The sequence below is a fragment of the Streptomyces sp. NPDC032940 genome (genome assembly GCF_040636935.1).
Taxonomy (GTDB): Bacteria; Actinomycetota; Actinomycetes; order Streptomycetales; family Streptomycetaceae; genus Streptomyces.
Window position 1 is genome coordinate 115,343 of sequence record NZ_JBEZVJ010000015.1, and the last position, 46,103, is coordinate 161,445.

44 protein-coding genes, 1 pseudogene and 1 riboswitch (1 of these 46 cut by a window edge) are annotated in these 46,103 nt (G+C 71.9%); of the genes and pseudogenes, 10 read left to right on the forward strand and 35 right to left on the reverse strand.

The window, feature by feature from the left end:
* From AB0E77_RS19890 to AB0E77_RS19915, 6 genes are all read left to right on the forward strand, one after another.
* Positions 1 to 154, forward strand: partial view of an Lrp/AsnC family transcriptional regulator gene (locus AB0E77_RS19890; protein WP_161168497.1) — the 3' end only. Its footprint begins 362 nt before the window's first position; the window shows 154 of its 516 coding nt (coding positions 363-516); its start codon lies beyond the left edge, outside the window; the stop codon is at positions 152 to 154.
* A gap of 2 nt (positions 155 to 156) precedes the next feature.
* Positions 157 to 1,530, forward strand: a complete 1,374-nt coding sequence (locus AB0E77_RS19895) for an aspartate aminotransferase family protein (RefSeq protein ID WP_361572363.1) — start codon at positions 157 to 159, stop codon at positions 1,528 to 1,530.
* 208 nt (positions 1,531 to 1,738) lie between these two features.
* A complete protein-coding gene (locus AB0E77_RS19900; protein WP_361572365.1) occupies positions 1,739 to 2,506 on the forward strand; it encodes an ATP-binding cassette domain-containing protein in 768 nt (255 codons plus the stop codon).
* Entirely contained in the window at positions 2,488 to 3,951 is a 1,464-nt protein-coding gene (locus tag AB0E77_RS19905) for a hypothetical protein (protein WP_361572368.1), read from the forward strand. Before AB0E77_RS19900 ends, AB0E77_RS19905 begins: the two co-directional genes overlap by 19 nt.
* Positions 3,952 to 4,085: 134 nt before the next feature.
* Positions 4,086 to 4,493, forward strand: coding sequence for a VOC family protein (locus AB0E77_RS19910; RefSeq protein ID WP_361572371.1), 408 nt, complete (start codon positions 4,086 to 4,088; stop codon positions 4,491 to 4,493).
* Between the two features lie 290 nt (positions 4,494 to 4,783).
* Positions 4,784 to 5,500 carry an LAETG motif-containing sortase-dependent surface protein gene (locus AB0E77_RS19915; protein WP_361572374.1) on the forward strand — a complete coding sequence of 239 codons (717 nt, stop codon included), beginning with the start codon at positions 4,784 to 4,786 and terminating at the stop codon, positions 5,498 to 5,500.
* Positions 5,501 to 5,597: 97 nt separating this feature from the next.
* Here AB0E77_RS19915 and AB0E77_RS19920 read toward each other — a convergent pair whose 3' ends face one another.
* The 11 genes from AB0E77_RS19920 to rpsB form a co-directional block, all read right to left on the reverse strand.
* Positions 5,598 to 6,395, reverse strand: a complete 798-nt coding sequence (locus tag AB0E77_RS19920) for a maleylpyruvate isomerase family mycothiol-dependent enzyme (protein ID WP_361572376.1) — start codon at positions 6,393 to 6,395, stop codon at positions 5,598 to 5,600.
* A gap of 24 nt (positions 6,396 to 6,419) precedes the next feature.
* Positions 6,420 to 7,439 carry an ABC transporter ATP-binding protein gene (locus AB0E77_RS19925; protein WP_361572378.1) on the reverse strand — a complete coding sequence of 340 codons (1,020 nt, stop codon included), beginning with the start codon at positions 7,437 to 7,439 and terminating at the stop codon, positions 6,420 to 6,422.
* Between the two features lie 2 nt (positions 7,440 to 7,441).
* A complete protein-coding gene (locus tag AB0E77_RS19930; RefSeq protein ID WP_361572466.1) occupies positions 7,442 to 9,040 on the reverse strand; it encodes an iron ABC transporter permease in 1,599 nt (532 codons plus the stop codon).
* 71 nt (positions 9,041 to 9,111) lie between these two features.
* Positions 9,112 to 10,203, reverse strand: a complete 1,092-nt coding sequence (locus AB0E77_RS19935) for a thiamine ABC transporter substrate-binding protein (RefSeq protein WP_361572380.1) — start codon at positions 10,201 to 10,203, stop codon at positions 9,112 to 9,114.
* A gap of 79 nt (positions 10,204 to 10,282) precedes the next feature.
* A riboswitch (TPP riboswitch) is annotated at positions 10,283 to 10,388 on the reverse strand.
* Between the two features lie 36 nt (positions 10,389 to 10,424).
* The gene (gene rlmN, locus AB0E77_RS19940; protein WP_361572383.1) at positions 10,425 to 11,531 is read right to left on the reverse strand and encodes a 23S rRNA (adenine(2503)-C(2))-methyltransferase RlmN; all 1,107 of its coding nucleotides are present in this window, start codon (positions 11,529 to 11,531) and stop codon (positions 10,425 to 10,427) included.
* 44 nt (positions 11,532 to 11,575) lie between these two features.
* The gene (locus AB0E77_RS19945; RefSeq protein ID WP_361572385.1) at positions 11,576 to 11,752 is read right to left on the reverse strand and encodes a hypothetical protein; all 177 of its coding nucleotides are present in this window, start codon (positions 11,750 to 11,752) and stop codon (positions 11,576 to 11,578) included.
* Positions 11,753 to 11,840: 88 nt separating this feature from the next.
* Complete coding sequence (locus AB0E77_RS19950) at positions 11,841 to 13,010, reverse strand: phosphatidate cytidylyltransferase (RefSeq protein ID WP_361572388.1); 1,170 nt, start codon at positions 13,008 to 13,010, stop codon at positions 11,841 to 11,843.
* Positions 13,010 to 13,567 carry a ribosome recycling factor gene (gene frr / locus AB0E77_RS19955; RefSeq protein ID WP_014675285.1) on the reverse strand — a complete coding sequence of 186 codons (558 nt, stop codon included), beginning with the start codon at positions 13,565 to 13,567 and terminating at the stop codon, positions 13,010 to 13,012. The genes AB0E77_RS19950 and frr overlap by 1 nt, the downstream gene beginning before the upstream one ends.
* Positions 13,568 to 13,748: 181 nt before the next feature.
* Positions 13,749 to 14,507, reverse strand: a complete 759-nt coding sequence (gene pyrH, locus AB0E77_RS19960) for a UMP kinase (protein ID WP_361572390.1) — start codon at positions 14,505 to 14,507, stop codon at positions 13,749 to 13,751.
* 206 nt (positions 14,508 to 14,713) lie between these two features.
* Positions 14,714 to 15,550: a translation elongation factor Ts gene (gene tsf / locus AB0E77_RS19965; protein WP_361572393.1), complete on the reverse strand. Its 837-nt coding sequence runs from the start codon at positions 15,548 to 15,550 to the stop codon at positions 14,714 to 14,716.
* 146 nt (positions 15,551 to 15,696) lie between these two features.
* On the reverse strand, positions 15,697 to 16,578 hold the full coding sequence (rpsB, locus tag AB0E77_RS19970) for a 30S ribosomal protein S2 (protein WP_361572395.1): 882 nt from the start codon (positions 16,576 to 16,578) through the stop codon (positions 15,697 to 15,699).
* A 272-nt stretch (positions 16,579 to 16,850) separates the two neighbouring features.
* Between rpsB and AB0E77_RS19975 the strand changes: the two genes are divergently transcribed.
* Entirely contained in the window at positions 16,851 to 17,471 is a 621-nt protein-coding gene (locus AB0E77_RS19975; RefSeq protein WP_361572398.1) for a M23 family metallopeptidase, read from the forward strand.
* A 49-nt stretch (positions 17,472 to 17,520) separates the two neighbouring features.
* Here the strand turns inward: AB0E77_RS19975 and AB0E77_RS19980 are convergent, their stop codons facing one another.
* From AB0E77_RS19980 to AB0E77_RS20060, 17 genes and pseudogenes are all read right to left on the reverse strand, one after another.
* Positions 17,521 to 18,078 (reverse strand): helix-turn-helix domain-containing protein, encoded by a 558-nt coding sequence (locus tag AB0E77_RS19980; protein WP_361572469.1) that lies wholly within the window; start codon positions 18,076 to 18,078, stop codon positions 17,521 to 17,523.
* Positions 18,079 to 18,206: 128 nt separating this feature from the next.
* Positions 18,207 to 19,049, reverse strand: a complete 843-nt coding sequence (gene whiG, locus AB0E77_RS19985) for an RNA polymerase sigma factor WhiG (protein WP_361572401.1) — start codon at positions 19,047 to 19,049, stop codon at positions 18,207 to 18,209.
* Positions 19,050 to 19,332: 283 nt separating this feature from the next.
* Positions 19,333 to 20,526: a DNA-processing protein DprA gene (gene dprA / locus AB0E77_RS19990; protein ID WP_361572403.1), complete on the reverse strand. Its 1,194-nt coding sequence runs from the start codon at positions 20,524 to 20,526 to the stop codon at positions 19,333 to 19,335.
* A complete protein-coding gene (locus tag AB0E77_RS19995) occupies positions 20,523 to 22,148 on the reverse strand; it encodes a YifB family Mg chelatase-like AAA ATPase (RefSeq protein ID WP_361572406.1) in 1,626 nt (541 codons plus the stop codon). The genes dprA and AB0E77_RS19995 overlap by 4 nt, the downstream gene beginning before the upstream one ends.
* Entirely contained in the window at positions 22,148 to 22,510 is a 363-nt protein-coding gene (locus AB0E77_RS20000; RefSeq protein WP_361572409.1) for a YraN family protein, read from the reverse strand. The genes AB0E77_RS19995 and AB0E77_RS20000 overlap by 1 nt, the downstream gene beginning before the upstream one ends.
* Before the next feature lie 110 nt (positions 22,511 to 22,620).
* Entirely contained in the window at positions 22,621 to 22,929 is a 309-nt protein-coding gene (locus AB0E77_RS20005; protein WP_003965949.1) for a DUF2469 domain-containing protein, read from the reverse strand.
* Between the two features lie 56 nt (positions 22,930 to 22,985).
* Complete coding sequence (locus AB0E77_RS20010; protein WP_361572412.1) at positions 22,986 to 23,507, reverse strand: NUDIX domain-containing protein; 522 nt, start codon at positions 23,505 to 23,507, stop codon at positions 22,986 to 22,988.
* Positions 23,497 to 24,276 (reverse strand): signal peptidase I, encoded by a 780-nt coding sequence (lepB, locus tag AB0E77_RS20015; protein WP_361572415.1) that lies wholly within the window; start codon positions 24,274 to 24,276, stop codon positions 23,497 to 23,499. The genes AB0E77_RS20010 and lepB (AB0E77_RS20015) overlap by 11 nt, the downstream gene beginning before the upstream one ends.
* Before the next feature lie 90 nt (positions 24,277 to 24,366).
* Positions 24,367 to 25,359, reverse strand: a complete 993-nt coding sequence (gene lepB / locus AB0E77_RS20020; protein ID WP_361572417.1) for a signal peptidase I — start codon at positions 25,357 to 25,359, stop codon at positions 24,367 to 24,369.
* Positions 25,271 to 26,332 (reverse strand): annotated as a pseudogene (gene lepB / locus AB0E77_RS20025) (signal peptidase I); the annotation flags it as partial. The pseudogene lepB (AB0E77_RS20025) and the gene lepB (AB0E77_RS20020), both read right to left, overlap by 89 nt.
* The gene (gene lepB, locus AB0E77_RS20030) at positions 26,325 to 27,053 is read right to left on the reverse strand and encodes a signal peptidase I (protein WP_361572419.1); all 729 of its coding nucleotides are present in this window, start codon (positions 27,051 to 27,053) and stop codon (positions 26,325 to 26,327) included. The pseudogene lepB (AB0E77_RS20025) and the gene lepB (AB0E77_RS20030), both read right to left, overlap by 8 nt.
* A 45-nt stretch (positions 27,054 to 27,098) precedes the next feature.
* The gene (gene rplS, locus AB0E77_RS20035; RefSeq protein ID WP_361572422.1) at positions 27,099 to 27,449 is read right to left on the reverse strand and encodes a 50S ribosomal protein L19; all 351 of its coding nucleotides are present in this window, start codon (positions 27,447 to 27,449) and stop codon (positions 27,099 to 27,101) included.
* A gap of 136 nt (positions 27,450 to 27,585) precedes the next feature.
* Positions 27,586 to 28,419, reverse strand: a complete 834-nt coding sequence (gene trmD, locus AB0E77_RS20040; protein WP_361572425.1) for a tRNA (guanosine(37)-N1)-methyltransferase TrmD — start codon at positions 28,417 to 28,419, stop codon at positions 27,586 to 27,588.
* Positions 28,419 to 28,973 (reverse strand): ribosome maturation factor RimM, encoded by a 555-nt coding sequence (rimM, locus tag AB0E77_RS20045; protein WP_361572427.1) that lies wholly within the window; start codon positions 28,971 to 28,973, stop codon positions 28,419 to 28,421. The genes trmD and rimM overlap by 1 nt, the downstream gene beginning before the upstream one ends.
* Positions 28,974 to 29,059: 86 nt before the next feature.
* Complete coding sequence (locus AB0E77_RS20050) at positions 29,060 to 29,299, reverse strand: RNA-binding protein (RefSeq protein WP_003973401.1); 240 nt, start codon at positions 29,297 to 29,299, stop codon at positions 29,060 to 29,062.
* A 2-nt stretch (positions 29,300 to 29,301) separates the two neighbouring features.
* The gene (rpsP, locus tag AB0E77_RS20055) at positions 29,302 to 29,721 is read right to left on the reverse strand and encodes a 30S ribosomal protein S16 (protein ID WP_161164628.1); all 420 of its coding nucleotides are present in this window, start codon (positions 29,719 to 29,721) and stop codon (positions 29,302 to 29,304) included.
* Between the two features lie 207 nt (positions 29,722 to 29,928).
* Positions 29,929 to 30,525 (reverse strand): hypothetical protein, encoded by a 597-nt coding sequence (locus AB0E77_RS20060; protein ID WP_361572429.1) that lies wholly within the window; start codon positions 30,523 to 30,525, stop codon positions 29,929 to 29,931.
* A gap of 671 nt (positions 30,526 to 31,196) precedes the next feature.
* Here AB0E77_RS20060 and AB0E77_RS20065 point away from each other — a divergent pair.
* Positions 31,197 to 32,063 carry an SAM-dependent methyltransferase gene (locus tag AB0E77_RS20065; RefSeq protein ID WP_361572431.1) on the forward strand — a complete coding sequence of 289 codons (867 nt, stop codon included), beginning with the start codon at positions 31,197 to 31,199 and terminating at the stop codon, positions 32,061 to 32,063.
* Between the two features lie 22 nt (positions 32,064 to 32,085).
* Here the strand turns inward: AB0E77_RS20065 and ftsH are convergent, their stop codons facing one another.
* From ftsH to AB0E77_RS20095, 6 genes are all read right to left on the reverse strand, one after another.
* Positions 32,086 to 34,032 carry an ATP-dependent zinc metalloprotease FtsH gene (ftsH, locus tag AB0E77_RS20070; protein WP_361572432.1) on the reverse strand — a complete coding sequence of 649 codons (1,947 nt, stop codon included), beginning with the start codon at positions 34,030 to 34,032 and terminating at the stop codon, positions 32,086 to 32,088.
* A gap of 106 nt (positions 34,033 to 34,138) precedes the next feature.
* Complete coding sequence (ffh, locus tag AB0E77_RS20075; RefSeq protein WP_361572434.1) at positions 34,139 to 35,689, reverse strand: signal recognition particle protein; 1,551 nt, start codon at positions 35,687 to 35,689, stop codon at positions 34,139 to 34,141.
* Between the two features lie 214 nt (positions 35,690 to 35,903).
* Complete coding sequence (locus AB0E77_RS20080) at positions 35,904 to 38,339, reverse strand: [protein-PII] uridylyltransferase (protein WP_361572436.1); 2,436 nt, start codon at positions 38,337 to 38,339, stop codon at positions 35,904 to 35,906.
* Between the two features lie 28 nt (positions 38,340 to 38,367).
* Positions 38,368 to 38,706 (reverse strand): P-II family nitrogen regulator, encoded by a 339-nt coding sequence (locus AB0E77_RS20085; protein WP_019328769.1) that lies wholly within the window; start codon positions 38,704 to 38,706, stop codon positions 38,368 to 38,370.
* Positions 38,703 to 40,046, reverse strand: coding sequence for an ammonium transporter (locus tag AB0E77_RS20090; RefSeq protein ID WP_361572437.1), 1,344 nt, complete (start codon positions 40,044 to 40,046; stop codon positions 38,703 to 38,705). Before AB0E77_RS20090 ends, AB0E77_RS20085 begins: the two co-directional genes overlap by 4 nt.
* Before the next feature lie 313 nt (positions 40,047 to 40,359).
* Complete coding sequence (locus AB0E77_RS20095) at positions 40,360 to 41,853, reverse strand: hypothetical protein (protein WP_361572438.1); 1,494 nt, start codon at positions 41,851 to 41,853, stop codon at positions 40,360 to 40,362.
* Between the two features lie 445 nt (positions 41,854 to 42,298).
* Between AB0E77_RS20095 and AB0E77_RS20100 the strand changes: the two genes are divergently transcribed.
* Entirely contained in the window at positions 42,299 to 42,970 is a 672-nt protein-coding gene (locus AB0E77_RS20100) for a bifunctional DNA primase/polymerase (protein ID WP_361572441.1), read from the forward strand.
* A gap of 144 nt (positions 42,971 to 43,114) precedes the next feature.
* On the opposite strand, the gene ftsY is transcribed toward AB0E77_RS20100, so the two are convergent.
* Entirely contained in the window at positions 43,115 to 44,329 is a 1,215-nt protein-coding gene (gene ftsY, locus AB0E77_RS20105; RefSeq protein ID WP_361572444.1) for a signal recognition particle-docking protein FtsY, read from the reverse strand.
* A 175-nt stretch (positions 44,330 to 44,504) separates the two neighbouring features.
* On the opposite strand from ftsY, the gene AB0E77_RS20110 reads away from it, so the two are divergent.
* Entirely contained in the window at positions 44,505 to 45,968 is a 1,464-nt protein-coding gene (locus AB0E77_RS20110; protein WP_361572447.1) for a cytosine permease, read from the forward strand.
* Positions 45,969 to 46,103: the final 135 nt, after the last annotated feature.

Sequence of the window (46,103 nt, forward strand, 5' to 3'; positions counted from 1 at the left end):
CTTCGACCTGATGGTGGAGGTCGTCTGCGAGGACGACGACCACCTCCTCGAGGTCATCAACCGACGTATCCGGGCCGTCCCCGGAGTGCGCTCCACCGAGAGCTTCGTCTACCTCAAGCTCAAGAAGCAGACCTACATGTGGGGAACCCGATAATCGTGAGCACCGACAGCCCCAAGGACCTCAGCAAGGCCGCCTACGACCACCTGTGGATGCACTTCACCCGCATGTCGTCGTACGAGAACGCCCCCGTCCCCACCATCGTCCGCGGTGAGGGCACCCACATCTACGACGACAAGGGCAAGCGCTACCTCGACGGTCTCGCCGGCCTGTTCGTCGTCCAGGCCGGACACGGCCGCCAGGAACTGGCCGAGACCGCCATGAAGCAGGCGCAGGAGCTCGCCTTCTTCCCGGTGTGGTCCTACGCGCACCCGAAGGCCGTCGAGCTGGCCGAGCGCCTGGCGAACGAGGCCCCCGGGGACCTCAACAAGGTCTTCTTCACCACGGGTGGCGGTGAGGCGGTCGAGACCGCCTGGAAGCTCGCCAAGCAGTACTTCAAGCTGACCGGCAAGCCGACCAAGTACAAGGTCATCTCCCGCGCGGTCGCCTACCACGGCACCCCGCAGGGCGCCCTGTCCATCACCGGCCTGCCGGGCCTGAAGGCCCCCTTCGAGCCGCTCGTGCCCGGCGCGCACAAGGTGCCGAACACCAACATCTACCGTGCCCCGCTCTTCGGCGACGACCCCGAGGCCTTCGGCCGCTGGGCCGCCGACCAGATCGAGCAGCAGATCCTCTTCGAGGGCCCGGAGACGGTCGCGGCCGTCTTCCTCGAGCCCGTGCAGAACGCCGGCGGCTGCTTCCCGCCCCCGCCCGGCTACTTCCAGCGCGTGCGCGAGATCTGCGACCAGTACGACGTGCTGCTCGTCTCGGACGAGGTCATCTGCGCCTTCGGCCGCCTCGGCACCACCTTCGCCTGCGACAAGTTCGGCTACGTCCCGGACATGATCACCTGCGCCAAGGGCATGACCTCGGGCTACTCCCCGATCGGCGCCTGCATCATCTCCGACCGCCTGGCCGAGCCGTTCTACAAGGGCGACAACACCTTCCTGCACGGCTACACCTTCGGCGGCCACCCGGTCTCCGCCGCGGTCGGCATCGCCAACCTCGACCTGTTCGAGCGCGAGGGCCTCAACCAGCACGTCCTCGACAACGAGGGCAACTTCCGCGCCACCCTGGAGAAGCTCCTCGACCTGCCGATCGTCGGCGACGTCCGCGGCAACGGCTTCTTCTACGGCATCGAGCTGGTCAAGGACAAGAACACCAAGGAGTCGTTCAACGACGAGGAGACCGAGCGCGTCCTCTACGGCTTCCTGTCGAAGGCCCTCTTCGACAACGGTCTGTACTGCCGTGCCGACGACCGCGGCGACCCGGTCATCCAGCTCGCCCCGCCGCTGATCTCCAACCAGGAGACCTTCGACGAGATCGAGCAGATCCTGCGCGCCACCCTGACGGAGGCGTGGACGAAGCTCTGATCCCGCGGCGCTCCGGTCATCCTTCCGGATGATCATCACCGGCCCCGGTGCCGTCCGTTCGAGTGAGAAACGGCGGCCCGGGGCCGCGTGCTGTCCGGCCGCACCCCGGTGACTGCCTACGGTGCCTCGTGACCGATCGGCCCCGCCTTCGTTCCCCCGGACGGGGGAACGGCCGGGGAACAACGGATCAGAACCGAGGTGTACGCCCATGGAGGCTCCGCCGGACAACGACGTGCTCTGGGCCCGTGCCCTGCACTTCCAGCACCACGACGGCTCGCCCGCGCTGCAGGGCGTCTCGCTCGGCGTCCGGGAGGGCGAGATCCTCGCCGTCGGCGGGCCGCGCGGCAGCGGCAAGACCACACTGCTGCGGTGTCTGTCCGGGCTGCTGCGGGTGCAGGACGGCGAGGTCTGGTACAACAGCGTGCCGGTGCACACCATGGGCCCGATCGGCCGCGAACGGCTGCGCCGCGACCGCTTCGCCTGGATCGGCCCCTCCCCCGAGCTCGTCCCTGAGCTCAACGTCTGGGAGAACGCCGCGCTCCCCCTGATGCTGCGCGGCACGGGCCGGCGCCGGGCCAAGACGACCGCCCTGGAGTGGCTGGAGCGTCTCGACGTCGGCGGCGTCTCCCGCCGGCGCCCGCACGAACTCCAGCAGGCCGAACGGCAGCGGGTCTGCATCGCCCGCGCGCTCGCCGTCACGCCCTCGGTGCTGTTCGCCGACGAGCCGACGGCGCCCCTGCACCGTGCCGACCGCGCCCATGTGCTGCGGACGCTCACCACTGCGGCCCGGTCCCACAGCATCACCGTCGTCCTGGCGACGCACGACGCGCAGACCGCCGCGCTCGCCGACCGCACGGTCTCGCTGCTGGACGGGCGGCAGGTCAAGACCGTGCACCTGCCGCCGGTGCCCGAGACCCCGGTGGCCTCCTCGGGCCCCGCGACGGAAGGCCGGGCAGCGTGCTCGCTCTCCGTCTGACCCGCCGCGCCCGGATCGCCGTCCAGCTGCGCCGTCTGCTGGTCGCGGCGTTCTCGGCGGGCACGGGTTTCCTGCTGCTGTGCGCCCTCGGTCACGCGATCGGCCACCCGGGCACGCCCGGCGCCTCCGCGCTCCGCCTCGCCTGGTGCGCGGCCCCCCTCGCCGCCACCGTGTACTTCGCCGTCGCCGTGGCCCGCACCGACCCGGGCACCCGGCCCCGCTCCGGCCTGTCCGCGATCGGCCTCGGCCCCGGCCGGCTGATGGCCGTCTCCGCGACGACCACGGCCCTGGCCGGAGCGGTCGGCTCGCTGGCGGCCCTGCTCGCCTTCCTCCACCTGCGCGGCGACCTGACCGCCGCACCGTTCGACGGCGCCGCGGCCGACGCCCTCGCCGTCGGTCTGCCCCTCCCCTACCCGGCGGCGGTGACCCTCCTGACGCTGCTCCCGGCGACGGCGTCCGCCGCGGTGGCCCTCTCCCTCCGCCCCCGCGAGGCGCGCCCCGCCCGCGCCGCGAGCACCCGCGGCTACGGCCGCTTCGGCGCGTACGGCTGGGGCGCGGCCCGCGAAACCTTCGGCGCCTACGGCCGATACGGTGCCCGCCGCGCATCGGAACCGGCCACGGTCCCGGCCGTCGCCCCGACCGCCGAGGCCGAGCAGGGCTACGCCGCCGCCACCCAGCCCGCGGGCGGTCGTACCGTCGGGGCGAGGGGGGTCCCCCCGCTCGAGGGAAGCCGGGAGTGGGGGAGCGCGGGCGCTGGGGGTACGCCCTCCGGGGCAGGCACCCGGCAAGCGCCGGCACCCCACCCGACGGCAACCCCGGCGGACGACACCCCGTCCCCCATCCCGACGGACACCCCCCGCCCGACCACCACCACCCTCCCCTGGGGCATCGCCACCCTCACCGCGGGCCTCGCCATCGAGACCTACACCGGCAACACGACGCACCCCCACTCCGCCACCCCCTCCGCCGGCATCCTCCTCGGCTGGACTCTGACCGCCCTCGGCCTGGCCCTCGCCGGCCCCGGCCTCACCCACCTCTGCGGGCGCCTCCTCCAGGCGGTCCGCCCCGGCGCCCTGCGCCTCCTCGCCGGCCGCGTCCTCATGGAGGAGTCGACCCGCATCGGCCGCCCCCTGGGCGTCGTGTGCGCCGTGGCCTCCGCGGCCTACGCGGCGGTGGCCCTGTACGGCGAGGACGGGCCCGCCTCCCACCCCCTCGGCGCCCTCGGCGCCCTGGTCGTGGCGGGCGCCACGGTCGGCACCCTGCTCACCGCCGCCGTCGAGACCAAGCACACCCGCGCCGACACCGTCTCCGCCCTGCTGCGGCTGGGCGCCCCCCGGTCGACGCTCCGCGCGGCCGCCGCCGTACGGGCCGCCGCACTGCTCGCCCTCTTCGGCCCGCTGACCCTCCTCGTCGCTGCCCTGGCCGCCCTGCCCCTGTCCCGCTGACGAACGTCCGCCGGCGGACGTCCCGGCGGACTTCCCCGGAATTCTTCCCGGACCGCCGATGATTTCCGCCCCGTCCTGCGGTCCAACACTGCGAACGGCACGACACCGGCACGGCACCGACGGGAGAGGCCCCCATGTACCAGCAGATGATCTTCGTGAACCTGGCGACCAACGACATCGACGCCTCGAAGAAGTTCTTCACGGAGCTCGGCTACACGATCAACGCCCAGTTCAGCGACGAGTCCACCGCCTCGGTCGTGATCAGCGACACGATCATCGCGATGCTGATGAGCAAGGAGAAGTACGCGCAGTTCACGAAGAAGGAGATCGTGGACTCGACGAAGTCCAGCGAGGTGCTGATCGCGCTGAGCGCGGAGAGCCGCGAGAAGGTCGACGAGCTGGTGGACAAGGCGGTCGCCGCGGGCGGTTCGGTCTCCGGTGAGACCCAGGACTACGGCTTCATGTACGGCAGGGCCTTCGACGACCTCGACGGTCACACCTGGGAGGTCGCGTGGATGGACCCGGCGGCCATCGAGGGCTGAGCGGCCGTCAAGGAGTGAGCGGGGGCACGAACCGGGCACGGGCTGGTGGATCCGACACCGCCCGTGCCCGCCCCTGTCCGCCCCTGTCCGCCCCTCCTGACGGGCCGTACGGACGCGGAACGCGCTGAAACGTGTCGGCGGTTAATAAGAGGGCAAAGCCAACGCCCCTGACGGGCATATGCGTTGACACTTCTTATGGACCGCTTATAGACCAGTGAGGCTCGTGGGTGTGCTGATGCCATCAGCACCCTCTCCACCCCCCGCATCCGCGCTTCCCGTAAAGGAAAAACGTGGCAGTCCTGTCCATACTCAGCCGCACGGCGTCCCGCCGTAGCGTCCGCGCCCTCGGTGTCGCGTCGGCCACGGCGGCCCTCGCGATCGGCGCCGCCGGCAACGCCGTCGCCTGCAACATCGGCGAGTTCTCCGCCGCCGCCAAGTGCGACGGCGACAAGGGTGTCATCACCGTCACCGACGTCGACCCCGCCGGCATCCCCGCCACCGTCACCGTGTACCTGGAGAACAACGGCGGCGACGCGCAGAAGATCGACGAGCAGGTGGTCAAGGGCTCGCGCGAGGGCAGCACCATCACCTTCGCCGCGGACTGGAAGCCGAAGGCCGAGTACCGCATCCACGTGAAGGCCGGCGGCTACGTCGACGAGGACATCAAGCCGAACCTCGTCACCCCGGCGACCGCCTGCAAGACCGAGGACACCCCGTCCCCGTCCCCGACCCCGTCGCAGAGCTCCTCCGCCCCGGCCGAGGAGACCGGGACGCCGGCTCCGACACCGTCGACGTCGGCCCCCGCCGCCTCCCCGAGCGAGAGCACCGCCCCGGCGTCCGTGCCGAGCAGTGCCCCGTCCCCGGCGGCCGGTGAGTCCAACCTCGCCGAGACCGGTGCGAACTCCAACACCGGCATGATCGTCGGCATCGCGGCGGCGCTCGTCGTCGTCGGTGGCGGCGCGGTCTTCTTCGGCCTGCGCCGTCGCGGGGCGAACGGCAACAGCTGACGCCCTGCCGGCAGCGGCATCAGCTGACCTTTCGTCAGTACCGTGCGAACGGCGGCCCGTCCCCTCGGCAGGAGTCAGGGGGCGGGCCGTCGCCGTGTCAGCCGAACGACGCCCGCTTCAGCCAGAACTCCAGCAACTCCCGCTCGCCGAGCACTTCGAGACCGGGGGCGTCAAGCGGCAGTCTGCGGTAGAAGGCGAGCAGGACGTCCGTGAGGGGCCCCCGCAGCGCGACGGTCGCCTTCTCGTGCCCGCGGCGCCAGCTGAACCCGTCCTCGCCGAACTCGATCAGCCACTCCGCGTTCAGTCCGGGGGCCGCATCGGTCGCGTGCAGATGGATGCTGCGGCCGGGTCCGCGCAGTTCGTTCGCCTCGGGGTCGGTGCCGGTCCGCTGCACGAACTGCACGATCTCCAGCCATTCGTCGATCGCGTCGGCGGCCACCTCGGGCGCGACCCGGTAGGGCTGTCCCGCGGCGAGCACGGCGTCCGCGCGGTGAACGGTGACCTCGTGCGTCATCCGGCGCGCCCAGAAGCCCGCGTCGTGCCGGGCGCCCCACGACCACACCTTCGCGTCCGGCCCGGCCTCGCGCAGCGCGGCGACGACCGTCTGCCCCGACTCCGCCAGCCAGGCGCCCAGCGCGGCGGCGTCGCCCCGGGCCCCGGGGCCGGCCGCGTCCGGCACCTGCTCGTCGGGGACGTTCTCCCGGGCCCGGGTGCGCACCAGCAGCTCCGCCCAGCGCAGGGCGCCTCCCGTGTGCCGGACCAGGTCCTCCAGCGACCAGTCCGGGCAGGTCGGGACGGTGGCGGCGAGATCGGTGCCGGAGGTCACCAGGTCCCTCAACTGCTCCACCTGGTGGGCGATCTCGTCGCAGTAGCGTTCGTGTGCCGGTGACGTCATGATCCGCATCCTAGGAGCGGACGATCACCCGAGCACCACGATTTCCGTCCCGTCGAACTCCACCCCGACCGTGTCCCCGACCTCCGGGGCCGCCCGCAGCGCGCACGCCGCCTCCAGGCGCGGCGCTCCCTCCGGCTGGAGGTGGACGGCGACATGGGTACCGCGGAAGGTGCGCGCGGCGACCGTGCAGCGCAGTCCTGCGTCGGCGGGCACGATCCTGACCCCGGCGGGCCGCACGAGCACGGTCCGCGCACCCTGCGGGGCGTCCTCGGGGACCGGCACCTTGCCCCAGGGCGTGGCCGCGACCTGCCCGGCCACCGTCGCGTCGGCCACGTTGTCGAAGCCGAGGAAACGGGCCACGAAGGCGTCCGCCGGCCGCTGCCACACCTGAAGCGGCGTGCCCTCCTGGGCGATCCGCCCGTCCCGCATCACCACCACCCGGTCGGCGAGCGCGAAGGCCTCCGACTGGTCGTGCGTCACGGCGAGCACGGTGGTGCCCAACAGGCCGAAGAGCTCGCGCAGTTCCACCACGAGCCGCTCCCGCAGCGAGCGGTCGAGCTGGCCGAGCGGCTCGTCCAGCATCAGCAGCCGGGGCCGGGGCGCCAGCGCCCGGGCCAGCGCGACCCGCTGCTGCTCACCGCCGGAGAGCGCGGCGACGGAGCGGCGGGCGGCGCCCGGCAGCCCGACCAGCTCCAGCAGCTCCCGTACGTCCTGCTGCTGCCGGGACCGCGACGCCCCGTGCATGCGCGGGCCGAAGGCGATGTTGCCGGCCACGTCGCGCTGCGGGAACAGCTGGTGGTCCTGGAACATCAGCCCCACCTCGCGCTTGTGCGCGGGCACCCCGGCCTGGTCGCGCCCGTCCAGCAGCACCTGCCCGGCGTCCAGCCGCTGAAGGCCGGCGACGGCGCGCAGCAGCGTCGACTTGCCGCTGCCGCTGGGCCCCAGCACGCACACGACCTCGTGCTCGGCGACATCCAGGTCGACGGCGTCGAGCACGGCCCGCCCGCCGAAGCGGACGGTCGCGTCCCGCAGACTCAGCAGCATCGTCAGAACTCCCCGCTCCGGTCGGTGCGCAGCCGCTCCAGCACCACGAGGGCCACGGCGCACACCACCATCAGAATCGTCGACAGGGCCATCGCCTGCCCGTAGTTCATGTCTCCGGGCCGCCCGAGCAGCCGGGCCACGGCGACCGGAAGCGTCGGGTTGTCGGGCCGTGCGATGAACACGGTCGCCCCGAACTCGCCCAGCGACACGGCGAAGGCGAACCCGGCGGCGATCAGCAGTGCCCGCCGCACCATCGGCAGGTCGACCTCCCGCCACACCCGCCACGGCGAGGCCCCGAGCACCGCCGCCGCCTCCCGCAGCCGCACGTCCACCGCCCGCAGCACCGGCAGCATGGTCCGTACGACGAAGGGGACGCCGACCAGCGCCTGCGCGAGCGGCACCAGGATCCAGGAGGACCTGAGGTCCAGCGGGGGTTCGTCCAGCGCGATCAGGAACCCGAAGCCGACCGTCACGGCGGACACCCCGAGGGGCAGCATCAGCAGCGCGTCGAAGCCGCGCACCAGGCGGCCCGCGTCCCGCCGGGTCAGCGCCGCCGCCGCCAGACCGCCGACGACCACGGCGACGGCGGTGGCGGCGAGGGCGTACTGGAGGGAGTTGCCGACAGCCTCGATCGGCGGGACGAGGAAGGTACCGCCGTCCTCGTGGGTCAGCGCCCGGTAGTAGCCGAGGCCGCCGCCGAAGGACCGCTGGACCAGCACGGCGAGTGGCAGCACGACGAGGACGGCGACGGTGACGAGGACGCCCGCCAGCAGCCCCCACTGCCCGGCCCCGCGCGGCCGGCGCGCGGTGCGGGAGGCGTCCACCAGCCTGAGGGCCGTCTCGCGCCGCCGTACCGTCCAGGCGTGCACGGCGAGGATGGCGCAGACCGCCGCGAACTGGATCAGGGTGAGCACGGCGGCCGTGGACAGGTCGAAGATCTGCGAGGTCTGCCGGTAGATCTCCACCTCCAGGGTGGAGAAGGTGGGGCCGCCGAGGATCTGGACGACGCCGAAGGAGGTGAAGGTGAACAGGAACACCATCAGCGCGGCGGCGGCCACGGCGGGCCCGAGCGCCGGCAGGGTGACCCGCCGCCAGGCCCGCAGCGGGGACGCGCCGAGCATCCGCGCCGCCTCCTCCTGGCGCGGGTCGAGCTGGGCCCACAGCCCACCGACGGTGCGGACCACGACGGCGTAGTTGAAGAAGACGTGCGCGAGCAGGATGGCCCACACCGTGGTGTCCAGCCGTACGCCCCACAGCTCGTCGAGCAGGCCGCCCCGCCCGACGAGCGCCAGGAACGCGGTGCCGACCACTACCGTCGGCAGCACGAACGGCACGGTCACCACGGCCCGCAGCAGTTGCTTGCCGGGGAAGTCCAGGCGGGCGAAGACATAGGCGCCGGGCAGGGCGACCAGCAGCGTGAGCGCGGTGGAGGCGAGCGCCTGCCAGGTGGTGAACCACAGCACGTGCCGGACGTCGGACTGGGCCAGGACGTCCGCGATCCGCCCGAGCTGCCAGACCCCGTCGACCTCGAGCCCGCGCGCGACGATCGCGGCGACGGGGTAGGCGAAGAAGACCGCGAAGAACGCGACGGGACCGGCCATCAGGGCCAGCCGTGCCGCGCCCCCGCCCCGCCGCCGGGGGACGGCGGGGCGGGCGGCCTTGGCCGGTCCGGTCACTTCAGGAGGAGTGAGGTCCACGACTTGACCCACTGGTCACGGTTGTCGGCGATCTTCTCGGGGTCCAGGGTCTGCGGGTTCTCGGCCTGCGGCCCGTACTTCACGAACTCCGGCGGCACCTGGGCGGCTTCGCGCACCGGGTACACGAACATGTTCAGCGGCATGTCGTCCTGGAACTTCTTGCTGACCAGGAAGTCCAGCAGCGCCTTTCCGCCCTCGGTGTTCTTCGCGTTGCTCAGCAGGCCCGCGTACTCGACCTGACGGAAGCAGGTGCCGGTGGCGACGCCGGTCGGCGCGGTGTCCGGCTTCGGATCGGCGTAGATCACCTCGGCGGGCGGCGAGGACGCGTAGGAGACCACGAGGGGACGGTCGCCCTTGGCCTTCTTGCCGCCGGCCGAGCCGGAGAACTCCTCGTTGTACGCCTGCTCCCAGCCGTCGACGACCTTGACGCCGTTGGCCTTCAGCTTCTTCCAGTACCCCTCCCAGCCCCCGTCCCCGTACTTGGCGGCGGTGCCCAGCAGGAAGCCGAGGCCGGGCGAGGAGCTGCCGGCGTCCTCGGTGACGAGGAGGTTCTTGTACTCCGGCTTGATCAGGTCGTCGAAGGAGTCGGGCGGGGTCAGCTTGTGCTCGCTGAAGTACGCCTTGTCGTAGTTGACGCAGATGTCACCGGTGTCGATGGGGGTGACGCGGTGCTTGTCCTGGTCGACCCGGTACTCGGGCAGGATCATGTCGGAGCCCTTGGGCTCGTACGGCTGGAACAGGCCGTTGTCCAGCGCCCGCGACAGGAGGGTGTTGTCGACGCCGAAGAAGACGTCGCCCTGTGGGTTGTCCTTGGTGAGGATGGCCTTGTTGACGGCCTGCCCGGCGTCGCCGTCCTCGAGGACCTTGACCCGGTAGCCGGAGCTCTTCTCGAACTCGGCGATGACGCTCTTGGACGCGGCCCACGAGTCATGGCTGACGAGGGTCACGGTCCTGGCACCGGCGGACCCCTGGTCGTCGCCGTCGGACGACGACGATCCACAGGCGGCCAGGCCGCCGACGAGACCGAGCCCGACCGCCAGGACGCCGGCCTTCTTGGTGATGCTCACGGAATTCCTCCTGGGTTACCAGGAGAAGACGCGGCCCCGCCCGGACCCCTTGGCGAGGGACCCGGGCAGGGCGCAACAGCTCGAGTGATGACCGATCTCCCTACCCAGAATGACCTGGGCCAGGTTCGGAGGGTCTGCGGCCGGTGCCGCACTCTCAGCGCTGTGGCGCTCCCCTGTCGGAATATGAAGATGTCTGAAAACGCGGGTGTACGCCGGTCAGACTACCGCTCGCCGGCGGCGAGCTGACCACACGCCCCGTCGATCTCCTGGCCACGGGTGTCCCGGACGGTCACCGGCACACCGTGCGCCTCGATCGCCGCGACGAACGCCTTCTCGTCCTCGGGCCGTGAGGCGGTCCACTTCGAGCCCGGCGTCGGGTTGAGCGGGATGAGGTTGACGTGCACCGGCTTGCCCTTGAGCAGCCGTCCGAGCCGGTCGCCGCGCCACGCCTGGTCGTTGATGTCCCGGATCAGCGCGTACTCGATGGACAGCCGGCGCCCGGACTTCGCCGCGTACTCGAACCCGGCGTCCAGCACCTCACGCACCTTCCAGCGCGTGTTGACGGGGACGAGGGTGTCGCGCAGCTCGTCGTCGGGGGCGTGCAGGGAGATGGCGAGCCGGCACTTGAAGCCCTCGTCGGCGAACCGGTGGATCGCGGGGACGAGACCGACCGTGGAGACGGTGATCCCGCGCTGGGAGAGCCCCAGCCCGTCGGGCTCGGGGTCGGTGAGCCGACGGATGGCCCCCACGACCCGGTTGTAGTTGGCGAGCGGCTCGCCCATCCCCATGAAGACGATGTTGCTCAGCCGCGCCGGTCCGCCCGGCACCTCGCCGTCCCTGAGCGACCGCATGCCGTCCACGATCTGGTGCACGATCTCGGCGGTGGACAGATTCCGGTCGAGCCCGGCCTGCCCGGTCGCGCAGAACGGACAGTTCATGCCGCAGCCGGCCTGGGAGCTGATGCACATGGTCACCCGGTCCGGGTAGCGCATCAGCACGGACTCGACGAGCGTGCCGTCGAAGAGCTTCCACAGCGTCTTGCGGGTGGTGCCCTGGTCGGTCGACAGATGCCGGACGACCGACATCAGCTCCGGCAGCAGCGCTTCCCGCAGCCCTTCGCGCGAACCGGCGGGGATGTCGGTCCACTGCTCGGGATCGTGCGCGTACCGCGCGAAGTAGTGCTGCGAGAGCTGCTTCGCACGGAACGGCTTCTCACCGATCGCGGCGACGGCCTCCTTGCGCTCGGCAGGGCTGAGATCGGCGAGATGCCGCGGCGGCTTCTTGGCTCCGCGCGGGGCGACGAATGTGAGTTCTCCGGGATTAGGCATGACCTTCCCAGTGTCGCAGATCCACCGGGGTGGCCGGGCCGCCCTCAGAACAGGCCCGCGACCAGGGCGACGACGGTGCTGGCGTACTGCTTCGTGCGGTGCCACGGTCCGCAGTAGCGGCGCACTCGGCGCCGGCCCCCTTGATCGAGCAGGGCCTTGCACCACACGCAGGGCAGGTCGCCGTGGTATCTGCCGTCGTCTCCCCGTCTCGCCTGCGCCATGGCGGAACCCTAGACGATCACTGGACGACCGCAAAGAGAACGGCCCCCGCCCTGTTCGGGCGGAGGCCGTTCATCGGAACCGTGCAGGTCAACCCGACCCGACGAAGATCACCAGCAGCATCCACACCACCGGTGCCGTCGGCAGGAGGGAGTCGAGGCGGTCCATGATGCCGCCGTGGCCGGGCAGCAGGGTGCCCATGTCCTTGATGCCGAGGTCCCGCTTGATCATGGACTCGCCGAGGTCGCCCAGCGTCGCGCTGACGGCGACGGCGAGGCCGAGCAGCAGGCCCTGCCACCAGGTGCCGTCGTCGATGAGGAACTGCATGCACAGCGCGCCCGCCACCATCGAGAACGCCACCGCGCCCAGCAGACCCTCACGGGTCTTGCCGGGGCTGATGCGCGGGGCCAGCTTGGTCCTGCCGAAGCGCCAGCCGACGGCGTACGCGCCGGTGTCGCTGACGACGGTCAGTATCAGGAAGACCAGGACCCGCCAGGCACCGTCGTCCGCCATGAGCATCATCGCGACGAAGGTGGCGAGGAAGGGCACGTAGAACGCCGCGAACAGGCCCGCCGTGACGTCCTTGAGGTAGCCCTCCGGCGGCTCGGTCATCCGCCACACGAGGACCGCCAGCGCCGTGAGCGCCATGGCGACCCACGCCCCCTCGGCACCGCGCACATACCCGGCGACCACCATCGCGGCGCCGCCGATCGCGAGCGGCACGAGGGGCGCCTTGATGTCCTTGCGCTCCTGGAGCCGCGAGGTCAGTTCCCACAGACCCACCACGACGGCTGTCGCGACGACGCCGACGAAGACGGCCTTGACGACGAACAGCGACGCGATGATCACGACGCCGAGCCCGACCCCGACCCCTATCGCGGAGCCCAGGTCGCGCCCCGCGCTCTTCTTCTGCGGCTGCTGCTGCGGCGACGGCTGCGGCGGCTGCTGGGCGTCGGGCATGGGCTCCGGATTCTGCGGCACCGCCGCATACGGCTGTGCCGACGGGGTCTCGCCGCGGTGGGTGTCGTCGCGGAACGGCTCGTCTCGGAACAAGGGGCCGCTCAGCCGAGCGGCCCCCTGGTCGCCATCCTGGTCTCCGCCGTGTTCGGGTACGTCGGGCACGATGGGCATGGGGCGAGTCTGCTGCGCGTTGTGCGCATCGTACGCGGGACCCGCCGGGGCAGCCCCCTGGAGGGGCCCCTGGTCGGACGGCCCCCAGTACCCGGCTTGTGGCGGCGCTCCCCAGGAAGAGTCGTTCATCAGACCTCGAGCAGTTCGGCTTCCTTGTGCTTCAGGAGCTCGTCCACCTGGGCGACGTACTTGGCGGTGGTGTCGTCGAGCTCCTTCTCCGCACGGCGGCCCTCGTCCTCGCCGACCTCGCCGTCCTTGATCAGCTTGTCGATGGCGTCCTTGGCCTTGCGGCGCACGGAGCGGATGGACACCTTGGCGTCCTCGCCCTTGCCCTTGGCGACCTTGATGTACTCGCGGCGGCGCTCCTCGGTGAGCTCGGGGAACACCACCCGGATGATGTTGCCGTCGTTGCTCGGGTTGACGCCGAGGTCGGAGTCGCGGATCGCCTGCTCGATGTTGCGCAGGGCGCTCTTGTCGAACGGCGTCACCACGGCCATGCGCGGCTCGGGCACGGAGAACGAGGCCAGCTGGTTGATCGGCGTCGGCGCGCCGTAGTAGTCGGCCACGATCTTGTTGAACATCGCCGGGTGCGCACGGCCGGTGCGGATCGCGGCGAAGTCCTCCTTGGCGACCACGACGGCCTTCTCCATCTTCTCCTCGGCCTCGAGGAGGGTCTCTTCGATCACCACTTGCTCCTGCGTGTCTTGAGTAGGCCCGGCTGCGGTCCTTGTCGGAGCTGCGGCCGGCTGCGTCGCGTCTTCTTCCTGCACGGTTCCCGACCGGCGGGACAATGTCCATCCCCCGGCCCGGCCCCGTCCCGTCCGTCCCCCGGACAGGTGGCGTCCGCGGACGGGGATGGTTCTCCGGTCAGTCCCGGTTGCCTTGGTCACCCACAAGCGTGCCGATCTTCTCACCCTTGACGGCGCGGGCGATATTGCCCTCCTTCAGAAGTTCGAAGACGACGATCGGGAGGCTGTTGTCGCGGCAGAGCGTGACGGCGGTGGCGTCGGCGACCTTCAGGTCGCGGGTGATGACCTCGCCGTACCCGAGCGCGTCGAACTTCACGGCGTCCGGGTTGGTCTTCGGGTCGGAGTCGTAGACCCCGTCCACGCCGTTCTTGCCCATGAGCAGTGCCTCGGCGTCGATCTCGAGGGCGCGCTGGGCGGCGGTGGTGTCGGTGGAGAAGTACGGCATGCCCATACCGGCGCCGAAGATGACCACGCGGCCCTTCTCCAGGTGGCGCACGGCGCGCAGCGGGATGTACGGCTCGGCGACCTGGCCCATGGTGATGGCGGTCTGCACGCGGCAGTCGACGCCCTCCTTCTCCAGGAAGTCCTGGAGGGCCAGGCAGTTCATCACCGTGCCGAGCATGCCCATGTAGTCGGAGCGGGCGCGGTCCATGCCGCGCACCTGCAGTTCGGCGCCGCGGAAGAAGTTGCCGCCGCCGATGACGACGGCGATCTGCGCGCCGTCGCGGACGACGGCCGCGATCTCGCGGGCGATGGCGTGCACCACGTCGGGGTCGACGCCCAGGCCCCCACCGCCGGAGAAGGCCTCCCCGGACAGCTTCAGCATGAAGCGGCCGCGTACTTTGTCGTCGTCGCTCTTCTCGGCCTTGGTGGTCATGGAGATCTCGCCTCTTTTACGTGGGTCACACACACGAAGAAGGCCATTGCCGGCGGGGGCGGGTTTCGCATCCCATACGCGGCAATGGCCTCCTCGTCAGATCTGCTGTCGTCCGCCGCCACGCGCATGTGCACAGCGGCAGACGGCAACGGCGCGGACGACTGCTGTCGACCCTACCGGGGTCGTGCGTCCGTCGCGGTACGGACTCAGATGCCGACCTTGATGCGCGAGAAGCGCTTCAGGCTGACACCGGCCTCGTCCAGCACCTTCTGCACGGACTTCTTGTTGTCCAGGGCGTAGGGCTGGCCGAGCAGGGTGGCGTCCTTGAAGAAGCCGTTGAGGCGACCCTCGACGATCTTCGGCAGGGCGGCCTCGGGCTTGCCCTCGGCGCGGGTGGTCTCCTCGGCGACGCGGCGCTCGGACTCGACGACCTCGGCCGGGACGTCCTCCTTGGAGAGGTACTTCGGCGCGAAGGCGGCGATGTGCTGGGCGACGCCCTTGGCGATCTCGGCGTTCGGCTTGTCCAGCTCGACGAGGACACCGATCTGCGGGGGCAGGTCGGGCATCGTGCGGTGCATGTACGCGGTCACGTAGCCGCCCGAGAACTGCGCGAAGCGGTCCAGGACGATCTTCTCGCCCAGGTTGGCGTTGGCCTCGTCCACGAACGCCTGGACGGTCTTGCCGGGCTCGATCTCGGAGGCGAGCAGGGCCTCGAGGTCGGCCGGGGCGGCCTTGGCGACGTGCTCGGCGATGGCCTTGGCGACGTTCTGGAACTTCTCGCCCTTGGCGACGAAGTCCGTCTCGCACTTCAGCTCGACGAGGACGCCCGAGGTGTTGTCGTCGGCGATGATCGAGACGACGGCACCGTTCTCGGCGGAGCGGCCCTCGCGCTTGGCGACGCCCTTCTGGCCCTTGATGCGGAGCGCCTCGACGGCCTTCTCGACGTTGCCCTCGGCCTCGTCCAGCGCCTTCTTGCAGTCCATCATGCCGGCGCCGGTGAGCTCGCGAAGCTTCTTGACGTCGGCGGCGGTGTAGTTCGCCATGAGTCTGTGAGTCTTTCTGGAAGTCTTGAAAGATCGGAGATCCGCACGGGCCCGCGATCGGCAGGACCGGATCGCGGGCGTCATGTCGGCCTACGGGTGAGCGGCGGGGGCGGGGTTCATGCCGCCCCCGCCGTCAGCACCGTGGGTCAGGCCTGCTCGCCCTCGGCCACCTCGGTGGCGGCCTCCTCGACGGCCTCGGAGACCTTGGCGTCGGGGGCGGGGGTCTCGGCGGCGGCCTCGACGGCCTCGTCCTTCTTCTCGCCCTCGAGCAGGTCGCGCTCCCAGGCGGCCAGCGGCTCGCCGGCGGCCTTGTCGCCCTTGCCCTCGGTGGCGACACCGGAGCGGGCGATGAGGCCCTCGGCGACGGCGTCGGCGATCACGCGGGTGAGCAGGGTGACGGAGCGGATCGCGTCGTCGTTGCCCGGGATCTTGTAGTCGACCTCGTCGGGGTCGCAGTTGGTGTCGAGGATGGCGACGACCGGGATGTTGAGCTTGCGGGCCTCGCCGACCGCGATGTGCTCCTTCTTGGTGTCCACGATCCAGACGGCGCTGGGCACCTTGGACATCTCGCGGATACCGCCGAGGGTCTTCTCCAGCTTGGCCTTCTCGCGGGAGAGGACCAGCAGCTCCTTCTTGGTGAGGCCGGAGGCGGCCACGTCCTCGAAGTCGATCTGCTCGAGCTCCTTCAGGCGCTGCAGGCGCTTGTAGACGGTCGAGAAGTTGGTGAGCATGCCGCCCAGCCAGCGCTGGTTGACGTAGGGCATGCCGACGCGGGTGGCCTGCTCGGCGATGGCCTCCTGCGCCTGCTTCTTGGTGCCGACGAACATGACCGTGCCGCCGTGGGCGACGGTCTCCTTGACGAACTCGTAGGCGCGGTCGATGTACGACAGCGACTGGAGCAGGTCGATGATGTAGATGCCGTTGCGCTCGGTGAAGATGAAGCGCTTCATCTTCGGGTTCCAGCGACGGGTCTGGTGACCGAAGTGGACGCCGCTCTCCAGCAGCTCCCGCATCGTGACGACGGCCATGGCCGTATCTCCTTGGTGTTCTCGGTTGTGCCGCGGAAGCCGGACGGCTTCCGCGCCTGACGCCCGCGATGCGCCGTGCCACAAGGGACCGAGGGGCGCTGGCACGAGCTTTTGACGGCCTCGTGTCGGGGCGTGCGAAGTCGACCCGGTCACCCGGATCGCCACCAGAAGTGTACGGGACCCGAGGGGCACCGGGTGACGCAGCTGTCCACAACCTGCGAGTGGTCCACAGGGCCGGGCCCCGGCGGGCCGTGGTGCGGGACGGTTCCCGTATGCGAGCGAGGCGATGTGCGGGTCTGTGGACGTGGGTGGCGATGGCACTGCCGGTGGCCGTGACGGCGCCGGTTCCGGCGGCGGAACCGGCTCTGCCGGTGATACCCGCGGCGGTCGCCGGGGCGGGTCCGGTGCGGGAGCCGGGCCCGGTGGTCCCGGCCGTGGCCAGGTTCTGGCCGGTCGGCAGCCGGCCCGCGGTCCTGCGGGGCTGGGAGCCTCCGGCGACGCCGTACGGCCCGGGGCACCGCGGTGTGGATCTGGCCGCACCGGCCGGGACCGCCGTACGGGCGGTGGCCGCGGGGACGGTGTCCTTCGCGGGACGGGTCGCCGGCCGGGGCGTCGTCTCGCTGGAACTGACGGGAACGGGCGCTCCGCCGCTGCGAACGACGTACGAGCCGGTGCGGGCGTCGGTGCGGGCGGGCGACGAGGTCGCCGCGGGAGAGGTGCTGGGCACGGTGGAGCCGGCGGGCTCCCACTGCGCGGCCTGTCTGCACTGGGGTGTGCGGAGAGGGGACGTCTATCTGAACCCGCTCGCACTGCTGCCGCCCTGGCTGCTCGGCTCGGGCCCGTCGAGACTGCTGCCGGTGCTGGGCGTCCCCCTCCCCGCCGGGCCGGGGTGACGGGCGGCCCGGGGGCCGCGCGCCGGAGCTCGCGAGACCCCCGAAGGGCTCAGCCCCGGACACCTCGCAGCACCATGGCGACCGCCGCCTCCGTGATCGCCGCCGGCTCCTCGGCCGCCCCCAGCTCGATCCGCCGCACGGCAGCGTCCACGACCCCCTGGAGCAGCATCGCCGCGAGCCGTGGCTGCTCGTGCCCCATCTCGCCCAGCGCCTCGACGATCATGGCGACCAGGCCACCGTGCGCCGCCCGGATCTTCTCCCGGGCACCGGCGTCCAGCTCGCTCGCTGAGATGGCCACCACGGCGCGGTGCCGCCGGTCCCCGACCAGGTCGAGCTGCCGGCGCACATACGCCTCGACCCGGCCCTCGGGCGTCGTCTCGCGCTCCATCGCCGCCTCGACCTCCGCGGCCCAGACGGGGAAGTCGACGGCGCACAGCTCCTCGACGACCGCCGCCCGCGACCGGAAGTACTCGTAGACGGACGAACGGGCGAGGCCCGTACGCTCGGCGAGGGCGGGGAAGGTCAGCGCCTCCGTCCCGCCGTCGGACAGCAGGGAGCGTGCCGCGTCCAGCAGGGCGGCACGCTGCATCGACCGGTGCTCGGCCACGGAGGCCGCTCGAATCCTTGGCACGTCACCACTTTACGGAGACGTGCCCCCGTAGGGGACCCCACCGCCCGGTACGGCGTCCTGCACCGCACCCCCGCATACGGCCGTCCGGGGGACGTCCGGCCGGGTCAGCGGCCGAATGCCGCCAGCTTGGCGCGCAGTTGCAGTACGGACTTGGTGTGGATCTGGCTGACCCGGCTCTCGGTCACACCCAGCACGTTGCCGATCTCGGCCAGGGTGAGTCCCTCGTAGTAGTACAGGGTGACGACGGTCTTCTCGCGGTCCGGCAGGGTGTTGATCGCCCGCGCCAGGAACCGCCGCAGTTCCCGGTCCTCGGCGATCTCCACCGGATTGTCGGCGGCGGTGTCCTCCAGGGTGTCCATCAGGCTGAGCCGGTCCCCGCCCTCGCCCCCCGTGTGCAGCAGCTCCTCCAGGGCCACGACGTTGGCCAGCGACAGCTGGCTGAAGACCGCGTGGAGGTCCTCCACGGCGATGCCCATCTCGCCGGCGACCTCGCCCTCCGACGGGGTCCGCCGCAGTCGCGCCTCCAGCGTCGCGTAGGCCCGCTCGACGCTCCGGGCCTTCTGGCGCACGGACCGCGGGATCCAGTCCAGCGCCCGCAGCTCGTCGATCATGGCGCCCCGGATCCGGGTGATCGCGTAGGTCTCGAACTTGATCTCCCGGTCCACGTCGAACTTCTCGATCGCGTCGATCAGCCCGAACACCCCGGAGGAGACGAAGTCCGCCTGCTCGACGTTGGGCGGGAGTCCCACGCTCACCCGGCCCGCCACGTACTTCACCAGGGGCGAGTAGTGCAGGATCAGCTGTTCCCGCAGCCGCTCGTCGCCCGTCGCCTTGTACGACCGCCACAGCTCGTCGAGCGTCGAGGGGGCGGACGGTCGCACGCTGCCACCGTCGCGGGCGGCTGGGGGGAGCGCCGCCCGGTCGGACCCGGAGGTGTGCTGGGGCATTCGTCGCCTTGTGCCGTTCTGCCGTGATGCGGTGCCCGGGGTGGGGCCGCCGGTCTGCTGTCTGGTTGTCGCCTGTGTCGCCTGTCTGCGTGGGGGTCCTCGTGAGCGTAGCGTGACTGGACTGTCGCGGTGTGCGAAGGACGGCCGGGGGGTCGTACGCAGATACGTTCCGCTGAACGCCCTTCAGGGGGGACGGTGATCGCCGAGCGTGGTCGCCCGGGTCGCCCAACTGCCGGAATCCCCAAGGGCGTCGGGCTTCCCCCGGACGGCCGAACACGCTCGGTCAGCACGGGCCGCGACCGCCGCGGACCGGGACCGTCGTCTGGCGTGTCAACTTCCAGACATCGCCGTGTCGTTCGACGTAACCGAGTGCTCGAAGCTCGTACAGTCTCGCGACCGCGTCGTCCTGCGTGGTCTGCGCACGGCGCGCGATGTCGGCCACCGCCGCCGTTCCAGGGGCGGGGAGCGCCGACAGGACCTGCCGGGTCCGGGGGTCCAGCAGGTCGGTGGGGAGCACCGGTCCCCGCCGCTCCGGGGCCAGCTCGCCCATGTCGCCGACCAGTTCCACGATCTCCGCGGCGTCGGTGACCAGGACGGCGTCGCCGCGCAGCAGTTCGTGGACGCCCGCGGACAGCCCGCTGGTGGCCGGCCCGGGCACGCCCATGGTGTGCCGGCCCAGGCGCTGGGCCGCGCGTGCCGTGACCAGCGAGCCGCTGCGCAGGGCGGCCTCGACGACGACGGTGCCCCGGGTGAGCGCGGCGATGACGCGGTTGCGCAGGACGAATCTGCTCGGCGTCGGATGGTCGCCCGGTGGCAGCTCCCCGACGACCAGCCCCTGTTCCGCGATCCTGGTGATCAACTTGGTGTGCCCGGGCGGGTAGGGGCGGTCGACCCCGCAGGCGAGGACGGCCGCGGTGGCGCCGCCCGCAGCGAGGGCGCCCCGGTGCGCGGCGCCGTCGACGCCGTAGGCTCCGCCGGACACCACGACCCAGCCGCTTTCGGCGAGGCCTGCGGCGAGGGCGGCCGCCATGTGGGCGCCGTACTCGGTGCAGGCGCGGGCGCCCACGACCGCCACCGACCGCAGCGCCCACATCCGCAGGCTGGGCCGGCCGCGCACCCACAGACCGAGGGGCCGGGCGTCCCCCAGGTCGTCGAGCTGCCGGGGCCACTCGGCGTCGCCCGGCGCCACGAACCGCACCCCGGCCGCCCGCGCGACGGCGAGGTCCGCGCGCGCGTCGGCTCCCGCGGCCCGGGCGCAGAGCCCGGCCCACCGTTTCGCGCTCACGCCGGGCAGCGCGCGCCCGCCCTCGCGCAACCGCCGCACCACCTCCGCGACCCCGCGTTCCCTCACCCACCGCCCGCCGGTCTCGTCGCCGGGCTCGATGACCCGCGTGAGGAAGACCCGGCCGAGCAGCTCACCTTCCGCGGGCTCGGCACCCGTGGGTTCCCCCGCGCCCACGCCGTCTCCCCCGCTCATGTCAGCGCCCCCAGCGCCATGGGCACGCCGCGCGGCACCCCCGTGCGCAGCTGGAGCGCCAGGGCGACGTCCCCCGCGTCGGGGCGGTCGTGGCCGACGAGGTCCGCGACCGTCCAGGCGACGCGCAGCACCCGGTCGAGGCCCCGGGCCGTGAGCACGCCCCGTTCGAGGCAGCGTTCCGCGTCGTCCAGGGCACCGGGCGCGGCGTGCCAGCGGCTGCGCAGCTCGCGCCCGGGAATTTCGCTGTTCGTGCGCCAGGGGGTGCCGGCGAGGCGGGCGGCGGCCCGTTCGCGGGCCCCTCGCACCCGGTCGGCGACCGTCGCGGTGGAGTCGCCCCTGGCGCTGCCCCCCGCCAGCTCTCTGCGCGTGACCCGGTCCACCTCGACGCGGAGGTCGACCCGGTCGAGCAGCGGGCCGGACAGTCTGGCCTGGTAGCGGCGGACCGACGCGGGCGGGCATTCGCACAGGTCGTCCCTCTGCGAGAAGCGCCCGCACGGACAGGGGTTGGCGGCCAGCACCATCAGGAAGCGCGCCGGGAAGCGCACCACGCCGGCGCTGCGTGCGATGACGACGTGCCCGGCCTCCAGCGGCTGGCGCAGTGCGTCGAGGGCGTGGCTGCTGAATTCGGGTGTCTCGTCCAGGAAGAGAACACCCCGGTGTGCGAGGGACACGGCGCCGGGCCGTGCCACGCCGGGCCCGCCGCCGACGAGGGACTGCATCGTGGCGGAGTGGTGCGGCGCGCAGTACGGGGCGACGTCGACGAGGGGTTTGCCCGGCGGCAGCAGGCCCGCCACCGAGTGCACGGCGGTGACCTCCAGCGACTCCGTCCGGTCCAGCCGGGGCAGGATCGCGGGCAGCCGTTCGGCGAGCATGGTCTTGCCGGCGCCGGGCGGTCCCTCCAGGAACAGGTGGTGCCGGCCGGCCGCGGCGACCTCCACCGCCGTACGCGCCGAGGTCTGGCCGACGACGTCGGCGAGGTCGTGCTCGTGGTCGTGGTGGGCCGCGCCCATGCCGTGCATCCCCGTGGCCGCGCCGGTGCCTGGCATGCGCAGGCCGGCCAGGAGCGGGTCGGGCCCGCCCGGCCGGTCCTGATCCTCCTCCGGCACGGGTTCGTCGGCGAGGACGGCGATCAGCTGGCGCAGGCTGCGCACGCCGAGGACGGAGACGCCGGGCACCAGGGACGCCTCGGCGGCGGCGCACTCGGGCACGACCACCTGCTCGTACCCGGCCTCCGCCGCGGCCAGGACCGCCGGCAGGATGCCCCGCACGGGGCGCACCCGTCCGTCCAGGCCGAGCTCTCCGATCATCACGATGTCGGCGAGCACACGCGGGTCGATCCGCTCCGCGGCGCCCAGGACACTGGCGGCGACGGCCAGATCGAACCCGCTGCCGCTCTTGGGCACCGACGCCGGACTGAGCCCCACCGTCAGCTTCTTCTGCGGCCACTCGGCGCCCGAGTTCACCACCGCCGCCCTGACCCGGTCACGGCTCTCGGTGAGGCTCTTGTCCGGCAGCCCCACGAGCGTGAACGCCGCCACGCCCGGTTCGAGGTCGGCCTGGACCTCGACCACCACGCCCTCGACGCCGACCAGCGCCACGGAGCACGTACGCGCGAAGCCCATCACGCCACCCCCCGCGCGTGCTCGACGACGGGCGCCCCGCGCCGTGGCAGGAGCACACCCACCAGGTCGATACGGACGCCTCCGGGCGGTGCTCCCCCGTGGGTCTGGATCCAGCGCTCGGCGAGCCGGCGCAGCCGCTCCGCCTTGTCGGGGTTCACGGCGGTCATCGGGTGCTCGAAGGCGCCGCCCCTGCGGGTCTTGACCTCGCAGACGACCAGGACGTCGCCGTCCCGGGCGACGATGTCGATCTCGCCCGTCCTGCCGCAGCGCCAGTTGCGTTCCAGGACGGTCAGTCCGGCCTCTCCCAGCCGGCGGGCGGCGAGCGTCTCGCCGTACTTGCCCAGCGCACTCCGTGCGTTCATGTCGGCACCACCTCCGGCACCAACGATCACGCAGACGGTCCAGTCCTGTGACGCACGGTGAACTACTCACCGGTTGTGGAAAACTCCGTCACCCACACGGGCGGGGAGGCTCACCCGCCGGGAAGCTCGAGGTCGCTCTTGTTGAGCTCCTCGATGTTCACGTCCTTGAACGTCAACACCCGCACCTGCTTGACGAAGCGGGCCGGCCGGTACATGTCCCACACCCAGGCGTCGGCCATGGAGACCTCGAAGAACACCTCACCCTGGACCGAGTGGACCTGCATCTCGTAGTCGTTGGTGAGGTAGAAACGCCGCTCGGTCTCGATCACGTATTTGAACAGACCGACGACATCGCGGTACTCCCGGTAGAGCTTGAGCTCCATCTCGGTCTCGTACTTCTCGAGGTCCTCGGCGCTCATGGCATGTTCCCCTTCAGCCGTGCGATCCCCCCATTGTGCGCCAGTCCCGCGCGCCCCTAGACGATTTCGGTGTCCAGGGTCACCGGCCCGGCGGGGGGACCGTCGTCGAGCAGCGTGCGCAGCAGCTCGGCGAGTCTGGTCGGATACACCGTCTCATGGGCGCGGGTCAGTTCCCGACACGTCCACCACCGTGCTCCGGCGACGCTGCGCCGCTCCAGTTCGGTCAGGCCCACGGCCTCGGTCGCGGTCTGGGTGGTGCGGGCCAGGTAGTACCACTCGTCCTGGTCCCAGCGGCGGCCCGCGAAGGGGAAGGAGCATCTGCGCCGCCAGAGCACGGGGCCGAGTTCGACGTCGGTGATGCCGGTCTCCTCCTCCAGCTCCCGCCGCGCGGCCTCCTCACGGGTCTCGTCGCCCTCCACGCCGCCGCCGGGGGTGAACCACCAGTCGTCGGCCGGGTCGTCCGGTTCGTGGCCGTGCAGCAGCAGGATGCGGTCGTCGGGGTCCAGCAGCACCACGCGGGCGACCTTGCGCAGCCCGCCCTCGCAGGTGTCCTGGCCCGCCGCCGGTTCAGCGGCCACCGGTGGGCTCCGTCCGAGTCCGGGCGCGGGAGGCGGCGCCCCGTCTGGCGATCGGACCGTACGCGGCGCCGCCGAGGATCAGCACGGCACCGGCGATCACGAGGGCGACGACCGTGCGCAGCGGTCCCGGCGAGGAGAGGCCGCCGCCCAGGGCCTCGAAGCCCGACGGCCGTTCCAGCATGCCGTTCATGGGCCACACGACGGCGTCCACCCGGGCGTCCACGGCGGAGCGTGCCACGGTCCCGCCGGCGGCGTCGGTGAGGTGGGCCGTGGAGTCCACGGAGTTGTCGCGCTCGTCACCGAGCAGGAACAGACGCCCCTCGGGGACGGTGACGGTCGGGAAGTTGCTGATCTCGGCCGGTGTGCCGGCGGGCAGATAGGGCTCGTCGATCACCTTGCCGTTGACCTTGAGCTTGCCCTCCTGGCAGCACGAGACGGTGTCCCCGCCGACGGCGACCACGCGCTTGACCATGGGGGCGTTGGCCCAGGTGGCGTCCTTGAAGACGACGACGTCGCCGCGGTGGACGTCCGTGCCGTCGATCCGCTGGGCGAGCACCCGGTCACCGGCGTGGATCGTCGGCGTCATGGAGCTGGTCGGCACGGTGTAGGGCCGGTAGACCACCGCTCCCCAGGCGAAACCGCCGAGGAACAGCACCAGACCGAGTGCCACGGCGATGCTGGACAGCCGCTGCCCGGTCCTGCCGGCCGCCGGGGCCGTGCTCGCGCCGCCGCCGTGCGGGGCCGTACGTGTCGTGCTCTCGCCACCCATGGAAGCGCACCTTACCGGGCGGTACCCGAACGGGGCAGCCCCTCCCGGGTCCGGGATCCACCGGACCGGAAGGGCGTGCTCCGCGGTGCGTCAGCGGGTCTCGGCCGGGGCGGTCCGCCTGCGGCGCCACCAGACGACGGGGACGACGCCGGCCAGGGCGAGGCCCTGGGGTGCGACGGTGAGCGCGGCGGCGGCCGTCGCCTGGTTCTTCAGACCGTCCTGGTCGAAGGTCTCGGGGACCGGAAGCGTGTCCCAGTGGCTGACCGGCCAGGCGACCACGATGGCGCGGCCGACGACCTCCTTCACGGGGACCATGCCGCCGTGCTTGTCGCCCTGGTTGTAGCGGGAGTCGGCGGAGTTCTGCCGGTGGTCGCCCATGACCCAGATGGAGCCTTCGGGGACCTTCACCTTGAACCGGCCGCCCTGGTCGTCGTCGCTGCACGGCGTGTTGCCGGGGTAGACGTACGGCTCGTTCAGCGCCATGCCGTTGACCTTGAGCGGGCCCGTGCCGGTGCACTCGACCGTGTCGCCGCCGACTCCGATGACCCGCTTGATCAGGTCCTTCTCGTCCGCGGACGGCATCAGGCCGATCCAGCTCAGGACCGTCTGCAGCGCGTTCGGCTCGGGCGTCGGCTCGCCCGCCAGCCACATGTCGGGGTCGTGGAAGACGACGACCTCGCCGCGCTCGGGTTCCGAGCCGAACCACGGGGTGAGCTTGTCGACCAGGACGCGGTCACCCTCGGTGAGGGTGTTCTGCATCGATGCGGAGGGGATCGAGAACGCCTGCACCAGGAAGGTCTTGATCAGCAGCGCGAGCACCAGCGCGATGCCGATGAGGATCGGCAGTTCCTTCCAGAAGGAACGCTGCTTCTTGGCCGCGGCGCGCTTGGGGGGCGGGGTGCCGCCCACTCCCTCGTCGTCGGTCCCGTTCTGTTCGTCCGTCACCCTGTCGTCCTCGGCCGTCCCGGAGTCGCTCGCGAAGGGCTGGGTGCCGTCCGCGGACGGGCCGGCCGCTTCCGTGGGGCGTCCCGGGTGTTCCTCGCCGTCGTGTCCGGACCGTGCGCCAACCGCCACATCCCCCACGCCAACTCCTTACTCTCTGCCACCGCCTGCCCCGTGTCCGGCGCAGGCCCACCACTCCCATAACGAGCGGGAGTTCCGCAGGGATCGGGAGTTGAATCATCGCGTTCGGATCGTCGGGGGCAACCCTATGCGACACGGCGGAGGCAGTGGCCGAACCGGAGGCCGCGTCGGACACGGACGCGTACGTCTCCGGCTCGTCCAGCGTGGTCCAGTGACCGAACGGCCAGGCGATCACCATGGCCCGGCCCACCACCTCGTCCTCGGAGACCGTGCCCTGGTCGGTGTCCTGGTGGACGCGGGAGTCGGCCGAGTTGGACCGGTGGTCGCCCATCACCCACAGCCGTCCCTCGGGGACGGTGACGTCGAAGGGCGTGGTGGAGGGGACGTCGCCGGGGTACAGGTAGTCCTCGTTCAGGGGAACGCCGTTGACGGTGATCCGTCCCTGGGCGTCGCAGCACTTGACGTGGTCCCCGCCGACGCCGACGACCCGCTTGATGAGGTCCTGCTCGTCGTCGGAGGGCAGCAGGCCGATGAAGGCGAGGCCGTCCTTGACCTGCTTGACGACGACGGGGTCGTCCTTCTTGGTGGTCTGCTCGCCCTGGAGCCAGCCGCCGGGGTCGCGGAAGACGACGACGTCCCCGCGCTGCGGCTCGGCGCCGAACCACGGGGTGAACTTGTCGACGAGGACGCGGTCGCCGATCCGGATCGTCTGCTCCATCGAGCCCGACGGGATGACGAAGGCCTGGACGAGGAAGGTCTTCAGGACCAGCGCGATGAGGACGGCGACGCCGACGAGGAGCGGGATCTCCTTGACGGCACCGCGTCTGCGGCGGCGCTTGACCTTGCGCTGGAGTTTGCGCCGCTCGGCGCGCGACCGGCCGCCGGACGGGGCGGTGGCGCGCCGGGATCCGGTGGGCAGAAGGTCCTCCGCCGGGCTGCTGGGCGCCCCGCGGGGCTTGCCCCGGCTACCCATCGGCGCCCTTGACGGGCGGCGCCGGCGCGGGCACGCGCGCGTAGGCGTCCGGACGGCCGAGGCGGGTGGCGTGCCCGAAGGGCCACACGATCCAGTCGGCCCGGCCGATCACCTCGTCCACCGGGACCATGCCGCCGCCCGGCGAGCCCAGGTGGTCGCGGGAGTCGCTGGAGTCGCCCCGGTGGTCCCCGAGGACGAACAGGGTGCCGTCGGGCACGACGACGTCGAAGGGCACGGTGGACGGACGGTCACCCGGGTAGAGGAACGCCGACTCGTCGACCGACCGGTCGTTCACCTTGACCCTCCCCTCCTTGTCGCAGCACACCACGTGGTCCCCGCCCACACCGACAACGCGTTTGATGTAGTCGCCGTGCCCGAAGAACCCGGTGCCGTCGAAGACGACGATGTCGCCCCGCTGCGGCCGGTTCCCGAAACGGTACGCCAACTTGTTTACGAGAACCCGGTCGCCGATCCTCAATCCGCGCTCCATGGATCCGCTGGGAATCTGGAAGGGACGCAGTACGAAGGTGCTGAACAGCAGCAGACAGCCGAGGAGGGCGAGCAGGGTGACGGTGATCCGCCCGCCCGGCACCCAGTCGGCGATCCACGCCGAGAACGCGGAACGCGACCGTCCCTCCGGGCCCCCGGCGTCCGAGGGCTGCTCGGTGCCGGAAGGGCGGGAGGAGCGGTCGCGCTCCGTGGGCTGTGCTTCGGTGTCCATCGGAGCCAGATGTTATCCGGCTCCGCCGTGGACCTCGGAGTGCGCTCAGCTCTCGCGCTTCTCCTTGATCTTCGCGGCCTTGCCGCGCAGCTCGCGCAGGTAGTACAGCTTGGCGCGGCGCACGTCACCGCGGGTGACGAGCTCGATCTTCTCCACGATCGGGGTGTGCACCGGGAAGGTGCGCTCGACGCCGACGGAGAAGGAGACCTTGCGGACCGTGAAGGTCTCGCGGACGCCGGCACCCTGGCGGCGGATGACTACGCCCTTGAACTGCTGCACACGGGAGCGGTTGCCCTCGATGACGCGGACGTGGACGTTGACGGTGTCGCCGGGGCGGAAGGACGGGACGTCGCTGCGCAGCGACGCGGCGTCGACAGTGTCGAGCAGGTGAGACATTTCGTCTGCTTTCCTCGCTGATGCCACAGGTCATCAACGGAAACTAGGTGTTTCGGAATCGGGGTCGTGCGGGTCGGGACGGGCGTCGTGTCCCCCTGTGGCAGGGGCGCGCTCCGGACGGACGCACAACAGCGGCCTATTGTTCCACGCCCGGCGTCCTGCGCCAAAATCGGCCGTACAGTTCGCCGTCGGGGTCGGGCTGCCAGCCCAGGATGGAGAGCATCTCGCGGTCCTTCTTGTCGAAGGCCGAGGGCTCGCACCGCTCGATCAGGTCGGGCCGGTTGGCCGTCGTGCGCCGCAGTGCCTCGTCGCGGCGCCAGCGGGCGATCTTGCCGTGGTGGCCGCTGAGCAGCACGTCCGGGATGCCGCGCCCGCGCCACAGGGGCGGCTTGGTGTGGACGGGGCCCTCCAGCAGGCTCGCCATGGCGCCGGGCGCGAAGGAGTCGTCGCGGTGGGACTCGGCGTTGCCCAGGACACCGGGCAGCAGCCGTGCCACGGCCTCCGTGACGACCAGCACGGCCGCCTCGCCACCGGCCAGGACGTAGTCGCCGATGGAGACCTCGTACACGGGCATCCGGGTCGCGTACTCGTCGATGACGCGGCGGTCGATGCCCTCGTAGCGGGCCGGGGTGAAGATCAGCCAGGGGCGCTCGGAGAGCTCCACGGCGAGTTTCTGTGTGAAGGGCCGGCCGCTGGGGGTGGGCACGATGAGGGCGGGCTCGCCGGAGCCCGTCTCGTAGCCGTCGGCCAGCACGGAGTCCAGCGCCTCGCCCCACGGCTCGGTCTTCATCACCATGCCGGGGCCCCCGCCGTACGGGGTGTCGTCGACGGTGTTGTGCCGGTCGTGGGTCCAGTCGCGCAGGTCGTGCACCTGGACGTCGAGCTGCCCGCGCGCGCGTGCCTTGCCGACGAGGGAGACGTTCAGCGGGTCCAGGTACTCGGGGAAGATCGTGACGACGTCGAGCCGCATCAGCTGTCATCCCCGGCGGCGTCACGCGAGGAGGCGACCTCGGCCCGGTCGTCGATCAGCCCCGGCGGCGGGTCGACGACCGCGCGCTGTTCCTCCAGGTCGATCTCGGTGACGATCTCGGACACGAACGGCACGTAGACCTCGCTGCCGTCGGGGCGCTCCACGACGAACAGGTCCTGGGTGGGCAGGTGCGAGATCTCGGTGATCCGCCCGACCTCCTCGCCGTCCGTGGTCACGACGTCGAGGTCGATCAGCTGGTGGTCGTAGTACTCGTCCTCCTCCTCGGGCAGCTCGTCGGGGTCGACGTCGGCGATGAGGAGGGTGTTGCGCAGCGCCTCGGCGGCGGTGCGGTCGCTCACCCCGGCGAAGCGGAGCAGGAGGCGGCCGCTGTGGACCCGGCCGGTCTCGATGGTGAGCGGGCCGACGGAGGCGGGGTCGGTGGTGAGGACGGCCCCGGGCCCGAGCCGCAGTTCCGGCTCGTCGGTGCGGACCTCGACGGTGACCTCGCCCTTGATCCCGTGGGCGCGGCCGATGCGCGCGACTACCAGCTGCACTGTGCTTGATCTCCTGTCATACGACTGCGGGCCGGGGACGGCCCAGTGGCCTTCCCCGGCCCGAGCCGGTGCTGCGTTGCGAAGCGTCAGCGGACGTGGTCCACGTCGACGAGGTCGACACGGACACCGCGGCCGCCGATGGCGCCCACGACGGTGCGCAGGGCGCGTGCGGTGCGGCCGTTGCGGCCGATCACCTTGCCGAGGTCGTCCGGGTGGACCCGGACTTCCAGGACGCGCCCGCGGCGCAGGTTGCGCGAGGCCACCTGCACATCGTCAGGGTTGTCGACGATGCCCTTCACGAGGTGCTCGAGAGCCTCCTCGAGCATGCTCAGGCCTCGGTCGACTCGGACTCGGCGGCAGCCTCGTCCTTCTTGTCGGCCTTCTTCTTCTGGGTGATGGCCTCACCCTTGCCCTCGTCGTCGCCACCGAGCGCCTCGAAGGACGGACGGGCCGACTTCTCGGCCGGCTGCAGCAGCGGCGCCGGGGCGGGCTCGCCCTTGAACTTCTGCCAGTCGCCGGTCTTCTTCAGGATGGCGAGCACGGGCTCGGTCGGCTGGGCGCCGACGCCGAGCCAGTACGCCACGCGCTCGGCGTCGACCTCCATCACCGACGGGTTGTACGTCGGGTGGTACTTGCCGATCTCCTCGATGGCCCGGCCGTCACGGCGGGTACGGGAGTCGGCGACGACGATGCGGTAGTGAGGCGAACGGATCTTGCCCAGACGCTTCAGCTTGATCTTGACTGCCACGGGAGTGGATTCTCCTGGATTGACGTGGTTGGGCACGGCGAGGAAGCCGCGTGGGGTTGCGGTACCCGAGTGCCCGACGGACGCGTCAGCCGGAGGAGAGAGGGGTCCTGTTCGGCTGTCGAGTACAGCTAGCCATTCTGCCACATGCCGCCGGGCCCTCCCGACCGAGGGCTCTGCGCGGTCCGGCCGCCACGAGCAGCCGGACCGTCAGCTCGCCGCCGCGCCCACCACCTCCGGGATGCGGAACGGCTTCCCGCAGCCGCCGCACACGATCGGGGCCTGGGCCAGGACCGACGGGACGACGCGCACATTGCGGCCGCAGTCGCAGACGGCCTTGACGCGCACCCCGCCGCCGGAGGATCCGTGCCGGGCGGCCGGGCCGCGGAAGCTGCGGGCCGAGTCCGTCGCGGTCGCGGCGGTGTGGGCCTTCAGCGCGCGCTGGAGGCGGTCGATCGTCGGGCGGTAGCGGCGCTTCGCCTCGGGGGTGAGCGTGACCAGGGAGAAGCCGCTGCTGGGATGCGGTTCCTCGGGATGGTCCAGGCCCAGCTCCTCGGCGATCGCGAGGAATCGTCGGTTGTGGTAGCGACCGGCGCGGGAGGTGTCGCGCACTCCGCGCGCGGCTGCGATGCCGTGGACTGCCTCGTGAAGCAGTCGTTCGAAGGAGAGTTCGTGCCCGCAGGCGGACGACGACTCTCCGATCAGGGACTCGGGCGCGGCAAGATCGGGCAGCTCGGGGTGGTGCCGCTGAATGTCGGCCCACGCCTGCGCCAGCTCTGCGGCGAGAACAGGTGGTGTCGTGCTCACGTAATGACAACGAGCCGGGGTGCCGCTGTGTTCCTATTCCGGGGCATCCCAAATAATTTGCACGTACCCGTCAGTTGCCGCTGATGCGTCCCGACGAGGGCGGGTGCGCTGATCTGCGGAGAAGCCGCACAGCTCGTACCAAGCTGGTGCGTAGTCCGACGTACGCGCCGGCGCGTAGCACCCGTCCACGCGCCGGGGTGCGTGGGGCTCGCTGACGCGCAAGAGGCGTTTCGGCCGCCGTCGCGGAGACAGGGCGCCGCCCGGGCGGGCGCGTCGACGGGCGTGACGTTACCGGGTCGGCCTCCGGCGTGCGGCACCGCCCCTCCCCGGGAGCGCTCGGGGCGCCGTGGACCGTGCGCACCGCCCGTCGGTCTTGGCCGAAACCGCCTCTGCGGTCCCACCGCCACCCGCTGTCATCGCCGAGCGACACGTTCAGGCCATCCGCCGGCGACGCCGCACGGGGGCTACCGCGCGTACCGCGCGGCCAGGCGCACGTTGCCGGGAAGTGAAATCTCGCCACTCGGGCCCGGATCGGGCAAACCGGCCCTCGCTACCACTGGACGCCACGGCGAGCCGGGAGTTACCTGGCATACGGGGGGAGTGCGAGCGCACTGCACGGGGGCCAGGGAATCGGGCACATCGGCAACGGTCGGCGATTGGGGCACTTTCCTATGACACCTACGCTCGTGCGGCAGCACTCATCCCACGCGAGGGCGACGCCCGGCGTGGACCTGGATGCACGCGCGCGTGACTGGTCCGAGATACAGGAGCGGATGCTCGTACCGCTCTACGAGGCGGTCTACGAGCGACTGGACGTCGGCGGCGGCACCCGGATGCTGGGCCTGGGCTGCGGATCCGGCCTGGCCCTGCTGATGGCCGCGTCCCGGGGCGCGGCGGTGACCGGCGTGGACTCCGGTTCCCCGGAGCGCCTGGCCCTCGCACGGCGGCGGCTGCTGTCCGAGGCGCCGGAGCCGCACGGCGCATCCGCGCGCTCGGCCGCCCGGATCGTCGAGGGCGCCCCCCGCGACGCGCGGGACCCGGCCGGGCCCGCGTTCACCGTCGTGACCGCCTTCGAGCCGATCGGGTGCCTCGCGGGCGACGCGGAGGGCTTGGGCGGGCTGCTGGCCGAGGCGACGCCGCTCGCCGTGCGCGGAGCGGCCGTCGTGCTGGCCGGCTGGGGCCCGCCGGAGCGCTGCGCCACGACGTCCGTGCTGCGGGTGGCAACCAAGCTGGCGGACCCGCTGCGCAGCCCGGGCAGCTGGCGTCCGGCCCTGCGCGACGACCTGGAGGAGGTCGCCCACCGGGCCGGACTCGCACCGGACGGTTCCGGTCGCGTGGCGTGCCCGTTCGGGTACGCCGACCTCGGCAGCGCGGTGCGCGGGCTGCTGTCGACGGGGCTGTTCGACGCGGCGATCGCCGCCACCGACCAGGAACAGGTGGACAAGGAGCTGACCGAGGCCCTCCATCCCCACCGGCGGCCGGACGGCACGGTGTGGATGCCGAACGTGTTCCGCTACCTCGTGGCCCGCACACGCTGACGGCACGCGAGGCGGGCGCCGCTCACGCCTCGGGGCCGTCCTTCGTCAGCCGGGGGATCCCGGCGATCCGGTACGCGTCCGCCTCGTCCAGCGTCTCGTTGGCCAGCAGCGCCTCGGCCAGCGCGTCGAGCTGGACGCGGTGGTCGCGCAGCTTGCGGACGGCCTCCTCGTAGCACTCGTCGACGACGCGCCGCATCTCGTCGTCGATGGCGTTCAGGGTGCCCGGGGCGGCGGCCAGCCCGTAGGCCTGCTGGGCGTCGCCGGGCAGCGCGGACAGCCGGCCGACCTGCTCGCTCATGCCCCAGCGGCCGACCATGCCGCGCGCGATCCGGGTGACCTGTTCGAGGTCGCTCTCCGAGCCGGTGGTGATCACGTCGTACACGACGTGCTCGGCCGCCATCCCGCCGAGCGCGCCGATGATCCGGCCCCGCAGATACTCCTCCGTGTACGCGTACTTGTCGGCGTCCGGCGTCGACAGTGTCACGCCGAGCGCCCGTCCGCGCGGCACGATGGTGATCTTGCGAACGGGGTCGGCGCCCGGTTGCAGCATGCCCAGCAGGGCGTGCCCGCTCTCGTGGTAGGCGGTGCGCCGGCGTTCCTCCTCGGGCATCACCAGCGGGCGTTCGGCGCCGAGCTGCACCTTCTCCAGGGCCTCGGAGAGGTTCGCCTGCGTCACCCGGTCCTGCTTCCGCTTGACGGCGAGCAGGGCCGCCTCGTTGGCGAGATTGGCCAGTTCGGCGCCCGTCATCCCCGGCGTCGTCCGGGCGACCTGGGCCAGGTCGACGTCCGGGGCCAGCGGGATCTCCCGGGTGTGGATCTCCAGGATCGCCTCCCTGCCGTCCCGGTCGGGCGGCGAGACGCTCACCACCCGGTCGAAGCGGCCCGGGCGGGTCAGGGCCGGGTCGAGGATGTCGGCGCGGTTGGTGGCGGCGATGACGACGACGCCCTCGGAGCCCGAGAAGCCGTCCATCTCGGTGAGGATCTGGTTGAGGGTCTGCTCGCGCTCGTCGTGGCCGCCCATGCCGGAGCCTCCGCCGCGGGCCCGGCCGATGGTGTCGATCTCGTCGATGAAGATGATCGACGGCGCCACCTTCCGGGCCTCGGCGAACAGCTCCCGCACCCGGGAGGCGCCCACACCGACGATCATCTCGATGAACTCGGACGCGGACGCCGAGAAGAACGGCACCCCCGCCTCGCCGGCCACCGCGCGCGCCAGCAGCGTCTTGCCGGTGCCGGGCGGGCCGGTCAGCAGCACGCCCCGGGGCATCTTGGCGCCCATCCGGCGGTAGGCGCCGGGGTTCTTCAGGAAGTCGACGACGTCACTCAGCTCGCCCTCCACCTCGTCGATGCCGGCCACGTCCGCGAAGGTGGTGCGCGGCTTGCCCGCCTCCAGCTCGACCGGCTTGGGCGGCGCCTTGCGGCCGAGCATGCCGCCCGCACCGCCGCCCATCGCCCCGCGCATCCGCCGCGCGATGACGATCCACAGGACGACCAGGATCAGCATCGGGGCGAGCGCGATCAGCAGGTTGGCCAGGAAGCTGCGGTGCTGGACCACCGGCTCGGCGGTGACGGTGACGCCGTGCCCGGTCAGATCCGCCCAGAGCTTGTCGTCCGCGAACGTCGGGCGCTCGGTCGTGAACTTGGTGTACGTCCCGTCGCCCTCGGGGTTGTCCCGGGCCTTCTTCAGCTGGCCCTGGATCGCGTCGCCCTTGGCGTAGATCTTGCTGACGTTGCCCTCGTCGACCTGCTTGCTGAACTCGGTGTACGAGATCGTCGGCTCGTCGCCCTCGTTGAAGAACGACAGCACCAGGTTGGCGATGAGATAGACGACCAGCGCGGCGAGGACCAGGTTCCACCAGCCGCCGCGCATTCTGCGCCCACCGGACGGCCGCTTCGGCGGCTCGTCGGGCGTGCCCTCGGTGCGCCAGGGCGGCTCGGGGGCCTTGCGCGGCGGGGACGGGTTGGTCATACCGGGACGTTACGACAGGAAAGCCCCGCGGGCATGCGGGTGTACGGCACCGGGGGCGCCCCACGCCGCTGCGCGGGACGCCCCCGGTGACGTACGGACGACGGTGTCAGCCCATGAACTTCTTGAACTCGTCGGGCAGCTCGAAGTCCTTGCCCCCCTGCTGCGGCAGACCGAAGGCGTTGCCGCCCTCGGCCGCGGCGGCGCGCCGGGCGGCCTCCTCCTGCTCCTGCTGCTTGCGCTTCATCGGGTTGCCGGAGCGCTGCTTGCCCTTGGCCTGCTTCTGCTTCTTCTTCTGCCGGCCCGGACCCCCACCCATGCCGGGCATCCCCGGCATACCGGGCATGCCGCCGCCCTGGGCCATGCGGGACATCATCTTGCGGGCCTCGAAGAACCGCTCGACCAGGCCCTTCACGGCGCTGACGTCGACACCGGAACCCTTGGCGATACGGGCGCGGCGCGAGCCGTTGATGATCGTCGGGTCCTGACGCTCCCCCGGGGTCATCGACTTGATGATCGCGGCGGTGCGGTCGACGTCCCGCTCGTCGAGGTTGTTGATCTGGTCCTTGATCTGCCCCATGCCGGGCAGCATGCCGAGCAGCTTCGAGATGCTGCCCATCTTCCTGACCTGCTCCATCTGGGCCAGGAAGTCGTCCAGGGTGAAGTCCTGGCCCTTCTTGGACGCCAGCTTGGAGGCCATCTTCTCGGCCTCTTCCTGGCTGAACGTCTTCTCCGCCTGCTCGATCAGGGTGAGCAGGTCACCCATGTCGAGGATGCGGGAGGCCATCCGGTCCGGGTGGAAGGCGTCGAAGTCGTCCAGCTTCTCGCCGTTCGAGGCGAACATGATCGGCTTGCCGGTGACCGAGGCGATCGACAGGGCGGCACCACCGCGGGCGTCACCGTCGAGCTTGGACAGCACCACGCCGTCGAAGCCGACGCCGTCGCGGAAAGCCTCGGCGGTGTTGACCGCGTCCTGACCGATCATCGCGTCGACGACGAAGAGGATCTCGTCGGGGTGGACCGCGTCACGGATGTCCGCGGCCTGCTGCATCAGCTCCTGGTCGATGCCCAGGCGGCCGGCGGTGTCGACGATGACCAGGTCGTGGACCTTGGTCCTGGCGAACTCGATGGAGTCCTTGGCGACCTGCACCGGATCGCCGACGCCGTTGCCCGGTTCGGGCGCGTACACCGCGACGCCGGCGCGCTCGGCGACGACGCTCAGCTGGTTGACGGCGTTGGGGCGCTGGAGGTCACAGGCGACCAGCAGCGGGGAGTGGCCCTGCTCCTTGAGCCAGCGGCCCAGCTTGCCCGCGAGGGTGGTCTTACCGGCACCCTGCAGACCGGCGAGCATGATCACGGTCGGCGGCTGCTTGGCGAAGCGCAGCCGGCGGGTCTCGCCGCCGAGGATGCCGATCAATTCGTCATTGACGATCTTGACCACTTGCTGCGCGGGATTGAGCGCCTTGGAGACCTCGGCGCCGAGCGCGCGCTCCTTGACGTTCTTGATGAACGTCCGGACGACCGGCAGGGCCACGTCCGCTTCGAGGAGCGCGATACGGATCTCGCGCGCCGTGGCGTCGATGTCCGCCTCGGACAACCTGCCTTTGCCGCGGAGGTTTTTGAAAGTCGCGCTGAGGCGGTCGGAGAGGGTATCGAACACGGTGGCGTCGGTCCTCGGAGTCGGGGGCGGATCTGGGCTGCCCTCCAGGGTATCCGGCCCGGCAGACAATTCGTCCCCGCCCACTGCAGTCATTGGGCGGAGACGGATCCCCGCATGGGCGGGGAACAACCGAGGATCGTGACAAGTACACCGTTCACGAGCGGACCGTCCCCGCGTCGGCGGGGAGCACACCCGATCAACGCACACCACGAGGTCACGCCCGCAGTGTCTCCTCCAGCTTGCGGGCCACCGCCGCCGCCTCCTCGCCCGGCAGCGGCACTCCCGGCGCCTGCGTGACGTAGAACGCATCCACCGCGTTCGCCCCCAGCGTCGAGACATGCGCGCTGCGCACCCGCACCCCCGCGCCCTCCAGCGCCCGCCCGATGCGGAACAGCAGCCCGGGCGCGTCCTGGGCGCGTACCTCGATCACCGTGGCCTGGCGCGACGCGGCCGGTTCGACGGTCACCCTGGGCGGCGGCGGGACCACACCCCGGCGGCGCGGGTAGGCGGCGTCCCGCTCGGCGAGGCGGGCCTCGATGTCGAGGCTGCCGTCGAGGGCGCGGACCAGGTCGGCGCGCAGGCGGGCGGCCTGGGGCAGGGAGCCGTACTCGGCGGCGACCCGCCAGGCCAGCAGCAGGACGGAGCCCTCGACGCCGTCCGGCAGCGGAAGGGAGCGCAGCTCGGCCGTGCGGACGGTCAGGCGGTGCACGGCCAGGACGCCGGCGACGGCGGGGAGCACGCCCGCCTGGTCGGGTACGGCGATCAGCAGCTCCACCCCGAGGGGCTCCCGTTCCTCGGCGTCCGGCTCGGCCTGGGCCCGCAGGGACAGCACCGGCCCGCCCGTGCGGAACGCCTCCACGGCGAGCCGTTCCTGCTGCACGGTGGGCGCGGGGTCCTCGGGTGCCTCCAGGGGGTCCCCGGCGAGAACGGCCGAGACGCGTTTGACCAGGTCGGCGACGAGCGAGGCGCGCCAGGCCGACCAGGCGGCCGGCCCGGTGGCCAGGGCGTCCGCCTCGGTCAGGGCGTGCAGGAGCTCCAGGGTGCCCTGGGTGCCGGCCGCCTCGGCGACGGCGCGGACGGTGGCCGGATCGTCCAGGTCACGCCGGGTGGCCGTCTCGACGAGGAGGAGATGGTGGCGTACGAGGGTGGCGAGGACGGCGGCGTCCGCGCGGTCGAAGCCGATGCGGGCCGCCACGTCCCGGGCGATGGTCTCGCCGGCGACCGAGTGGTCGCCGGGCCAGCCCTTGCCGATGTCGTGCAGCAACGCGGCGACGAGGAGCAGGTCGGGGCGGTGGACGCGGCGGGTGAAGGCGGAGGCGCGGACGGCGGTCTCGATGAGGTGCCGGTCGACGGTCCACAGGTGGACGGCGTTGCGCTGCGGGCGGCAGCGGACCCGCTCCCAGTCGGGCAGCAGCCGGGTGATCAGGCCCTCGGCCTCCAGTGCCTCCCAGACCTCGACGGTGGGGCGGCCCGAGCCGAGCAGGGTCACCAGTTGTTCGCGTGCCTCGGCGGGCCAGGGCGCGGGCAGCGGGCGCGCGGTGGCGGCGAGGTGCCGCACGGCGTGCAGGGAGAGCGGGAGCCCGGCCTGTGCGGCGGCGGCCGCGGCGCGCAGCGGGAGCACGGGGTCGCGTTCGGGGCGTGCGGTGCGGGCGAGCACCACCTCGCCGTCCTGCTCGACGACGCCCTCGGCGAGCGGACTGCGCTCGGCGGCCTGCCTGCCGCCACCGAGCATGGCGCGCAGGCGGGGCCGCACGGCGCGCGACCGGATCACGCGCCCCACCTCCCGCCAGGTGACGTCACCGGCGTACGAGATGACGCGTGCCGCCTCGTACACCTGCCGCAGCAGGGCGTCGGCGTCCAGCAGGCCCAGCTCGGCCGCGACCTGGTCCTGTTCCTGGAGGGCCAGTCGGTCGGTCGCGCGGCCCGTCACCAGGTGGAGCGCGTCGCGTACGTCGAGCAGGCGGCGCCGGGCCTCGGCGAGGCCTTCGCGGGGGGCGTCGGCGAGCCAGGAGGCGGCGACGGCGCGCAGTGCGGTGGCGTCGCGCAGCCCGCCCCGGGCCTCCTTGAGGTCGGGTTCGAGCAGGTACTGCAGCTCGCCCTGGCGTTCGGCGCGCTCGGCGCAGAGTTCCCGCAGTTCGGGGAGGCGTCTGGGGGCCTGGTTGCGCCAGTCGGCGAGGACGGTGGTGCGCAGGGACGCGGTCAGTCCCAGGTCGCCGGCGAGGTGGCGGGCGTCCAGCAGGCCCAGGTGGGCCTTCAGGTCCTCGCCGGCCGTCTTGCGGGCCTCCTGGGGGGTGCGTACGGAGTGGTCGAGGGCGAGGCCCAGGTCCCAGACGGGGTACCAGAGGCGGTCGGCGAGGGCGGCGACCGCCTTGTCGTCGCCGCCGTCGTGCAGCAGGAGCAGGTCGAGGTCGCTGCGCGGGGACAGCTCGCCGCGCCCGTAGCCGCCGACGGCGACGAGCGACACCCCGGTCAGGCCCTCGGTGGCCGCCTCGAAGAGGCCCGCCAGCCAGTGGTCGGTCAGTGAGGCGAGGGCCGCACGGCGCGGCGGCCCGGACCGCGCCCCCTCGGTGAGGAGGCGCAGCCGGGCCGCCGCGTAACCGCCGGGTCCCGAGCTCTCCGCTTCGTCGTTCGTCAGCTCCGTGTACGTCACCCGGCGGCTCCTGTTCCGTCGTCCTGGTTCAGAGCGCGTCGGGACCGCGCTCGCCGGTGCGGACCCGTACGGCCGTGTCGACCGGGACCGACCAGACCTTCCCGTCGCCGATCTTGCCGGTGCGGGCGGCCTTGACGACGACCTCGATCAGCTGCTCGGCGTCGTCGTCCTCGACCAGTACCTCGATACGGATCTTCGGTACCAGGTCGACGGTGTACTCGGCACCGCGGTAGACCTCGGTGTGGCCGCGCTGGCGGCCGTAGCCGCTGGCCTCGGTGACGGTGAGGCCGTGGACCCCGAAGGCCTGGAGGGCCTCCTTGATCTCGTCGAGCCGGTGCGGCTTGACGACCGCGGTGATGAGCTTCATGCGTCCACCTTCTTGCTCTGGGCCTGCGCGGCCGCGGTGGCGGCCGGTGCGGCGGTCCGGGCGGCGCCGCCGCCGGCGCCGCTGAAGTCGTATGCGGTCTCGGCGTGCTCGGCCTGGTCGATGCCGCGGACCTCGTCGTCCTCGGGGACCCGCATGCCGATCGTCCTGTCCAGGGCGAACGCCAGGACCGCGGAGACGACCAGAGAGTAGGCGAGGACGGCGAAGACACCGGCGCACTGCTTCCAGAACTGGTCCAGGCCGCCCCCGTAGAACAGGCCCTGGACGTCGGACTGGCCCTTGCCGCTGGCGAAGAGGCCGACGAGCAGGGAGCCGGCGATGCCGCCGACGAGATGCACGCCGACGACGTCGAGGGAGTCGTCGTACCCGAACCGGTACTTCAGGCCGACGGCCATGGCGCACAGCACACCGGCGATCGCGCCGACGGCGATCGCGCCCAGCGGGGAGACGGCACCGCCGGCCGGGGTGATGGCGACCAGGCCCGCGACGGCGCCGGAGGCGGCGCCCAGCGTGGTGAAGGCGCCGTGGCGGATCTTCTCGTAGGCGAGCCAGGCCAGCATGGCCGCGCCGGTGGCGACCTGGGTGTTGACGAACATCAGCGCGCCGACGCCGTCGTCGTTGCCGAGCCACGAGCCGGCGTTGAAGCCGAACCAGCCGAACCAGAGCAGCCCGGCGCCGAGCATGACCAGCGGCAGGCTGTGCGGGCGCATCGGGTCCTTCTTGAAGCCGATCCGCTTGCCGATGACGAGGATCACGCCGAGCGCCGCGGCGCCGGCGTTGATGTGCACGGCCGTGCCGCCGGCGAAGTCGATCACGCCCAGCTCGAAGGCCCAGCCGCCCGCGCCCCACACCCAGTGGGCGACCGGGAAGTAGACCACGGTGACCCACAGGGCGATGAACAGGGCCCAGGCCGTGAATTTCACGCGGTCCGCGAGGGCGCCGCTGATGAGCGCGGGGGTGAGGACGGCGAACATCATCTGGAAGACCAGGAAGACGAAGACGGGGATCGTGTAGCCGTCCCACAGCTCCGTCAGGCCGATGTTGCTGAGGCCGACCCAGTCGGAGTTCCAGCCGATGAGGCTGCCGGAGTCCGTGCCGAAGGCCATGGAGAAGCCGTAGAGCACCCACAGCACGGTGACGATGCCGAGGCTGATGAAGCTCATCATCAGCATGTTCAGGGTGCTCTTGACGCGGACCATGCCTCCGTAGAAGAAGGCGAGGGCCGGGGTCATGAGCATCACCAGGGCGGAGCAGATGAGCATGAAGCCCGTGTTGGCGGCGGAGATCTGGGTCTCCGCGGCGAGCGTGATGGCTGGAGCCATCGGCGTCTCCTCGTCGTTGTACGGCCCCGTGCGGGCGAAGCCTGAGCGGCAATGAGGGGTGGGCCGGTTATGCGCCACGAGATTGGCGCAGCGCCGTTTCCGTGGGCGCCCCTCGTTGTTTCGCCGCCGTGACGAAGGCGCGGTGCGTGTTACGCGTGGATGAACTGCCGGGTCGGGGCCGGGCGGGCCGTCGGCGTCCCCGGGACCTGCCGGTGGACGCGAGCCGGCCGCGGCGGGCCTTCCGAGTGACCTGGCATGGGGGAGCCGAGTCGGGCAGTTCGGGAGGGCCGGCCGCGGCCGGGGTCTGGGGCGGTCAGACCGCTTCGGCGGTCTCCGGCAGTTCTGCGGCGAGCCGGGCGGTGAGGTCGGTGACCTCCGCCAGGTCGCCGAAATCGCGTACGGCCGTGTCGACGGTCTTGCGGATGCGGGTGTTGACGCGTTCGGAGCGGACCTTCTTGGCGATGGCCATGGCCTCGGTGGCGAGGACGGTGCTCTCCTCGGGCTCGCGGCGCAGCAGGTGCACGGTGGCCATGCCGATCAGATTCAGCGCGTAGGAACGCTGGTGCTCGTCGTCCTTCGAGAACAGCTCCACGGCCCGCCGCATCAGGGGCTCGGCCAGGGAGGCGTAGGTGGGGCTACGGCCGGCGACATAGGCGAGGTCGCGGAAGGAGTGGCTGTTCTCGCCGTGGAGCTCGGCCTCGGAGAAGAAGCGGATCCAGTCGGGATCCGGCTCGTCCCACTCGTCGGCCTCGGTGAAGGTGTCCTCGGCCATGCGCACCGCCCGCTTGCAGCGGCCGGGCTGTCCCATGTTGGCGTAGGCGCGGGCCTCCATCGCGTACAGCATCGACTGGGTGCGCGGGCTCGCGCAGTCCCGGCTGCCGTACTGCGCGAGGTGGATCAGCTCCAGGGCGTCGTCGGGCCGGCCGAGGTGGATCATCTGGCGGCTCATGCTGGAGAGGATGTACGAGCCGAGCGGCCGGTCGCCGGCCTCCTTGGCGGCGTGCAGGGCGAGGACGAAGTACTTCTGGGCGGTCGGCTGGAGTCCGACGTCGTACGACATCCAGCCGGCCAGTTCGGCGAGCTCCGCGGCGACCTTGAACAGCTTGGCGCGGGTGGTCTCCGTCTGGGGCTCCTGGAGGAGGTCGGTCACCTCGTGCAGCTGGCCGACGACCGCCTTGCGGCGCAGGCCGCCGCCGCACTGGGCGTCCCAGCGGCGGAACATCACAGCGGTGGACTCCAGCAGCTCCAGCTCCGGCCGGGACAGCCGGCCGCGCGCACGCGTCTCGGGTGCGGACTCGCGCCCGGAGGAGGCGGCGGGCGGCGAGGGGACGAGCCAGCGCTGCATGGGCTCGATGAGGGACGGGCCCGCGGAGAGGGCCAGCGAGCTCCCGAGGAAGCCGCGCCGCGCCAGCATCAGGTCGCTGCGCGAGAACTCGCTGAGCAGGGCCACGGTCTGCGGGCCCGTCCAGGGCAGGTCGACGCCGGTCGCGGAGGGCGACGGGCGGGTGGTGCGCAGGCCCAGGTCCTCGACGGAGACGACGACGCCGAAGCGCTCGGAGAACAGCTCGGACAGGATCCGCGGGATCGGTTCGCGCGGATTCTCGCCGTCGAGCCAGCGGCGGACGCGCGAGGTGTCCGTCGAGATGTGGTTGGCGCCGAGCTGGCGGGCCCTGCGGTTGACCTGCCGGGCGAGCTCGCCCTTGGACCAGCCGCTGCGCGCGAACCACGAGGTGAGCAGCTCGTTGGGGCGCTTGTCAGCGTGCGTCGCGCTTCCCGCGCTCGTGCCGCCTTCGCCGTTGCCGCTCACTGGAACGCCCCCATCCCTGAGACCACCTGTCGCCGAGTGCGCCAAGCCTTATCAGCATGCCGGTGAACCGGGCCCTCCGTCCGGCGTACGCCACCCTTCGAACGGAGTACCGAGTTGCCTCCGGCATACCCACAAGTGCATGTGCCCCAAGGCCTCATGCACACAAAGTAATCCTACGATCACGGGCGCTGCCACGGCGATTCGGGAATCGCCACCATTCGCCACCCCTTCGGATGAACCCCCGGTGGCCTGCACACGATTCACTTGACACAGGCCGACCGGGAGACGGTGCGAGGGGGCTCACCGGGGCGTGCGCCGCCGGGCGCACCACCCGGAACGCTTCCGGGCGCCGCCTGAACCGCGCCGGGCCGGGGAGTGAGGCACACAGAGTCACGCGACACGTCCGCTGCGTAACCGTCGCTGCGTCGGAACCGTTGGAGGGGGCATGGGCTTCACGATCGGCATCGGGACCAGTCGGGGCACGCGCGACGTCCGCTCCGGCACACGCCGCCGCGGCCGCGTGCCGGAGACCACCGCCGTGGCCGAGTTCACGGGACTGTGGGGCTGGGACGTGGTGCCGGGCGCGCGGGCTGCCGCGGGCGCCTGCTCCTGCGGCCGGCGCGACTGCCCGGCGCCGGGTGCCCATCCGCTGGACTTCGCGCCCGAGCTGCCCGCCGGGGCGACGCTGGACGAGGCGAGCGCGGCCTGGGCCGAGTTCCCGGGCGCCGCGGTGATGCTGCCGGTCGGGCGGACCTTCGACGTGATCGAGGTGGCCGAGGCCGCCGGACGCAGGGCGCTGGCGCGGCTGGAGCGCATGGGCCTGCCCCTCGGCCCGGTCGCGGCGACCCCCGAGGGCCGCGCCCACTTCTTCGTCGCCCCGGGGGCCGCCGCCGAGCTGCCCCGGCTGCTCTACCGGATGGGCTGGGACGACCCGACCGCACTCGACCTGCGCGGCCTCGGTCACGGTACGCACATCACGGCCCCGCCCTCGGACCGCGGCGGCCTCGGTCCGGTGCGCTGGCTGCGCCCGCCGGCCCTCGACTCGGCGACCAGGCCGCCGGCGGCGCGACTGCTGCTGGGCACCCTGGCGTACGTGGCCCACCGCTCCCGGGCGTAACCGGGGCCCGGCAGGCCGCCCGGCGCCCGCCGGATCCGGCCCCGCCCGGCACCCGCCCGGCACGACGAAGCGCCCGCTCCCCCGACTGCACCTCGGGGGGCGGGCGCTTCTCCGTGCGCGTACCGGCGCGGGGCCGGCGGGACGTCACTCGCCGATGAGCGCGTCCACGAACGCCGCCGGCTCGAACGGCGCCAGGTCGTCGGCGCCCTCGCCGAGCCCGATCAGCTTGACCGGGACGCCCAGCTCGCGCTGGACGGCGACCACGATGCCGCCCTTGGCCGTGCCGTCCAGCTTGGTGAGGACGATGCCGGTGATGTCGACCACCTCGGCGAAGACGCGGGCCTGGATCAGGCCGTTCTGGCCGGTGGTGGCGTCGAGGACCAGCAGCACCTCGTCCAGCGGGGCCTGCTTCTCCACGACGCGCTTGACCTTGCCGAGCTCGTCCATGAGGCCGGTCTTGGTGTGCAGGCGGCCGGCGGTGTCGATGAGCACCACGTCGGCGCCGACGTCCTTGCCCTCCTTGACCGCGTCGAAGGCGACGGAGGCGGGGTCGCCGGCCTCCGGCCCGCGCACGGTGTGGGCGCCGACCCGCTCGCCCCAGGTCTGCAGCTGGTCGGCGGCGGCGGCACGGAAGGTGTCGGCGGCGCCGAGGACGACGCTGCGGCCGTCGGCGATCAGGACCCGGGCGAGCTTGCCGGTGGTGGTGGTCTTGCCGGTGCCGTTGACGCCGACGACCATCACGATGCCGGGCTTGCCGGTGGCGGGCTCGGTCTTGAGCTCGCGGTCCATGTCGGGGCCGACCAGCGTGATCAGCTCCTCGCGCAGCAGACCGCGCAGCTCCTCGGGCGTGCGGGTGCCGAGCACCTTCACGCGCTCGCGCAGCCGGTCGACCAGCTCCTGGGTGGGCTGGACACCGACGTCGGCGGTGAGCAGCGTGTCCTCGATCTCCTCCCAGGTGTCCTCGTCGAGGTGCTCGCGGGAGAGCAGGGTGAGCAGGCCCTTCCCGAGGGCGTTCTGCGAACGGGAGAGACGGGCACGGAGCCGGACCAGACGGCCGGCGGTGGGCTCGGGAACCTCGATCTGCGGGATCTCGAGCTCTTCGACGACGGGCGGCTCCTCGACACCGACGGGCGCGGTGCCGCCGTCCGGGAGGTCGACCTCCTCTATCGTCCGGCGCGTTTCGTCGCGCGGGGTCTCGGCCTCGTCGCCGACGTGCGGTTCGGCGGGAGGGGCGGTGATGTCGGGCGTCGACGGAGGCGGCGGAGGCAGCTGCTTCTTGCGGCGACTGCCCACGATCAGCCCGCCGAGCGCGCCGATCACGACCACGGCGATGACTACAGCAAGGATGAGGATTTCCATAACCCGTCCAGTATCGGCCATGGGCTCCCGGGACACTCGCTTGTGGCTTCCTCCAAGGGACAAAGGCCACTGGAAGGACTGAGTCGGATCAAAGTACGATGGAAGAGGCCGCGTCAACGCGCGTAGAGTCCCGAACGCATCCTCTCCCCCCACGATCGAGGCACGGACCCCCCACATGAGCAAGACCGCCGAGACAGAAGGCGCCCTGGAAACCCGTGGCATCGAGCAGGTGCCCGATTCGGAGCGCACCGCCCGGACCCGCGAGCTCTTCCCGACCTGGGTCGGCGCCAACATCAGCGTGCTGCTGCTCACGATGGGCGCGAGCCTCGTGGTGGCGTACCACCTCAACTTCTGGCAGGCCCTGGTCGTCGCGGCCGCCGCGCCCGTGGTGTCGTACGGGCTGGTGGGGCTGATCGGCATCGCGGGCAAGCGCGGCGGCGCCCCCGGCATGGCGTTGTCCCGGGCGGTCTTCGGCCAGCGGGGCAACCTGCTGCCGGGGTCGCTGATCTGGATCGCCCGCTGGGGCTGGGAGACGATCAACGCGGTGACCGGCGCCTATGCCGTGCTGACCGTGCTGCACATCGTGTTCGGCATCGAGGCCAACAGCGTGCTGGACATGGTGACGCTGCTCGTCTTCGTCGTCGCGACCTTCGCGATATCCGGGCTGGGCATCAACGCCGTGCAGAAGTGCAACAAGTACGCGGCGTACCTCTTCGGCGTCTTCTCGGTGCTGGTGCTGGGTTACCTGATCGTCGACACCGACTGGTCCGCGGTCTTCGACCGGCCCGCCGGTTCGGTGGCCGCGATGATCACGGGTGTGGGGCTGATCGCCGCGGGCGGCGTGAGCTGGATCCCGTCCGCTCCGGACTTCACCCGGTACCTGCCGCGCACCGCCTCCTCCAAGGGCATCGTGGGTGTGACGATCGGCGGCGCCGGCATCGTGGTGCTGCCGATGGTGCTGATGGGAATGGTCATGGCGGTCTCCACGCCGGACCTGGCCTCCGCCAGCGACCCGGTCTCCTTCCTCGGCGAGATCCTGCCGACCTGGATCGCGGTGCCGTACCTGCTGATCGCGCTGATCGGCATGCTGCTGATCAACTCCATGTCGATGTACTCGGCCGGCTTCACCGCTCAGACCCTCGGCTTCAAGATCCCGCGGCACTGGGCGGTCTCGGTGAACGCCGTGATCTCGCTGGTCTTCGGCGGTGTGCTGATGCTGGTGGCGACCAGCTTCATGGGCTCCTTCATCGCCTTCCTGTCGCTGCTGGCCGTCGCCTTCTCGGCCTGGGTCGGCGTGTTCGGCGCGGACATGCTGCGCCGCCGGGAGTACGACGGCGCGGCCCTCGCCGACACCGGCCGCACCAGCGCCTACTGGTACCGGGGCGGCTTCTCCCCCGCCGCCGTCGCCGCGTGGGCGGTGGGCCTGGCCGCGGGCCTGATGTTCACGACGTCCGACTGGTTCACAGGCCCGCTCGCGGCGAACAACGTCATCGGCGAGTACGGCCTCGGCTGGGTCGCCACGGTGGTGATCTCCGGCCTGCTGTACGCGGTGCTCCCGAAGCCGGCGGTGGTCGTCCCGACGACGCCGGCCGAGGGCACCGAGCACCTGCGCGAGCAGTCCGAGGCCCTGACGGCCTGACCCCCGTGCCGACGCGAAACGTCCCCCTCCGCCCGGCCGGGCTGGGCGGCCATCTACCGGGGCACCCCGCAACTGCACACCGCGTACTCCTTCGAGTCCGTGGTGGACGAGGTCTGCTTCATCTTCGGGCCGATC

Excerpts from the sequence above, each read along its gene's own strand:
- dprA (WP_361572403.1), bottom strand. The coding sequence starts at position 20,526 with ATGAGCGGGGGAGACGGCGTGGGCGCGGGGGAACCCACGGGTGCCGAG.
- AB0E77_RS20065 (WP_361572431.1), top strand. The coding sequence starts at position 31,197 with ATGACACCTACGCTCGTGCGGCAGCACTCATCCCACGCGAGGGCGACG.
- AB0E77_RS19900 (WP_361572365.1), top strand. The coding sequence starts at position 1,739 with ATGGAGGCTCCGCCGGACAACGACGTGCTCTGGGCCCGTGCCCTGCAC.
- ftsH (WP_361572432.1), bottom strand. The coding sequence starts at position 34,032 with ATGACCAACCCGTCCCCGCCGCGCAAGGCCCCCGAGCCGCCCTGGCGC.
- rpsB (WP_361572395.1), bottom strand. The coding sequence starts at position 16,578 with ATGGCCGTCGTCACGATGCGGGAGCTGCTGGAGAGCGGCGTCCACTTC.
- tsf (WP_361572393.1), bottom strand. The coding sequence starts at position 15,550 with ATGGCGAACTACACCGCCGCCGACGTCAAGAAGCTTCGCGAGCTCACC.
- rlmN (WP_361572383.1), bottom strand. The coding sequence starts at position 11,531 with ATGCCTAATCCCGGAGAACTCACATTCGTCGCCCCGCGCGGAGCCAAG.
- AB0E77_RS20085 (WP_019328769.1), bottom strand. The coding sequence starts at position 38,706 with ATGAAGCTCATCACCGCGGTCGTCAAGCCGCACCGGCTCGACGAGATC.
- AB0E77_RS19910 (WP_361572371.1), top strand. The coding sequence starts at position 4,086 with ATGTACCAGCAGATGATCTTCGTGAACCTGGCGACCAACGACATCGAC.
- pyrH (WP_361572390.1), bottom strand. The coding sequence starts at position 14,507 with ATGACCACCAAGGCCGAGAAGAGCGACGACGACAAAGTACGCGGCCGC.
- AB0E77_RS20050 (WP_003973401.1), bottom strand. The coding sequence starts at position 29,299 with ATGCTCGAGGAGGCTCTCGAGCACCTCGTGAAGGGCATCGTCGACAAC.
- trmD (WP_361572425.1), bottom strand. The coding sequence starts at position 28,419 with ATGCGGCTCGACGTCGTCACGATCTTCCCCGAGTACCTGGACCCGCTG.
- AB0E77_RS19920 (WP_361572376.1), bottom strand. The coding sequence starts at position 6,395 with ATGACGTCACCGGCACACGAACGCTACTGCGACGAGATCGCCCACCAG.
- ftsY (WP_361572444.1), bottom strand. The coding sequence starts at position 44,329 with ATGGAAATCCTCATCCTTGCTGTAGTCATCGCCGTGGTCGTGATCGGC.
- AB0E77_RS20110 (WP_361572447.1), top strand. The coding sequence starts at position 44,505 with ATGAGCAAGACCGCCGAGACAGAAGGCGCCCTGGAAACCCGTGGCATC.
- AB0E77_RS19945 (WP_361572385.1), bottom strand. The coding sequence starts at position 11,752 with ATGGCGCAGGCGAGACGGGGAGACGACGGCAGATACCACGGCGACCTG.
- AB0E77_RS20090 (WP_361572437.1), bottom strand. The coding sequence starts at position 40,046 with ATGGCTCCAGCCATCACGCTCGCCGCGGAGACCCAGATCTCCGCCGCC.
- AB0E77_RS19925 (WP_361572378.1), bottom strand. The coding sequence starts at position 7,439 with ATGCTGCTGAGTCTGCGGGACGCGACCGTCCGCTTCGGCGGGCGGGCC.
- AB0E77_RS20100 (WP_361572441.1), top strand. The coding sequence starts at position 42,299 with ATGGGCTTCACGATCGGCATCGGGACCAGTCGGGGCACGCGCGACGTC.
- AB0E77_RS19995 (WP_361572406.1), bottom strand. The coding sequence starts at position 22,148 with ATGGGCTTCGCGCGTACGTGCTCCGTGGCGCTGGTCGGCGTCGAGGGC.
- AB0E77_RS19975 (WP_361572398.1), top strand. The coding sequence starts at position 16,851 with ATGCGAGCGAGGCGATGTGCGGGTCTGTGGACGTGGGTGGCGATGGCA.
- lepB (WP_361572415.1), bottom strand. The coding sequence starts at position 24,276 with ATGGGTGGCGAGAGCACGACACGTACGGCCCCGCACGGCGGCGGCGCG.
- rplS (WP_361572422.1), bottom strand. The coding sequence starts at position 27,449 with ATGTCTCACCTGCTCGACACTGTCGACGCCGCGTCGCTGCGCAGCGAC.
- AB0E77_RS20005 (WP_003965949.1), bottom strand. The coding sequence starts at position 22,929 with ATGAGCGCCGAGGACCTCGAGAAGTACGAGACCGAGATGGAGCTCAAG.
- AB0E77_RS20000 (WP_361572409.1), bottom strand. The coding sequence starts at position 22,510 with ATGAACGCACGGAGTGCGCTGGGCAAGTACGGCGAGACGCTCGCCGCC.
- AB0E77_RS19950 (WP_361572388.1), bottom strand. The coding sequence starts at position 13,010 with ATGAACGACTCTTCCTGGGGAGCGCCGCCACAAGCCGGGTACTGGGGG.
- AB0E77_RS19930 (WP_361572466.1), bottom strand. The coding sequence starts at position 9,040 with ATGGCCGGTCCCGTCGCGTTCTTCGCGGTCTTCTTCGCCTACCCCGTC.
- whiG (WP_361572401.1), bottom strand. The coding sequence starts at position 19,049 with ATGCCCCAGCACACCTCCGGGTCCGACCGGGCGGCGCTCCCCCCAGCC.
- lepB (WP_361572419.1), bottom strand. The coding sequence starts at position 27,053 with ATGGACACCGAAGCACAGCCCACGGAGCGCGACCGCTCCTCCCGCCCT.